We start from the raw sequence: 56,690 nt of genomic DNA, 5'->3' as shown, positions 1-56,690 counted from the left end.
GTCGCGGGCCTCGCCGGGGCGCTCTTCCTCGCCCTCGGCGTCTGGTGCTTCGGACGCCTCTGAGCCGCGCCCCGCGCCACCCGCTGAGACGCGCTCCACACCCGGTCGCCCCGCCGGTCCGGCAGTCCGGGCGGCAGGAAGGGCAGGAGTCGGGTTACCGTTCGAGTGGCCGTTGCGGGCTTTCCCTGTTTGACACGGGGGCGGGTTGTACCGTCACACTCCGCAGCGACGCCAGCGCCACCCCGTGTGTCGCTGACGTGCGTGCCAGCGCAGACCGCGTCGACCGGAGAGAAGAGCGAAGTTGTCCCCGACCAGCGAGACCGCACACGGCGGCCGCCGACTCGTCATCGTCGAGTCGCCTGCCAAGGCGAAGACGATCAAGGGCTACCTCGGCCCCGGCTACGTCGTCGAGGCGAGCGTCGGGCACATCCGTGACCTCCCCAGCGGCGCCGCCGAGGTGCCGGAGAAGTACACCGGCGAGGTGCGCCGCCTCGGCGTCGACGTCGAGCACGACTTCCAGCCCATCTACGTCGTCAACGCGGACAAGAAGGCGCAGGTCAAGAAGCTCAAGGAGCTGCTGGCCGAGTCCGACGAGCTCTTCCTCGCCACCGATGAGGACCGCGAGGGCGAGGCCATCGCGTGGCACCTCCAGGAAGTCCTCAAGCCCAAGGTCCCCGTCCACCGGATGGTCTTCCACGAGATCACCAAGGACGCGATCCAGGCCGCCGTCTCCAACCCGCGCGAGCTCAACCAGCGGATGGTCGACGCCCAGGAGACCCGCCGCATCCTCGACCGCCTCTACGGCTACGAGGTCTCGCCGGTCCTGTGGAAGAAGGTCATGCCGAAGCTGTCGGCGGGCCGCGTGCAGTCCGTCGCCACCCGGCTCGTCGTCGAGCGCGAGCGCGAGCGCATCGCCTTCCGCTCCGCCGAGTACTGGGACCTCACCGGCACCTTCTCCACCGGCCGCGCCGGAGACGCCTCCGACCCGTCCACGCTGGTCGCCCGCCTCGCGGCGGTCGACGGCAAGCGCGTCGCGCAGGGCCGTGACTTCGGCGCCGACGGGCGGCTGAAGAGCGAGACGGTGCTCCACCTCGACGAGGCGAACGCCCGCGCGCTCGCCGCCGCCCTCGCCGACACCCGCTTCGCGGTCCGCTCGGTCGAGTCGAAGCCGTACCGCCGCTCCCCGTACGCGCCCTTCCGCACCACCACCCTCCAGCAGGAGGCCAGCCGCAAGCTCGGCTTCGGTGCCAAGGCGACCATGCAGGTGGCGCAGAAGCTGTACGAGAACGGCTTCATCACCTACATGCGTACGGACTCCACCGTGCTCTCCGACACGGCCGTCACCGCGGCCCGCGCCCAGGTGACGCAGCTGTACGGCGCCGACTACCTGCCGGAGAAGCCGCGCGTCTACGCGGGCAAGGTCAAGAACGCCCAGGAGGCGCACGAGGCGATCCGGCCTTCGGGTGATCGTTTCCGCACCCCGGCCGAGACCGGTCTGACCGGCGACCAGTTCAAGCTGTACGAACTCATCTGGAAGCGGACCGTCGCCTCCCAGATGAAGGACGCCACCGGCAACTCCGTCACCGTGAAGATCGGCGGCACCTCCGCCGACGGCCGCGACGCCGAGTTCTCGGCCTCCGGCAAGACCATCACCTTCCACGGCTTCATGAAGGCGTACGTCGAGGGCGCCGACGACCCGAACGCGGAGCTCGACGACCGCGAGCGGCGCCTCCCGCAGGTCGCCGAGGGCGACGCGCTCGCCGCCGAGGAGATCACCGCCGACGGCCACGCCACCAAGCCGCCCGCCCGCTACACCGAGGCCACCCTGGTCAAGGAGCTGGAAGAGCGCGAGATCGGCCGCCCGTCGACGTACGCCTCGATCATCGGCACCATCCTCGACCGCGGCTACGTCTTCAAGAAGGGCACGGCCCTCGTGCCGTCCTTCCTGTCCTTCGCCGTCGTCAACCTGCTGGAGAAGCACTTCGGCCGGCTCGTCGACTACGACTTCACCGCCAAGATGGAGGACGACCTCGACCGCATCGCGCGCGGCGAGGCCCAGTCCGTGCCGTGGCTGAAGCGTTTCTACTTCGGCGAGGGCGAGGGGGCCGCGACGGGCGGCGCCGCCGACGCGGGCAACGGCGACGGCGACCACCTCGGCGGCCTCAAGGAGCTCGTCACCGACCTCGGCGCCATCGACGCCCGCGAGATCTCCTCCTTCCCCGTCGGCGACGGCATCGTGCTCCGCGTCGGCCGCTACGGCCCCTACGTCGAGCGCGGCGAGAAGGACCAGGAGGGCCACCAGCGGGCCGACGTCCCCGAGGACCTCGCCCCCGACGAGCTGACCATCGCCCACGCCGAGGAGCTGCTGGCCAAGCCCAGCGGCGACTTCGAGCTCGGCACCGATCCGGTCAGCGGCAACCCGATCATCGCCCGGGACGGCCGCTACGGCCCGTACGTCACCGAGGTCCTCCCCGAGGGCACCCCGAAGACCGGCAAGAACGCGGTCAAGGCGCGCACCGCCTCCCTCTTCAAGACGATGTCCCTCGACACCGTCACCCTGGAGGACGCGCTCAAGCTGATGTCACTGCCGCGCGTCGTCGGCGCCGACGCCGAGGGCGTCGAGATCACCGCGCAGAACGGCCGGTACGGCCCGTACCTGAAGAAGGGCACCGACTCGCGCTCGCTGACCAGCGAGGACCAGCTCTTCACCATCACGCTGGAAGAGGCGCTCGCGATCTACGCCCAGCCCAAGCAGCGTGGCCGGGCCGCCGCCAAGCCCCCGCTGAAGGAGCTCGGCACCGACCCCGTCAGCGAGAAGCCCGTCGTCGTCAAGGACGGCCGCTTCGGCCCGTACGTCACCGACGGCGAGACCAACGCGACCCTGCGCACCGGCGACAGCGTCGAGACGATCACGCCCGAGCGCGGCTACGAGCTCCTCGCCGAGAAGCGCGCCAAGGGACCGGCGAAGAAGACCGCCAAGAAGGCCCCGGCGAAGAAGGCCCCGGCGAAGAAGACCGCGGCCAAGAAGACGGCCGCGAAGAAGACCACCGCGGCCAAGAAGACGACGGCGGCCAAGAAGACGACCGCCGCCGCCAAGAAGGCAGCGGCGGCCAAGCCGGAGTAGTCGCGGCCGCACGGGTCAGGAGGGAAGGGCGGGAGCGATGCTCTCGCCCTTCCTACGTTTGTTCGGCTAGGGACCCGGTGACCAAGGGGGTCCGGATAGGGTGGACGGATGACGCGAGCAGAGCAGCCAGAGCTTCTGGGCGACTCCGAAGCCGCACCCGCCCCCGTCTCCGACGCGGCCCTCGTCGCGGACTCCCGGGAGCGAGCCGTACGGGCCCTCGTACGCCATCAGCCACTGCGCCGGTTGTGGAGCGCCCAGGTCGCAGGCGGGATCGGCGACGCCCTCGCCCTCCTCGTCCTCGTCCTCCTCGGCCTCCAGGCCGCGCTGACCGAGGGCGCGCTCGGCGGCGGCCCCCGGGGCGCCGCCTTCGCCGTCGCCGCCGTCGTCGGCACCCGGCTGCTCGCCACCGTCCTCTTCGGCGCCGTGCTGCTCGGCCCGCTCACCACCCTCACCGCGCCCGGCGCCGCCCTCGACCGGCGGTGGACCATGATCGGCGCCGACGGGCTGCGGATCGCGCTGCTCGTCGTCGCGCCCCTGTGGATCGACTGGATCCCCGGCAGCGCCCTGTGGTTCCTGCTCGGCACCGTCTTCCTGACCGGCGCCGCCGAGCGCCTGTGGGCCGTCTGCCGCGACGGCGCGGCGCCCGCGCTGCTGCCCGCCGCGCCCGTCGAGGGCGACGCCGTCCGGCCGCTCCCCGACCACCTCGGCGCCCTGCGCACCCTCACCCAGCGCACCGCCTTCCTCGCCGTCCCGGCCGCCGCCGCCGTCCTGCTCGCCGCCACGCTCGTGAGCAACCTGCTCGGCTCCGGCATCGACTGGTTCTCGCTCCACCAGGCCGCCCTCGGCGGCTACGTCGCCGCCGGACTCTTCGCCGCATCCGTCAGCGTCCTCGCCGCGATCACCCTGCCCGGCGGACAGACCCCCCGGCCCCGCTCGCCGCTGGAGGGGCTGCGCCGCCCCGCCGCCGAGAAGGGCCGCACCGGAGCCGTACCGCTGCTCGTCCTGGCCTGCGCCACCGTCGCCGCCGCCATCGGCGCCGCCGCCTCGCTCGCCGCGCTCCACGCCGACGACCTCGACGGCGGCCCCGTCACGTACGCCCTGCTCGTGCTCGCGCTGAGCGGTGCCACCGCCGTCGGCATCCGCACCGCCCGCTCCGTGCTGCCGGCGCTCTCCCGCCGCCGGCTGCTCGCCCTCGCCGTGGCCGTCACCGGCGTCGCCCTGATCGCCGTCGGCCTCGTGCCCGACACCGCGACCGTGCTCCTCCTCGCGGCCCTCGCCGGATACGCCGCCGGGGTCGCCGCCAACACCGGGCACACCCTCATCGACCAGGAGACCGAGGAGCCGCGCCGGGAGCGCACCACCGCGCACCTCCAGGCCACCGCGCGCGTGGGCATCGCCGTCGGCGCGCTCGCCGCGCCGCTGCTCGCCGCCGCGATCGGCCCGCACCGCTTCGTCTCCGGGAAGTTCGTCTTCGACCACGGCGGCGCCGCCTTCACCCTCGCCCTCGTCGGCGCGCTGCTGCTGCCCGTCGCCGCGCTCGTCCTCGCGAAGACCGACGACCGCGCGGGCGTACCGCTCCGCCGCGACCTGCGCGACGCGCTGCGCGGCGCCGACCCCGCCCAGGCGCCGGCCGCCACCGGCTTCTTCATCGCCCTGGAGGGCGGCGACGGCGCCGGCAAGTCCACCCAGGTCCAGGCGCTCGCCGACTGGATCCGGGCCAAGGGCCACGAGGTCGTCGTCACCCGCGAGCCCGGCGCCACCCCCATCGGCAAGCGGCTCCGCTCGATCCTGCTCGACGTCTCCTCGGCCGGCCTCTCGAACCGCGCCGAGGCGCTGCTGTACGCCGCCGACCGCGCCGAGCACGTCGACTCGCTGGTCCGGCCCGCCCTGGAGCGGGGCGCCATCGTCCTCACCGACCGGTACATCGACTCGTCCGTCGCCTACCAGGGCGCCGGCCGGGACCTGTCGCCGACCGAGATCGCCCGCATCTCCCGCTGGGCGACCGGCGGCCTCGTCCCGCACCTGACCGTCCTGCTCGACGTCTCGCCGGAGACCGCCAGGGAGCGGTTCACCGAGGCGCCGGACCGGCTGGAGTCGGAGCCGCCCGAGTTCCACGCGCGCGTGCGGGCCGGTTTCCTCGCGCTCGCCGCCGCCGACCCCTCGCGCTACCTCGTGGTCGACGCGGGCCAGGAGCCCGAGGCCGTCACCACCGTCGTACGCCACCGGCTCGACCGGATGCTGCCCCTCTCCGAGGCCGAGGTGAAGGCCGCCGAGGAGGCCCGCCGGAAGGCCGAGGAGGAAGCCCGGCGCAAGGCCGAGGAAGAGGCCGCCCGCAAGGCCGAGGAGGAGCGCCTGGAGCGCGAGCGCCAGGAGCAGCTCGCGAAGCTGCGCGCCGAGGAGGAGGAGCGCAAGCGGCGCGAGGAGGAAGAGGCGCGCCGTCTGGAGGCCGAGCGCCAGGCGGAGGAGGCCCGGCGCAAGGCCGAGGAGGCGCGGCTCGCCGCCGAGGAGGAGGCCCGTCGGCTCGCGGCCGAGGAGAAGGCCCGCCGCGAGGAGGAGGAACGGCTCCGCAAGCAGGCCGAGGAGGAGGCCCGGCTCCGCGCCGAGGCCGAGGCGCTCCGCCAGGAGAAGCAGCGCAAGGCGGAGGAGGCCCTGCTCCGCGCGGAGGAGGCCCGCCGCCTCGCCGCAGCCGCGGCCGCCGCGAAGGCCGCGGAGGAGGCCGCCGCCGAGGCGGAGAGGCTCGCCGCCGAGCAGGCCGCGAAGGCCGCGGCGGAGAAGGCCGCCGCGGAGGCCGCGTCGAGGGCCGCCGCCGAGCGCGCGGCGGCCGAGAAGGCGGCCCGGGAGAAGGCCGCGGCCGAGCGCGCGGCGGCGGAGAAGGCCGCCCGGGAGCGTGCCGAGGCCGAGCGGCGCGCGGCCGAGGAGTCGGCCGCCGAGGTCACCGTCCAGACGCCGATGGTGAAGCTGGGCGAGGAATCCACCGGTAAGCCGTCCGGTACGGCCTCCGGAGCGGCCTCCGGTACGGCTTCGGGTACGCCTTCCGGTACGGCCTCCGGTACGGCTTCGGCGGCGGGGGCCGGGGTCCCGGACGTCTCGCCGGACGAGGTCACCGTGGAGACCCCGGTCGTCCGGCCGGGCGACCCGCGCCCCGAGGCCGAGACCGCCGTCCTGCCGCAGGTGACCGACCGCGCGGCGGACGAGACCACGGTGCTGCGCCGCGTACGGGAGGCCGCTCCGGACGAGACGGCGGTGCTGCCGCCGGTGCGGGACGCCGCCGCCGACGAGACCGCCGTGCTGCCCCCCGTACGGGACGAGCGGCGGGCCGATCCGGTGGACCGGGTGCCGAGCGACTTCTTCCGGAAGGAGCCGGAGGCCGGCGGGGCGGGTTCGAACGACGTCACCCGCGAGCTGCCGCAGCTCGACGAGCAGGGCCGGCCGCGCCGCCGCTCCGACTGGGCCGAGGAGACCCCCCTCGACGACCTGCCGACCCTCGCGGACGAGCTGTTCGGCGGGTACGAGGACGGGGACGACGAGAACGGTGGCCGCGGGCGCGGCCGCTGACCTGAACCCGGTCCATGGTGGAGTTGGCTCCACCATGGACCGGGCAGCCCGCTCCATGCCCTCGCGGCCCGCCGCTGCCTAGCGTGATCGGCATGATGACGACAGCAGCGGCGGACGGCGGGAGCGCGCTCGTCCTGGACCGGGTGGGCAGGACGTACGGGCGGGGCGACGGGGCGCCCCCCGCGCTCGACGACGTGAGCCTCACCGTGCCGCCCGGCCGGTTCGTGGCCGTGATGGGCCGCTCCGGGTCCGGCAAGTCCACCCTGCTGCGGTGCGCGGCGGGCCTCGAACGGCCCACGACGGGCACGGTACGGATCGGGGGCACCGACCTCGCCCGGCTGAAGGCCGCCGCCCTCACCCGGCTCCGGCGCGACCGGATCGGCTTCGTCTTCCAGTCGCTCAACCTGGTCTCCGCCCTGAACGTGCGCGAGAACGTCGCCCTGCCGCTGCTGCTCGCCGGCGCTCGTGACGACCGCGGGACCGACGCCCGTGCCCTGGCCGGGCTCGCGGCCGTGGGCCTCGCCGACCGGGCCGAGGACCGGCCCGCGGACCTCTCCGGCGGGCAGCGGCAGCGGGTCGCCGTCGCCCGCGCCCTGCTCACCGATCCCGAGGTCGTCTTCGCCGACGAGCCGACCGCCGCGCTCGACCCGGTCACGGCGGGCGAGGTGCTCGCCCTGCTGCGGCACGCCGTCGACGAGCGCGGCCGGACCGTCGTCCTCGTCACCCACGACCCGGTGGCGGCGGCCTGGGCCGACGAGGCCGTCTTCCTGGACCGCGGCCGGATCGCGGGCCGCCTCGACCGGCCCGACGAGGCCCGGGTCCGCCACGCGCTGACCGGCCTCGGCCACGGCACCGGCGCCTCCGGCCACGGGCCCGGCGCCTCCGGCCACGGGCCCGGCGCCTCCGGCCACGGGCCCGGCGCCTCCGGGTTCGGGACCCGCGCCGACAGTGCCGAGCGTGTCGCGCGGCCGGTGGGGGTGACGCGGTGAACCCGGCCGTGCGCCTCCTCGCCGCCCGGTCCCTGCGGACCCACCGCAGGGCGTGGGCGGCCGTCTTCGCGGCCGTCGCCGTCACCTCCGCGCTGCTCGGCGCCCTCGCCCTCGCCCTCGGCTCGACGGCGCTCGGGCACGCGCGCGTGGAGCGGTACGCGGGCGCGGCCGTGGTCGTCGCGGGCGACCACGAGGTCAGCCGGACGACCGATCCCTGGGGCGGCGAGCCCCAGACCGCCACCGCCGGTCTGACCGAACGGGTACGGATCCCCGAGGCGGCCGTCGGCGTGGTGCGCGCCGTACCGGGCGTCCGCGCGGCGGTGCCGGACCACACCTTCGTCGTACGGGAAAGGGCAGGGGAAGGGGGAGGAGGGGAACGGGGACGGGGCACCGACCCGGACGCCGGGCCGCGCACCCATCCCGGGCGCTCCTGGGCGGCCGCCGCCCTCGCCCCGTACGCCCTGACCGAGGGCCGCGCGCCCCGGCGCGACGACGAGGCCGTCGTGGGCGCCGGTCTGGGGCTCGGGACCGGGGACCGGACGGGCGGATACCGGGTCGTCGGGGTGGCCGGCGGACCGGCCGCCGTGTACGTGACGGAGGCGGAGGCCCGGAAGCGGGCGGGCCGCCCGGGACAGGTCGACGCCGTCGGTGTCCTCGCCGCGCCCGGCGTCCCCGTGGACACCCTCCACGCGCGCGTGCGGGCGGCTCTCGACACCGCCGGCCTCAAGGACACCGCCTCCGGCCGGCCGCTCAGGGCCCTGACCGGCGACGGGCGGGGCGACGCCGAGCACCTCGGCGCGCCGCCCGCCCGGTCCGAGCTCCTGGAACTGCTCGCCGCCGTCTCCGGCACCGTCCTCCTCGTCTCCGTCCTGGTCCTCGCCTCCCTCGTCGCGCAGGCGCTCCAGCAGCGCGCCGCCGAGCGGGAGCTGCTCCTCGCCGTCGGCGCGACACCCCGTCAGGTGCGGGCCGCGGCCGGCCGTGAGGTGGTCCGGGTGGCGGGCGCGGCGGCGCTGCTCGGCGCGCTCGGGGCCGTACCCGCGTTCCTGGCGCTGTGGGAGGCGGTGCGCGCCCGGCCGGGAGCCGTCGCCGAGGGTCTCGAACTCGCGACCCCTTCCTGGCTGTTCGCGGCGCCGCTCGTCACCGCCCTCCTGGTGACCGGACTCGCCCGGCTCGTGGTCGCCTTCGGGGCGGGGCGGCCGGGCCGGGCGGCGCACGGCCCCGGCAGGGTCCGGCGGGTGGCGGGGTTCGTCCTGCTCGTGCTCGGCGTGGGATCGGCCGGGACGGCCACCCTCCAGAGCGGCGAGGCCGCCGGCGCCGCGGCCGGAGCGGCGACCGTGACGCTCGTCTCCGGGTGCGCGCTGCTCGGGCCGTGGATCGCCGGGGCCGCGATGCGGCTCCTGGACCGGCCGTTCCGGCTGCTCGGCGGCGCGCCGGGGCGGCTCGCGGCCGCCGGAGCCGTCGCCCGCTCGCGGCGCCTGGGGGCCGCCCTCACCCCGGTCGTCCTGGTCACCGCCTTCGCGCTGGTGCAGCTCACGGCGGGCTCCACCGCGCAGCGGGCCGCCGACGCCCAGGCGCGGGAGGCGACCACCGCGAACCTCGCGGTCTCCGGCACCACCGCCGAGGAGGTGCGGCGGAGGCCCGGCGTGACGGCGGCGACCGACGTGCTGCGCTCCACGGTCGTCCTGGCCCGTGACGAGGCGGGCTCGCCGCGCCTCGACCGGCTGCCCGTGCTCGGCGTGGACCCCGACGGGCTGGAGGGCGTCCTCGACCCCGGCGTCGTCGCCGGCGACCTCGCCGGACTCGCCGGCCCCGGCACGGTGGCCGTGGGCGCCGACCGGGCCGACTCCCTGGACGCGCGCCCCGGTTCGACCGTACGGCTGCGGCTCGGCGACGGCGTCGAGAAGGACCTGCGGGTCGTCGCCGTCTACGAACGGTCGCTCGCGCTCGGCGAGTTCCTCTTCCCGAAGGCCGGACTGGCCCCGCACACGACCGATCCCCACCCGGCGAGGGTCCTCGCCAGGACGACCGAGGGACCGGGGCGGGCGGTGGCCCCCGAGCGGGTGGCGCTGCCCGGAGCCGCCTCGCAGGCCGTCGTCGCGGCCGGTGTCGTCGGCGCGATCGGCGCGCTCACCCTCCTGTCCGTCCTCAGCACCCTCGCGCTGATCGGCGCCGGGCGCCGCCGCGAGCTGGAACTGCTGCGCCAGGTGGGCGCGTCGGCCGGGCAGCTGCGCCGGATGCTCGGCCTGGAGGCCGGCTTCCTGATCGCCGTCGGCCTGCTGCTCGGGCTCGTGGTGGCGGCACTGCCGCTGACCGCCTTCTCCTGGGCGCACACCGGGGGCCTGCCGTACCTGCCGCCCGTCCAGGCGGCGCTGATCGCGGGGACGGTGGTTGTGACGGTCACGGCGGGCGTCTTCGGGTCCCACCGCCCCGGGGGGCGTACCGGCTGACGGTACGGGCTTCGCGGGGGAGCGATCAGGCGCCGAGGCGGGTGCGGCGGGTGACCGTACCGGCTTCGCCGCGAAGCCGGTACGGTCACGCGTCGAGGTAGGCGAGCACCGCGAGGACCCGGCGGTGGCCGCCGCCGTCGTTCGGCGGCAGGCCGAGCTTCGCGAAGACGTTGCCGATGTGCTTGTGCACGGCCCGTTCGGTCACCACCAGCGTGCGGGCGATCGTGCCGTTGTCGAGCCCCTGCGCCATCAGCTCCAGGACCTCGCGCTCGCGCGGGGTCAGCGAGTCCAGCGGGTCGTCGCGGCGCCGGGCCAGGAGCTCCCTGACGACCTCGGGGTCGAGCGCCGTGCCCCCGGCCGCCACCCGCTCCAGGGCGTCCAGGAACTCGTCCACCCGCCCCACCCGGTCCTTGAGCAGGTAGCCGACGCCCCGCGCGCCGTCGCCGAGGAGCTCCGCCGCGTACGCCTCCTCGACGTACTGCGACAGGACGAGGACCGGGAGGCCCGGCAGTTCGGCGCGGGCCGCGAGCGCAGCCCGCAGCCCCTCGTCGCGGAAGCCCGGCGGCATCCGCACGTCCAGCACGGCCGCGTCCGGCCGGTGCTCCAGGAGCAGCGGAAGCACCTCGGGGCCGGTCGCCGCCACTCCGGCGACCTCGTGCCCCGCCGAGGTCAGCAACAGCACCAGGCCCTCCCTGAGGAGGGCGTTGTCCTCGGCGATCACCACACGCACGGAAGCTCCACTTCGATCACGGTCGGGCCCCCGAGGGGGCTGGTCAGCAGGACGGTCCCGTCGAGGGCGGCCACCCGGCGGCGCAGGCCGAGCAGTCCGGAGCCGCCGCCCCCGGCCCCGGCGGCCCGCTCCGCCTCCTCGGCACCGCCGCCGCCCTCGTCCCGGACGCGGACGTGGAGGCCCGCCCGCTCCCGGCGCAGGAGGACGGAGGCGCGGTCGGTGCCGCCGTGCTTGGCGGCGTTCGTGAGAGCCTCGGCGACGGCGAAGTAGGCGGCCGCCTCGACGGCGGCGGGCGCCCGGTGCCCCTCGGCGTCCGGCCCTTCGGCCAGGCCCGTCACGGTGACCTCCACCTCCAGGCCGCTGCTCGCGGCGAGCGCGCGGACCGCCCCCGTCAGGCCCCGGTCGGTGAGGATCGGCGGATGGATCCCGCGTACCACGTGCCGGAGTTCGGCCAGTGCCTCCTCGGCCTGCTCCTGGGCGTCGTCGAGGAGCTTCCGGGCGGCCGCGGGATCGGAGTCGTACGCCCTGCGCGCCAGCCCGATCCGCATGGAGAGGGCGACGAGCCGGGCCTGCGCGCCGTCGTGCAGATCGCGCTCGATGCGGCGCAGTTCGGCGCCGTGCGCCGCGACCGCGCCCGCCCGGGTGGCCGTCAGCTGCTCGATACGGGCCGCGAGCGCGGCGTCCCTGGCCGCCGAGGGGACGGGGGTGAGCAGCTCGCGCGAGAGCGCGGCGGCCCGGTCGGCGAGCCGTCCCACCAGCGGCAGAGTCACCGCCGGGCGCCCCGCGAGCCCCGTCCACACCCCGTCGACCAGGAACGCGACCACCAGGAGGGGCAGCGTGGCGCACCAGAGGACGATGCCATGGGGAATCTGGACCGCGGCCCACAGCAGGTCCCGCCGGGTGCCGGGATCGGCGACGGCGGTCCGCACGCGCGCGGGGAGGGGGCCTTCGAGCGGCAGGTACGCCTCCGGTACGGGCCGGCCGGTCCACTCGGCCGTGCGCCGCCGCTCCCAGCCGGCGAGCCGGCGCAGCAGCAGCACGCTCTCGGGGAGCACGCCCGCGCCGATCACCGTGAGGGTGAGGAAGGCGGTGAAGAGGGCGACCGCCGCCATCAGGCAGGACAGGACGGAGATCGCGGCCCCGACCGCCAGGTGGAGCCACGCCCGGCCCGCATCCCTGATCGCCTCACGCATGGACACAGCGTAGGCGGCGCGGGCGAGGGGGACGGTGGAGCGGGCTACACCCCCGGTCCGGGTACGGGCTCCGCTGTGCGCGGGCCGCGTGCGCCGGAGGATCGAAGGGTCACCGGGACCCACCGGAACGACCCTCCGCACCCCATGTTTCGAGGAGACACCCCATGAGGCCCCTGCTCTGGCTGCTGCTCACCGTGAGCGTCCTGGCCAACGTCGCCGTCAGCTCCTTCGCCGGCTGGACCGGGGCACCCCAGATCGCCGGGAGCGTCGGCACCGGCGTCGTCGTGATCGCCTCGGCGGCCGGCCTGTGGCTCACCCGGCCCCGCACTCACTCCTGACGAGCGCTCCTGAGGGGGGTTGTCGGAGGTCTGCCCCACAATGGAGGACGTACCTTCAGGAGGGGCAGTCATGGCCGTATGGGACGACCTGGTCGGACAGGAGCGGGTCGGGGAGCAGCTCACCGCCGCCGCGCGGGACGCCGACGCGCTCGTCACCGCCCAGGCCGCGGGCGAGCCCGCCCCCGAGGCGTCGAAGATGACGCACGCCTGGCTCTTCACCGGTCCGCCGGGCGCGGGCCGGGTGGACACCGCGCGCGCGTTCGCGGCGGCCCTCCAGTGCGTGAGCCCCGACCGGGCGCTCGGCGGGGCGCCGGGCTGCGGCTTCTGCACCGGGTGCCACACCGTCCTGGTCGGCACCCACGCCGACGTGACGACGGTCTCCGCCGTCGGCACGGAGATCCTGGTCAAGGACATGCGGGACACCGTCCGCAAGTCGTTCACCTCGCCGGCCAACGGCCGCTGGCAGATCATCCTGGTCACCGACGCCGAGCGGCTCAACGAGAAGTCGGCCAACGCGGTGCTGAAGGCCGTCGAGGAGCCCGCCCCCCGCACGGTCTGGCTGCTCTGCGCCCCCTCGGTCGAGGACGTCCTGCCGACCATCCGCTCCCGCTGCCGCCACCTGACCCTGCGGACCCCGCCGGTCGAGGCCGTCGCCGACGTGCTGATCCGGCGGGACGGCATCGAGCCGGAGCTCGCCCACGCGGCGGCCCGGGCCACCCAGGGGCACGTCGACCGGGCCCGGCGGCTCGCCACCGACGAGCGGGCCCGCGCCCGCCGCGCCGTCGTTCTGAAGCTGCCGCTGCGGGTGGCGGACGTCGGCGGCTGCCTCAAGGCCGCGCAGGAGCTGGTGGACGCGGCGGCGGAGGACGCGAAGCAGGTCGCCGAGGAGGTCGACACCAAGGAGACCGAGGAGCTGAAGGCCGCCCTCGGCGCGGAGAAGGGCGGCCGGATGCCGCGCGGCACGGCCGGGATGATGAAGGAGCTGGAGGAGAAGCAGAAGCGCCGCGGCCGCCGCACCCAGCTCGACAGCCTGGACCTCGCGCTCACCGACCTGACCGGCTTCTACCGGGACGTCCTGACGCTCCAGCTGGGCACCGGATCGGCCCTCGCCAACGAGGACGTGCGGGACGCGGTGGAGCGGATCGCCCGCGACACCACCCCGGAGCGGACGCTGCGCCGGGTCGAGGCCGTCCTCGCCTGCCGCGAGGCCCTGGAGCGGAACGTGGCGCCGCTGCTCGCCGTGGAGGCGATGACGATGGCGCTGCGCGGCTGAGCCGGGCCGCGCGCCGGGGGTGACGGTGGGGGCCGACGCGGAGGGTGACGCCGAGGGTGCCCCCAGGGCTCACCCCGAGCACCGGATTGGACACGGTGCGTACTCGTCCGGATACGCTCCGGGAATGGACTCCAGGCGTCTCCTCCGTACCTCCGCCACGGCGATCGCCGCCGCCGGACTGATCCTCTCCGGCTGTACGGGAGGGAGCGACGCGGCCGCGCCCGCCGGGTCCGGGGTCGCCTCCGCGCGGTCGGCCGCCTCGCCGGCGCCCTCGCCCGAGGCGCTGCGGAAGTACTACGGGCAGAAGCTGGCGTGGCGGGAGTGCGGCGTCGAGGGGTTCCAGTGCGCGACGCTGCGGGCCCCGCTCGACTACGCGAAGCCGAACGGGCCGGAGATCGAGCTGGCCGTCTCCCGGGTGCGGGCGGGCGGCCCCGGGCAGCGGATCGGCTCCCTCCTCGTGAACCCGGGCGGCCCGGGCGGCTCGGCCGTCGACTACCTCCAGGGGTACGCGGGCATCGGCTACCCCGAGCCGGTGCGGGCCCGCTACGACATGGTGGCCGTCGACCCGCGCGGAGTCGGCCGCAGCGAGCCCGTCGCCTGCCTGACGGGCCCCGAGATGGACACGTACACGCAGGTCGACCAGACGCCGGACGACCCGGCCGAGGTCGACGCGCTCGCCGCGTCGTTCCGGCGGTTCGCGGCGGGGTGCGAGAAGCGCAGCGGCACGGTCCTGCCGCACGTCTCCACCGTGGAGACGGCCCGCGACATGGACATCCTGCGGGCGGTGCTCGGCGACGAGAAGCTGCACTACGTCGGCGCCTCGTACGGCACCTTCCTCGGCGCCACCTACGCCGAGCTGTTCCCCGGGCGGGTCGGCCGGCTCGTCCTCGACGGGGCGATGGACCCGTCCCTGTCGGCGCTGGACCTCAACCGGGACCAGACGGCCGGCTTCGAGACCGCGTTCACGGCCTTCGCCGCCGACTGCGTCACCCAGCCCGACTGCCCGCTCGGCACCGGTACGGTCGCCGAGGCGGGGGAGGCCCTGCGGACCTTCTTCCGCGCCACGGACGCCGCACCGGTCCCCACCGGCGAGGACCGCGACCTCGGCGAGTCCCTGGCGACCACCGGGGTCATCGCCGCCATGTACGACGAGGGCGCCTGGCCGCAGCTGCGGGAGGCCCTGACCCGGGCGATCGGCGGCGAGGGCTCGGCGCTCCTGGCGCTCGCCGACAGCTACTACGAGCGGGAGCCGGACGGCACGTACGCGAACCTCATGTTCGCCAACGCCGCCGTGAACTGCCTCGACCTGCCCCCCGCCTACCCGGACCCGGCGGGCGCGCGGCGGGCCGTCCCGTCCTTCGACAAGGCGTCCCCGGTCTTCGGCGCGGGCCTCGCCTGGGCCGCCCTGAACTGCACCTACTGGCCGGCGCCTGCCACCGGCCGCCCGCACCGCATCACCGCCGAGGGCGCCGCCCCGATCCTCGTCGTCGGCACCACCCGCGACCCCGCCACCCCCTACAAGTGGGCCGAGTCCCTCGCGGACCAGCTCTCCTCCGGCACCCTCCTCACCTACGAGGGCGACGGCCACACGGCATACGGCCGGGGCAGCGACTGCGTCGACACCGCCGTCACCACCTACCTCCTGGAAGGCACCCCTCCCACCAGCGGAAAGCGCTGCTCCTAGCCCCCGCCCCGGCCCGCACCGCCCCTGGTCGGAGCACCCCCGGAAACTGTGTAGACTTGGCGACGCTGCTGCACCCACCATGGTGTCGCGCAGCACGCCGCCTTAGCTCAGTTGGCCAGAGCAACGCACTCGTAATGCGTAGGTCTCGGGTTCGAATCCCGAAGGCGGCTCAGAGAAACCCCAGGTCGGATCCTTTCCGGCCTGGGGTTTTTTCGTGTGCTGACCTCGTTGCCGGCCTCGGTGGGGAGCGGGCGGGGAGGACGGTGGGGAGGTGGGAGGTGGTTAGATCGCCACGGTCGGTGTGCCGGCCGAAGTCCCGGGTGGGCCGGGAGGGTTGACTGGAGCAGGGGGAGACGTGGGCGAGAGCGGGCTGACCGTGACCGAGCGGACGCGGTTGCGGCGGATGCGGGAGAAGGGGTCGCACCTGCGGGCGGACCTGGACGCCGTGCTGGCGGCGGGGTGGCTGTGTCATCTCGGGGTGACCGTGGACGGGGTGCCGATGGTGGTGCCGACCGCGTACGGGGTCGACGGCGACCGGCTGTACGTGCACGGGTCGGTCGCGAGCCGGAGTCTGGTCCAGGCGCCGGGGAGCACGGTGTGCGTGACCGTGACGCACGTGGACGGGCTGGTGCTCGCGCGGTCGGTGTTCGAGCACGGGGTGAACTACCGGTGCGCCATGGTCTACGGCGTGCCCGAGCTGGTGACCGACCCGGAGGAGAAGCTGCGGGGGCTGCGCGCGCTGACCGAGCAGAGCAGCCCGGGGCAGTGGGAGTACGTGCGGCAGCCCAGCCGGAAGGAGCTGGCGGCCACCTCGCTGCTCGCGCTCGACCTCACCGAGGCGTCGGTCAAGACGCGGAGCGGGCCGCCGGACGACGGGGACTCCGAGGACGCGGAGCTGGGGCTGTGGGCGGGGGTGCTGCCGGTGGTGACCACGTACGGGGCGCCCGTCGCCGACCCGGCGCTGCCCGCCGGACTCGCCGCCGCCGTGCCCGCGCACATCGCGGACCGGGCCGGGACGCGGGCCGACGGCCGTTAGCGGTCGCTAGGACGAGATGGCCAGACGGGAGAGGTGGGGAGGGTCCGCCAGGACGTCGACCGAGGTGATCGTCCCGGCCGGGGCCGTGAAGCGGTAGACCGCGTCCGGGGCGGCGACGAGGGCGGGTGCGCCGTCCACCAGGACCGGCCGGGCCACCGCCGCGCGGGCCGCGAGGACCCTGGCGACGGCGGGGGCGCCGTGCGCGGGCCGGACCCCGCCGCGTACGGCGCCGGTGTCGGCGCGCAGGACGGCGTCCGGGTCGAGCAGCTCGCGCAGCGCCGCCGTGTCCCCGTCCCGGGCGGCGGCCAGGACCGCGTCGACGGCCGCCCGGAGGCGTACCGGATCGGCCGCGGGCATCTCCTCGGCTCCCCGGGCGCGGGCCCGCGCCCGGACGCCGATCTGGCGGACCGCCGCCGGGGCGCGTTCCAGGGCCAGGGCGAGGTCCTCGTACGGGACGCCGAAGCGGTCGTGGAGGACGAGGACGAGCCGCTCCGCCGGGGTCAGGGCGGGGGAGTCGGGCGCGTCCGACCAGGGGTCCCACGGGTCGGTGCGGCGGGCCTCGCGGGCCCGGAGCCGGCCGAGGCAGACCCGGGCCAGGACGGACTCGGCCGGCGGCCCGGGGTCGGGGACGGGTCCGGGGCCCCTGCGGGCGCGGGGACCCGGGCCGTACGAGGCGAGGACGCGTTCCGTGGTCCGGACCGCGCGCTCGGCCTCGGGGGCGGAGCCGAGCAGGCCGTGGGCCATGGCCCGCAGCCGGCTCGGCGGGGTGGTGCGCACGTCAGTCGCCGTGTCCGGTGCCTCCGCTGCCGAAGCCTCCGCTGGAGATGCCGCCCCACTTGCGCTTCTCCTCGCTCTGTGGCTCGGTGTCGGCGGTCCCGCCGTCCTTGAGCTGGTACGGCATGAGCCGGTGCTCGCCGTCGGTGTGGGGCATCTCGTTCGGCCGGCGGTACTCCGACATCTCGCCGGGGAGGGCTCCGGTGTCCGGCCGGTGCGGTTGTTCGTCGGGCTGCGGTGGACGGGACTCACGGGTCCGGACCCGGTAGCCGAACCAGAAGGCCGTGATCAGGACGGCGACGAGGACGACGCCGCCGAGCACTTGTCCGAGACCTGACTGCCAGACTCCAGCGGCCAGGGTCTCTGCGCTGAGAGTGTTCATATCAACAGGATTACCCGATTCCGCTTCTTTGGATGCACCTGCGGGCGGTTCCCGCTGAAACATTTCCCCGGCCCCACCGCGTCGAAGGGGTGTAGAGCACGACAGCGAGAGGAGCGGTCGCAGAGGGCGACCGCTCGTGACCACTCGCGACCGCCAGGGAGAGGAGGGGCATGAGATCGTCCCGCGCGAACGAGTTCCTGGAGTTCGCCTCGGCGCGCACGGGCCAGCTGTTCCGCTCGGCCTGCCTGCTGACCAGCGGGGACGTCCACCTCGCCGAGGATCTCACGCAGGAGACGCTGGGCAAGATGTACGCCCTCTGGGGACGGACGTCCCGGATCGGCAACCCCGCCGCGTACGCCCAGACCGTCCTCGTCCGCACGTTCCTCAGCCACCAGCGCCGCCGCTCCGCCACCGAGCGCCCGCTGGGCGAACTGCCCGACCACACCCCGGACGACGGCGCCGACCCGCTGCTGCGGATCGCCCTCCTCGACGCGCTCGCCGCACTGCCCCCGAAGGACCGGGCGGTCGTGGTGCTGCGCTACTGGGAGGACCGCAGCGTCGAGGAGACCGCCGACGCCCTGCACACCAGCTCCGCGGCCGTCCGCACCCGCTGCACCCGCGCGCTCGGCAAGCTCCGGCAGCACCTCGGCGGAAGCATCGCCGAGTTCGCCACGCGCTGAGCGCCGGCGAACGGCCGCCCGGCGGGGCACCTCCCGGGCCCCGCCCCCCTCGAACCGCCCGACCCCCCAAGCAGAGACGGTGATCTCGTCATGCCCGAACACGACCAGCACGACCACGACCCCGACGGCCGGTTCGCCGACGAACTCGGCTCGGTCCTGCGCTCCACGGGCGAGAGCTTCGCCCTCGACGGCCGGCCCGAAATGGTCACCGGCGGGCTCGCCCGGGGCCGCCGCCGGCTTCTGCGCCGCCGCCTCGCCGTCACCGGCGGAGCCCTCGCGCTCGCCGCCATCGGCGTCGGCGGCGTGTACGCCGGCTCCGTGGTCACCCCCGCGGGGCCCGCCGAGAAGGCGTCCGTGGCGGGGGCGCCCGAGCGCACGGGCGACACGAGCGCGACCGAGCGGGCCACGCCCGACACCCTGAAGCCCGGGGAGGCGGAGATCCCGCTCTCCGAGATCGCGGACGTCGTCAAGGCCAACACCCCGGCCGGACAGTGGCGGTTCGACGGCCTCGACGGCAAGGGCCAGGGTCTCAGCGGCACCTACGACGACGGGAAGGGCGAGGCCGCCTTCGGCATCTTCCTCGCCCGGGCCGGCCGCAGCGCGGAGGCGGGCGTCGACCAGGTGACCTGCCCGTCGAAGACGTTCGTCCCCTACGACCACTGCGAGGACGGCACGCTCCAGGACGGAGCGCGGTTCATGGTCATCCAGGGGTACGAGTACCCGGACAAGCGCGAGGAGACCAAGAACTGGCGGGCGGTCCTGCTCACCGAGGACGGCTTCCTGATCGACGCGAGCGAGTACAACGCGGCCGCCCAGAAGGGCGCCGAGATCAGCCGGGAGGACCCGCCCTTCACCGCCGCCCAGCTCAAGGCGCTCGTCACCGCCGAGGCGTGGCGGCCGCTCCTCCAGCAGATCCCGCGGCTGCCCACGGCGCCCGCGGGGCTCGGCGCGAAGCCCGGCGCGCAGCCCGGCGCGACCCGCGAGGCCCGGCCGGAGGTCAGCGGTGACAGCGTCCCCGCCACCCTGCGCGCCCTGATGCCCAAGGGGCTCAAGGTCGCCGAGAAGGGCGGGGAGGGCCAGTTCGGCTACGTGGTCGTCGACGACGGCAAGGGCAAGAGCCTCGTCCAGGTCAACGTCCAGTACGGCATGGACGACGTCGCCCACCAGCTGTACGGCTCCGGCGACGTCACCACCCTGCCCGGCGGGCGCAAGCTGAAGCTCAGCGAGCAGCCCGGAGAGAAGGGAGGCGCCGGCGTGGTGTGGTGGTCCGCCGACACCATGACGAAGAAGGGCTTCCGGGTCGTCGTCTCCGCCTTCAACACCGGCGCCCAGCACGAGGCCGCGACCCGCCCCGCGCCGGCGCTCACCATGGAGCAGCTGAAGGCGATCGCCCTCGACCCGAAGTGGGCGAAGCTCCCCGCGAAGTAGCCGCCCGGAGACGGGCGGTGGAGCGGTGCGCGGCGGCTACTTGGCGTCCGCGTACCGCTCCACCGTCGCCGTCGTGAACGGGAAGCGGACCGGGGTGTCGCCGAAGGCGATCCGGCCCGCCTCGTCCCCGGCCGCCCGGATCGCCGCCGTCACCGCCTCCGCCTCCCGCGCGGGGCAGTGCACGATCACCTCGTCGTGCTGGAAGAAGACCAGCTCGGCCCGCATCCCCGCCGTCGACAGGGTGCGCCGCAGCGCCGCCAGCATCAGCAGGGCCCAGTCGGCGGCGCTGCCCTGGACGACGAAGTTGCGGGTGAAACGGCCGCGCGCCCGCGCGTTGCCGGAGGCGTAGCCGGGGGTGAACCCCTCTTCCGCGACGGCCTGTTCGGCGCCCTCCTGGGGGAGGCCCGCCTCGCCGTCGTCGCCCGCGCCGACCGCCTTCGGGCTGGTCCGGCCGAGCCAGGTGCGGACGAGCCGGCCCTCCTCGCCGGCCTTCGCCGCCTCGTCGACGTAGGCGACCGCGCGGGGGAAGCGGCGGCGCAGCGCCGCCAGGTTCTTCAGGCCGTCGCCGCTGGTCTGGCCGTAGATCGCGCCGAGCAGGGCGATCTTCGCGTGGTCGCGGTCGCCCGAGAACGCCCGGTCGGACAGGCGGGTGTACAGGTCGTCGGGATGCCCGGCGACCTCCATCAGGCCCGGGTCGCGGGAGATCGCGGCGAGCACCCGCGGCTCCATCTGGTCGGCGTCCGCCACCACGAGGCGCCAGCCCTCGTCGGCGACGACCGCGCGCCGGATGACCTTCGGGATCTGGAGCGCCCCGCCGCCGTTGGTCGTCCACCGTCCGCTGACCGTGCCGCCGGGCAGGTACTCCGGCCGGAACCGGCCGTCGCGCACCCAGTCCGCCAGCCAGGACCAGCCGTGCGCGGTCCAGATCCGGTACAGCTTCTTGTAGGCGATGAGCGGCTCCACCGCCGGGTGGTCGATCTCCTCCAGCTCCCAGCGGCGGGTGGACCGCAGCCGGATGCCGGCCTGGGCGAACGCCTTCACCACGTCGGCGGGCAGATCGGGCCGGACCCGGCGGCCGAAGGCGGCCGACACCTCGTCCGTGAGCTCGGCGAGGCGGCGCGGCTCGCCCCCGCCCGCGTACCGCTCGCCCAGCAGCTCGTGCAGCAGCTCCCGGTGCACGTCGGCCCGCCAGGGCAGGCCAGCCCGGTGCATCTCGGCGGCCACCAGCATCCCGGCCGACTCGGCGGCGGTCAGCAGCCGCATCCGGCCCGGGTGTTCGGCCCGGTCGTGCCGGCGCTGCTGGTCCACGTAGACCGCGAGCAGGCCGTCGAAGGGGACGGAGGCGACGGGTCTCGGCTCGAAGAGGGAGTCCTGCGAGCCGGGCTCGGCGGTGCGCTGCGGCGGGTCGGGGGGCACCGGGGCGTTCCGCAGCCGGGCCCACGCGGCGGCGGCCGAGCGGGGCTCGCCGAGCCGGCCCTCGTGGCCGAGGAGCAGCTGCTCGGCGTCCTCGACGTCGTAGCACCGCTCGACGCGGACGCCGGCGGCGAGCAGCCGCGGGTACACCTCGGCGGTCGACCGCCACACCCAGCGCGCCACCTCGGGCCGGGCCCGGACGGCCGCGACCAGGTCGGGCTCGCGGCGCACCGGCCCGGCGGGCACGCCGTCCGGCCCGAGGGGGACGAGGACCGCGCCCTCCCCCTCCGGCTCAGGGGCCAGCGCCCACCTCTCGCTCATGGGTGCGAGTCTGACATCCGGCACTGACAGCGTCGGATCGCGACATCCCGGACGTGGGGCGGGGGGGCGTGGATCGGGGGGCGGGGGGCGTGGGGCGTCGGGCCCCTGGCCCTCCGGCCCGGGTTTCCGTCGCGTGCGTCTCGTGCCGTTCGCTACGCCGCCGCGTGGAAGAGGGCCGCCGCTTCGCCGCGGGAGCCGACGCCGAGCTTGCCGAGGATGTTCGCCACGTGGAACTTCACCGTGGACTCGCTGATGTGCAGCTCCTCGGAGATGCGCCGGTTGCGGTGGCCCAGCGCCAGGTGGCGCAGGACCTCGATCTCCCGCTCGCCCAGGCTCGTCAGCGGGTGCGCGGGCCCGGCCGGGGCGTCCGGCGCGGCCAGCGGCAGCACGGCCGTCATGGTGGTGCCCCAGTGCGGCACGGTCTCGATCTCCAGCCGCCCGCCGAGGACGTCCAGCCGGTCCCGTACGGTCCCCGCACCGATCTCGCAGGCGCCGATCACGCCGGGCCCGTCGTCGCGGACGGCCGCCCGCAGTTCGTCCTCGGCCAGCTGCCAGCCGACGTGGACGCGGCTCAGGCCGTCCTGCTCCAGGACGATGAGGAGCAGCGCCCGGACGATGGCCCGGGCGGCGTGCGCCACGTCCGCGGGGAGCGAGCGGCCGGCGTCGGGCGGCCCGAGTTCGAGCCGGACCGGGCTGTGCCGGAGCATCGGCCGGAGCTGTTCGGCCAGCCGGCGGAAGGCGTCGCCGGCCGGTTCCTCGGCGATCGCCCGGTCCTGCCGCCGCGCGGCCCGCACCTCCAGGAGCGCGGCGGCGGCGAGTTCGGTGGCGGCGGCCCGGGCCGCGGTGTCGTCCAGGCTGCCGCTGCGGAGCACCGAGAGGAGCCCGGAGAGGGCGGCGGCATGGGCGGTGGCCAGTTCGGCGCCGACCCGGGCGCGGGTGTCGGCGGCGGTACGGGAGCGGGCCAGCGCCCCGGGCATCGCCTCGACCGCGAACCGGTCGAGGTGGCTGGTCACCAGGTCCCACAGCGCCTGGACCAGGGTCAGTTCGTCCGGTCCGGCCGGGGCGGCGCCGTCCTCCCGCAGCAGGACGAGCAGCGAGTGACGGGCGGTGGCACCGCTGGTCACCGCGAGGACCGCGCGGTCCCGGCCGCCGAGCCGCGCCGTCCCCTGCCAGGGCTCGCCGGGCACGCCGGCGGCGAGCAGCGGCGCCAGCTCGGTGCCGGTGAGCCCGCGCGTCTCTCCGGCCGTCTTGAACGGCGAGTGCGCGCAGTGCGTGGAGAGTTCGGCGGCGCCGGTGTGCGGGACGACCGGCGCGAGCGTGGCGGAGAGCTGCGCGAGGATGCCGTCGAGCGGCCGGCTGAGGATCTCGTACGCGGTGGTCAGCGTCAGCGGGTCCATGACGGCCAGCCTAGGCGGCGCGGGGCGGCCGGTGGCTGGTCTTTCAGACAGGTGGTACTGGCCGGAAGGCGGGCGGGGGAGAGGGGCGGCCCGGCGCACGCTTGATCGTGTCGAGAAGCGGACGCCCCGGGCTCGGGGCGTCGAACGCGCTGATACGGAGGGCGACATGACGACGGTGGACGCGGTGAAGTCGGTGGAGTCGGTGGACGCGGTGGGCTCAGTGGAGTCGATGGAAGCGATCGTGTTCGAGGAGTTCGGCGGGTCCGAGGTGCTGCGGCACGTGACCGGCGCCGAGGTTCCGGAGCCGGGGCCCGGCGAGGTCCGGCTGCGGGTGGCGGCGGCCGGGGTCAACCCGATGGACTGGAAGGTGCGCCGGGGCCTGCTGGAGGAGTTCTTCCCGACGACGTTCCCCGCCGTGCCGGGGATCGAGGTGGCCGGCACGGTCGACGCGCTCGGCGAGGGCGTCACCGGACTCGCCGTCGGCGACGAGGTGTTCGGCTGGTCGAGGACCGGCGCCTACGCCGGATACGCCGTGGGGCACCGGCTGCTGCCGAAGCCGGCCGGGCTCTCCTGGGAGGACGCGGTGGGCCTCCCGATCGCCGGGGAGACCGCGGCGCGGGTCCTGGCGCGGCTCGGCGTACGGGAGGGCGAGACGCTCTTCCTGCACGGAGCGGCCGGGATCGTGGGCACCATCGCCGTCCAGCTCGCGGTCGCCGCCGGCGTCACGGTCGTCGGCTCGGCGTCGGCGTCCAACCACGCGTACCTGCGCGGGCTCGGCGCGATCCCGGTCGAGTACGGCGACGGTCTCGCCGACCGGGTGCGGGCCGCTGCCCCGGAGGGGGTCGACGCGGTCTTCGACGCGGCGGGGCACGGCGTGCTGCCGGTCGCCATCGAGCTGATGGGCGGCGAGGGCGTGGCCGACAAGGGGCGGATCGCGACGATCGCCGCCACGGACGCGGCCGCGTACGGGATCCCGTACAGCCTCCCGGAGGAGGACTTCTCCCGCGTACGGGAGTGGCTGACGGAGCAGGCGGCGGGCGTCGTCGCGGGCACGCTGAGGCTGCGCCTCGCCGACACGTTCCCCCTCAAGGAGGCGGCCCGCGCCCAGGACCTGAGCGAGACGGGCCACGTCCGAGGCAAGCTCGTCCTCCTGCCGTGACCCGCCGGCCGGCCTGCGGCGGCGAGGGGACGGAGGGGGCGGCGGGTCGGCGTGGACCCTGGCCGGCGCGTGCGGGTGGGCGGTGGGGCGGCTCCGGCTCCGGCAGGCGCGTATGGGTGGGGCGGTGGCCCGGTGGGGACCTCGGCCGGCGGGTACGGGAGGGGCCGTGGGGCGGCTCCGGTCCTGGCTCCGGCCGGCGTGTACGGGTGGCCCGGTCCCGGCCGCGGCCGACGCGTACGGGAGGGGTGGCCCCGGCTCCGGCCGGTGGGTGCGGGCGGGGCGGCGGCCCCGGTCCTGGCTCCGGTCGGCGTGTACGGGTGGCGCGCTGGCCCGGTTCCGGCCGTGGCCGACGCGTACGGGAGGGGCGGCTCCGGCTCCGGCCGGTGGGTGCGGGCGGGGCGGTGGCCCCGGTCCCGGCTCCGGACGGCGCGTACGGGTGGGGCATGGGGCCGCTCGGCTGTGGCGGCGCGTCGGCGCGAGGGGCGGTGGCCCGGCTCCGACCCCGGCCACCGCCCTGTCCCACCATCGCCGGTCAGCGGGTGAGCCGCCACGCGGGGAGGGCCGACGCGGCGACGGCGACCACCGCGCAGACCCCGGCCGCCGCGCCCGTCTGGGCCCACGGCACGGCCAGGACGACCGGTGCGGAGAGCGCGGCGAGACCCGCGCCGAGCGCGCCGAGGACGGCGGCCGTCACGCCGAGCCCGAGGACGGTGCCGATGGCGACCGCGAGGACCGCCTCGCCCGTCACCGCCCGCAGGGCCTGCGCGCGGGTGGCGCCGGCCAGCCGCAGCGAGGCCAGCTCCGGGCCGCGCACCGACGTGGCCATGAGCAACGTGCTCGCCAGGGCGATCACCGTGTAGAGGAGCACCAGGGCGAGGACCAGCCGCAGGCCCGTCGCCGCGGCCTCGTTCCGGGCGGCCGGTGCGGCACCGGCACCGGCACCGGCACCAGCGCCGTCCGCCGCCGCCTCCGCAGGCAGCAGCCGGTCCGACTCCAGCCGGTCCGGTACGGAGCCGGGCGCCTGGGCGCGGGTGACGTACGGCCCGTTGTCGCCGGTCCCGCGCGCGAGGACGGCCGCGACCCGGAGCCGTACCGGACCGCTGCCGTCGGCCCGCCACACCTCCACCTCCTCGCCGACCCGCCGCCGCTCGAACTCCTCGTTCACCACGATCGACCGGTCGTCCAGCCTCCGCAGGTCCCCCGCGACCACGGGGAGCCGGGCGAGGGCCGCGAAGGCCGCCGGGTCGGTGACGGCCCGCGCCTGATACTTCACGACCGCCTCGGCCCCGTCCCGTACGAAGAGGGAGGTCGGCCCGGAGGCGGCGACCACCGCGCCGCCGGCCGTACGGGGCGGGATCCGCAGCCCCGGCCCCTCCACCACGTACGCCGCCGCCGTCCGCTCCCGCGCCTCCGTCTCCTTCGCGAGCGCCACGCTCTCCGAGGCGCCGAAGAGCGTCCCCGCCAGTGCCACGGTCACCAGGACCGGCGCCGCGACGGCGGCGGTACGGCGCACGGCGGCGGAGCCGTTCTCCCGGACCAGCAGCCCGACGGCCCCGCCCCGGGGGACCGGAAGCAGCCGGGCCACCGGCCGCGCGAGCAGCGGGGCGAGCAGGGCCGCGCCGCCGGTCAGGAGCATCGGCAGGGTCGTGTACGTCTTCCGCTTGAGCAGCGCCTCCGGCTCGGTGGCGTACGTCCAGACCAGCAACCCGATGCCCGCCGCCAGCAGTCCGGCGCCGAGCAGCGCCCGGCCCGGCGGCAGCACGTCCCGGTCGACGTCGGCCTCGCGCAGCGCGTCCACCGGGCCGGTCCGCCCGGCGCGGTGGGCGGCGGCGGCCGCGCCCGCGAGGGCGACGCAGAGCCCCGTCCAGAAGGCCAGGTGGTACGGCCATCCGGCGCTCCCGCCGACGGCGTGGGCGAACCACTCGGGCGCGAGCGTCCGGTCCACGAGGGCCCTGGACATCGGCGGCGCGGCCAGGCCGCCGAGCGCGCAGCCCGCCGCGGACGCGGTGACGCCGAGCACGGTCGCCTCGGCGAGCAGCAGCCGGCGGACCTGGCCGGGGGTGGCCCCGGCGGTGCGGAGCAGCCCGAACTCGCGGCGGCGCAGCGCCACGGAGAACGCGAAGACGGAGGCGACGACGAAGACGGAGACGAAGGCGGCGACGCCGCCCGCGGTGCCGAGGAGGGCGTTCAGCCCGGTGAGTTCGTGGCCGTCCCGCTCGTGGCCCGGGTCGGCGCGGCGGCGCTCGGCGCCGGTGAGCACCCGCGCCCGGTCGCCGACGAGGGCACGGACCTGTTCGGCGGGGGCGTCGAGTCCGACGGCGTCGGGGTGCCGGACGTCCGCCGGGTTCTCCGTCAGGGTCCACCGGTCGCGGAGTTCGCGCAGCACGGCGGTGTCCACAGGCTGTGGACGGTCGAGCGGCCGGGAGACGAGGGCGGTCCCGGGCCCGCGCCGGACCTCCACGGTCAGCCGGTCCTGGCCGAGGACGACGACGGGCGAGGACGCGAACCGCTCGGGCGCGCGGGCCGGCGGGTCGAGCGCGGCGGCGAGCCCGAGCCCGGTGGCCGTGAGCAGCCCCACCCCGAGCACGAGCGCGAGGAACCCGCCCAGGAACGACGCCCACCGCCCCCGCAGCCCGCTCACGACGACGCTCAGCACGCCGCACCCCCGGTCTGCGCGTTTCCGCTCTGGGTGTTTCCGGTCTGCGCGCTTCCGGTCTGCGCGCTTCCGGTCGGTGCGCCTCCGTGCGGCGTGCCTCCGCTCCGCGCGCTTCCGGTCGGTGGGCCTCCGTTCGGCGTGCCCCCGTGCGGCGTGCGTCCGTGGTTCGTGCCTCCGTGCGGCGTGCCTCCGCTCCGCGCGCCCCCGTCGGCCGCCGGGCGCAGTTCCGTCAGCCGGGCCGCGACCTCGGCCGCCGTCGGCGCGGTGAGCTCATCCGCGAGGCGGCCGTCGACCAGGAAGACGACACGGTCCGCGCGGGCCGCGGCGAGCGGGTCGTGGGTGACCATGACGAGCGTGCGGGCCTCCTCGTCCACGAGGGCGCGGAGCAGGTCCATCACCTCCGCGCCGGTCGTGGAGTCGAGCGCGCCGGTCGGCTCGTCGCCGAAGAGGACGGCGGGGGCGGTGATCAGCGCCCGGGCGAGGGCGACCCGCTGGCACTGGCCGCCGGAGAGCTCGCCGGGCCGGTGCCGCTCGCGTCCGGCGAGCCCGACCCGGGCGAGCGCCGCCCGGACCTCGCCGCGCCCGGGACGGCGGCCGGCGAGCCGGAGCGGGAGGGCCACGTTCTGCGCGGCCGTCAGCGTCGGCAGCAGGTTGAAGGACTGGAAGACGAAACCGATCCGGTCCCGCCGCAGCAGCGTGAGCCGCCGCTCGCTCAGCCCTTCCAGGGCCGTGCCCGCCACCTCGACGCTGCCCGCGTCCGGGCGGTCGAGCCCGGCGGCACAGCGCAGCAGCGTCGACTTCCCGGAGCCGGAGGGGCCCATGACGGCCGTGAAGGTCCCCGCGGCGACGTCGAGGTCCACGCCGTCGAGGGCCCGGACCTCCCCGTGCCGCCGGACGAGCCCCCGGAGCCGGAGGGCGGGGGCGGGGGCGGGGCCGGGGGCGGGGGCGGGCCCGACCGTGGCGATGGCGGAAGCAAGGCTGCTGGTCATGGCTCCAGCGAACCGTTCCGTCGGGTCCCGGGTCACGCCGTCTGCCGGGCGTCCAGGGGTAGGGCCAGGCATACCTTCGGCGGGCTGAGACCATCGGGGAAGGAGCCGGGCACGAGGTACGGAAGGGAACGGTCACGGTCATGCAGGAGGAGGCACGGGAGTCCACCGTCGAGCGGGCGCTGCGGGAGTCGCTGCACACCCGCGACGACGGCTCCCTCGACACGGCGGCCTCCCTGCTCGCCGCCGACCCGGCCGCCGACGCCGCTCTCGCGCGGCGCGGCGAGGAGTTCGTCCGCACGCTGTGGGAGCGCGGCTGGCAGCCCGCCGACCTGGCGCGGACGGTCCGCCGCGAGCTGGCGGAGGACCATCTGCGGCTGCTCGGCGGCCTGGTGCGGGCCGAGACGGCGCGGTACGCCACGCTGCCCCGGCGCTGGCGCGAACAGATCGACGGCCTCGACGAGGGGGCGGCGGCCGGGCCCGCCGACCGCTTCTCGACCGCGACCGCCGTCATCGAGCTGTACCGGCTGCTGGTCCGGCTGCCCCGGCTCGACGCGGTGGGACCCGTACCGGGCGACACGCTGCCGCCGGCGGCGGCCGGGGAGCCGCGGATGCTCACCCGGATCCGCGCGCTGCTCGCCAAGGCGGAGGCCACCGGCTACCCGGAGGAGGCGGAGGCGCTCACAGCGAAGGCGCAGGAGCTGATGGCCCGGCACAGCCTCGACGAGGCGGGGCTCGCGGCCGGGGCGCCGTCGCCGCGGACACCGGGCGCGATCCGGATCGGGGTGGAGCCGCCGTACGAGCAGGCGAAGGCGATCCTGCTCGACGCGGTGGCGACCGCGAACCACTGCCGGGCCGTGTGGAACGAGACGTACGGCTTCTCGACGGTCGTCGGCTTCGAGGCCGACCTCGACCCGGTCGAGCTGCTGTACACCTCGCTGCTCGTGCAGGGAACGGCGGCGATGACCCGCGCGGAGGCGGAGCAGCGCAAGGGCGGCCGCAAGCGCACCAAGTCCTTCCGGCAGTCCTTCCTGCTCGCGTACGCCAACCGGCTCGGCGCCCGCCTGGAGGCGACCTCCCGGCGGGTGGCCGCCGAGGCCCCGAACCTGCTCCCGGTCCTCGCCTCCCGCGAGGTCGCCGTGGCGGCCCGCACCGACGAGCTCTTCCCGGAGACGCGGGCCACCCGGGTGCGCGCCATGTGGGACGAGGACGGCTGGAACCACGGCGCCACCGCCGCCGAGACCGCCACCCTCGCCCCCGACCGGGCCCGCCTGGACCGCCGCGCCCGCGGCTAGGGCCTGAGAAGCGGGAAGAAGAGGCCAGGGCCGTGGGGTGAAGCGGGGCTGGGAGCGTAGGGCGAAATGGGTCCAGGGCCCGTGGGGTGAAATGTCGGGTTACGGGGTGATCGTCGCTACGCTCGGTCCATGAGCTGGCTCCGGGCGCTGAGGGAGACCGCGCGCTCGGGCCTCACCGTCGAGCGGCGGCGGCTCGCCCCGGTCATCGCCGCCCGGGGCGCCCTCGGACTCGCGCTCGTCATGGGCTTCTCGCTGGCCGTCTTCGGGCCCGCGGTCGCCGTCTCGTCCGCGTTCGGCGCGTTCCAGGCCGCCATCGCGACCTTCCAGCGGTCCTGGCGGCCCCGGCCCACCCTCGCCCTCGCCTCCGGCGGCAGCCTCGCCGTCTCCACCTTCCTCGGGTATCTGACCGGTTCCCACACGGTCCTCTTCCTCGCCCTCCTCCTGCTGTGGACCTTCCTCTCCGGGCTCGCCTGGGCGGCCGGGCCCACGGCCGGAATCATCGCCTCCTCCAACGTGGCGATCATGCTGGTCACGGTCACCCTGCCGACCTCCGTCGCGACCGCGGCCGGGCACGCCGCCATGATCTTCGCGGGCGGGGTGGTCCAGGCCGCGCTGATCGTGCTGCTCCCGGTGCGGCCCTGGGGCGCCCAGCGCGACGCCCTCGCGGACGCGCTCGCGGCGGAGGCGGACTACGCCCGCCGGCTGCGCCACGACCCGGTCGCCCCCTTCGACCCGGTCCCGCTCATGACGGCCCGCAGCGCCGCCGCCGTCACCCCGCGCCAGGCCCGCCGCCGGCCCGCCGAACTGCACGGGCCCCGGCGGCTCGCCGAGCGGATCCGGCCGGTCCTCGCCTCGCTCGCCGACCCGGCCGTCGGCGTACCGGCCGAGGGCCCGCAGCGCGACCGGGTCCGCGAACTGCTGGCCGCGGCGGGCGAGATCCTCGACGCCGCCGCGCACGCCATCCGGCACGGCGAGCCGGTGCGGTCCACCCCGGCCGCCGTCGCCGCCCTCCGCACCCCGGACACCGGCACGATCCTCGGCGACCGCGCCCACCGCGCCGCCCGCCGCCTCGCCGCCCTCCTCGGCGACGTCGTCGAGACGGCGGAGCCACGCACGGAGACGAGCCCGGGGGAGGTGCGTACGAGCCCGGGGGAGGCGCGTACCGGCCCTGCCACCCCCACTCCCACCTCCACCCCCACCCCCCGCACCCGCCCCACCCTCCTCCGCCTCGCGCCGTTCGTCCTCGCGCGGATGCGGGCCGAGGTGCGGCCGGGTTCGGCCATCCTGCGGCACGCGCTCCGGGTCTCCGGGGTCACCGCCGCCGGCTACCTGCTGGGCCTGGTCCTGCCGTTCGGGCACGGGTACTGGGCGCCGATGGCCTCGGTGATGGTGATGCGCCCGGACTTCTCGCAGACGTACGCCCGCTCGGTGGCGCGCTTCGGCGGCACGCTCGTCGGCGTCGCGCTCGCCACCGCCGTCGTACGGACCGCGCACCCGGGGACGTACCTCTCCGCCGGTCTCGCCGTCCTCTGCGCCTTCGGCATGTACCTGCTGATGCGGACGGGGTACGCGGTCAGCCAGGTCTGCGTCGCCGCGTACGTCGTCTTCCTCCTCGGCATGGAGGGCTCAGGGGTGGGCCAGACCGTCCGGGACCGCGTCCTGCTCACCCTCCTCGGCGGGCTCCTCGCGATGCTCGGCTACGCCCTCTACCCCGCCTGGGAGACGCCCCGGCTGCGCGGCCGGCTCGCCGACTGGCTCACCACCTCCGGGCGGTACGCGGCGGCCGTCGCCGCCCGGTACGCCGACCCCGCGGGACCGGGCAGCCCCGATGTGCGCGAGGCGCTGCTCGCCGCCCGCGCCGCCCGCGTGGCCTGGCACGACGCCCTGGGCAGGGCGGGCCACGAGCCGGTACGGCACCGGGGGCTCTCGCACGCGGCGGCCGAGGGCGCGGGCCACGCGCTCGCCGAGTTCGGGCGGGCCGCGATGCTCCTGGAGGCCCACCTCCCCGAGCGCGGCGCCCCGCCGCTCCCCGCCGCGGCGGGTCTCGCGGAGGCGCTGCGCGAGGCGACCGAGCGGGGCGCGAAAGCGGTCCGCGAGCGGAGGGCCCCGGCCTGGGACGACCTGCGGGAGACCGTCGGCGCCTGGGACGCGGAGGTCACCGACCCGCTGCTGCGGAAGGCGGCCCGGCTGCTCCTGGCCGCCCTGGACGAACTCTCGGCCGCCCTCGCCGACGCCTGAGGCGACGGTCCGCCCGCACGGTTTCCCGGAAATCTTCCGCCGGGGTGTCATCCGGCGCCGGTGCGGGCGGAGTTGAGAAGGGTGGAAGACCGTACGGAACCAGGAGCGAACCCATGAAGAAGCACCTGCTCGCCGCGGGCGCCGCCGTCACGGCGGCGGTGGCCGCCGCCGCCCTCGCCACCCCGGCCGCAGCCGCCCCCTCCCCATCCGCCGCCACCACCGCGACCGTCACCACGACCACCGCCGCCGCCTCGTCCCTCCCGTCCCACTCGTCCGCCGTGCGGACCGTCCGCTCCGGCGAGCGCGTCGACGCCGGCGGCGGCTACACGGTCTGGCTCACCCGCCAGGGCAAGCACTGGACCGGCCCGGACGGCTTCGAGCAGTTCCGCAGCGTCGTCGACGGCAACCTCGACCTGACCAGGCCGGCCCTCAGCCACCAGGGCGAGGGCACCTTCCACTCGGGGATCTACGGCGGCCCGGTCCGCCCCGGGCGGGTCGAGGTGACGGACTCCGAGGGCCGCGTCACCCGCGCGACCCTGCTCCAGCTGCCCGGCCGGCCTGACTGGGGCGTCTGGTACGCCCACACCGCGCCGACCGGCCACGACGTCTCCGTCTCCTTCTACGCCCGGAACGGCCGGCTCCTCGTCGAGCTGCCCGCCCTGGACTTCTGACGGGCCGTCCACCACGCTCGGCGGGGCCCGGCACGGGGCGGGCCCCGCCGCACCACCTCCCGAACGCGAGGTCCGCCACCGTGACCCACTCACCGGCTCCCGGACCGGCATCCGAGCCCGGACCGGCTCCCGGACAGGCTTCCGGACAGGCTTCCGAGCCCGACGCCGACTTCGCCGACTTCGCCTCGGCCGCCTGGCCCCGGCTCGTCCGCACGGCCCAGCTGCTCACCGGCGACTTCCACGAGGCCGAGGACCTGGTGCAGACGACGCTGGCCAAGGTGTACGGGCGCTGGCACAAGGTCCCGCGCGAGGAGATCGACCTCTATGTGCGCCGGGCCCTCGTCAACAACAACATCAGCCGCCTGCGCCGCCGCCGGGTCGCCCACCTCCTCGTGCCGGTGCTGCCGGAACCCGCCCGGCAGCGGGACGCCGGGCACGCCGAGCACGTCGAGGAACGGGCCGTTCTGCTGGCCGCGTTAGCCGACCTGAGCGTGCGTCAGCGCACGGTGATGGTCCTGCGGTACTGGGACGATCTGACCGAGCACGAGATCGCCGACGTCCTCCAGTGCTCGCTCGGCACCGTGAAGACCCACGCCCGCCGCGGCCTCGCCGCCCTGCGCGCCCACCCCCGGCTCGCCTCCGGCGCACCGCCGCTGCCCGGCCCTCCCCTCCGCACCCCCTACGGAGCCCGCCCATGACGCCCGCCCCCGACGCCGGGCCCGACGCCGCCGAGGCGTGGGACGACCTGCTGCGCGCCGAGTTCGCCCGCGCCGCCCACGACGTGACCCCGGGGCCCGCGCCCGTCGCGGCGGTCGTCCGCGCGGGCCGCGCCCGGCGCCGGCGCCGTACCGTCGCCCTCTCCGTCCTCGCCGTCCTCGGCGTCTCGGCCGCCGTCGCCGCCGGTACGGCCCTGACCGGCGACCCGCACCCCGCAGCGGGGCTCGCCGCCCCGCCGGTCCTGACCACCACCGGAGCCTCCTCCCCGACCTCCCCGGCCTCCCCCTCCACTCCCACCACTCCCGCCCCTCCCACCACTCCCACCACTCCCGCCTCCCACGTCACCTCCACCCCGTCCACCCCCTCCGGCCCGTCCGGGTCCCAGGCCCCCAGGACCTCCGCCACCACCCCGCGGATCCCCACCCCGGTGCGGACCGTGGCGGCGGGGGAGCGGGTGGCCGCCGCGCCCGGGTGGACGGTGTGGCTCACGGCGCGGGGCAAGTACTGGAAGGGCGGGGAGGGCGAGGAGGGCGGCATGGAGCAGTTCCGCTCCGTCACCGACGGGAACATCGACCTGCGGTCCCCCGGCGTCAGCTTCCAGGGCGAGGGCACCTTCCGCTCCGGCCTCTACTTCGGGACCCGGGACGCGGGCCGGGTCGACCTCGTGGACGCGAAGGGCCGGACCACGACAGCGGCCCTCCTCGAACTCGCGGGCCGCCCCGGCTGGGGGGTCTGGTACGCCGTGACGCCCGACCAGTCCCCGATGGCCGTCCGCCTGTACGACCGCGCGGACCGGCTCCTCTCCGAGCTGCCCCGCCTCTGACGGGAACCACCGCCCCCGTGCTCCCGTCCACCCGGATGGGAAGATCGCGGGGGCTTCGCCGTGCGCGGGCACCCCCTCGCACACTGAGTCGCGTAGCGACTACACCACGCCTCGTGCACGTGCATCTGCTCATGCATCGGCATATGAACGAAGCTATGATCCGGGGAAGTTGACACCTGTACCAAGCAACTCGGGGAGCTCCAGTGCATCACGCGCACCACGCGTACAACGGCATGGCGGCCACGGAGCTGCGGGGTGTCGTCTGGCAGAAGAGCAGGCACAGCAACTCCCAGGGCTCCTGCGTCGAGTTCGCCAAACTGCCCGGGGGAAACGTTGCCGTCCGCAACTCCCGCCACCCGGACGGGCCCGCGCTCGTCTACACGCCGGCCGAGATCGAGGCGCTGCTGCTCGGCGTCAAGGACGGGGAGTTCGACCACCTCGTCTGAGCCGCGCTCGTCCCGCACGCGCGCGTGAGAACGGGAAACGGCGAAGGCCCCGGCGGTCCACCGCCGGGGCCTTCACCCTTGCCCGTGTCCTACTCCTCTTCCGGGCCCACCCGGAAGAGCGCCCACACGACCTTGCCCTGGAGTCGTCCGGCCAGCGGGTGCCAGCCCCAGCTGTCGCTGAACGACTCGACCAGGAACAGGCCCCGGCCCGACTCGGCGGAGAAGTCCTCCTCACCGCCGCGCGCCTCCGGGCTCTCCCGGCTGGGGTCGCGCACCGCGCACACCAGGCGGGACGCCCAGCGCATCAGGTGCAGCCGCACCGGCGGCGCCTGCGGGTCCTCGGAGCGGTCGCCGTCGGGGACGCCGTGCCGCAGCGCGTTGGTGACGAGTTCGGAGACCACGAGGGCCACGTCGTCGAAGCGGTCGCCGAGATTCCAGCTGTCCAGCGTCGCGCTGGTGAACTTCCGGGCCCCGCGGACGGCGTCGTACCGGGCGGGCAGGGCGCAGGAGGCGGAGGTGGAGACGGCGCCGGGATCGATCGGCGGGAGGCCCTGCCGTAAAGGCTGCTCGAGCACGGTCGATCCATTCGTCCCCATGCGAGGCACTCCCGGGAATCGCGGCGGTGGTGCGACAACGGTGCAAACAGTGCGAAACATTGCGACAACACGACAACGCGAACGAGTACGCGGCTGCGCGGGGTCCATGGTTCCGAATGCGCCGACGGGATGCAAGGGCAGATGCACGTGCACGCGGCCCTCGGATGCCGGACCTGTCCGAGCCTGTGGCGAATCTGTGGAAATCTTCTTGACGCGGAGGGGTCCGGCCCTCGTCCGGATCTCACCCCTCTGCCTCCCCTTCCGTAACCAGATGTGTACGCGCTGAAGCGTTTGGTGGCAGAATCCGGGGCTCGACGGGGGCTCGTCACCGTGAAGGGAAGGCTGGAGCCGTGACCGCAGGCGAAATGAACGGAGCGGGCGGGAGCGTCGTCCGGCGCATCCTGCTGGGCTCCCAGCTGAGGCGCCTGCGCGAATCGAGGGGCATCACCCGCGAGGCCGCCGGCTACTCGATCCGCGCCTCCGAATCCAAGATCAGCCGCATGGAGTTGGGAAGGGTGAGCTTCAAGGCCAGGGACATAGAGGATCTGCTCACTCTCTACGGAGTCACCGAGGAGACCGAGCGCGGCGCGCTCCTGGGGCTCGCCCGCGAGGCCAACCTCGCCGGCTGGTGGCACAGTTTCGGCGACGTCCTGCCGGGCTGGTTCCAGACGTACATCGGCCTGGAGGCCGCCGCCTCCCTCCTCCGCGTCTACGAAGTGCAGTTCGTGCACGGCCTGTTGCAGACCGAGGAGTACGCCCACGCGGTCGTCGTGCGGGGCATGCCCGGCGCCTCGCAGGCCGAGATCGACCGCCGCGTCGCCCTCCGCCTCGAACGCCAGAAGGTCCTCGTCTCCGAGCGCGCCCCGCACTTCCACGTCGTCCTCGACGAGGCCGCGCTCCGCCGCCCGTACGGCGACCGGGCCGTGATGCGCGGGCAGATCAAGCACCTCATCGAGGTCTCCGAGCATCCCGGGGTCACCCTCCAGGTCATGCCCTTCAGCTTCGGCGGGCACGCCGGCGAGAGCGGCTCCTTCACCATGCTCAGCTTCCCCGAGTCCGACCTCGCCGACGTCGTCTACCTGGAGCAGCTCACCGGCGCCCTCTACCTCGACAAGCGCGAGGAGGTCTCCCAGTACGGCGCCGTAATGGAGAAACTCGCGAAGGACAGCCCCGATCCGGCGGAAAGCCGCGATCTTCTCCGAGGACTCCTTCAACTCTCCTGAGACATCAGTACGATGACGGCGCATCAGTAGCCCCGGCGATCAGGCGTCCGCGCGCGCCCGAAGACCGGCAGCCGGCAGAGGGGTACTCCGTCCATGTCGCACTTCACCGACCTGGCCCACCAGTTCATCGACGGCGAGTGGAAGCCGGGCAGCGGCTCCTGGGACATCATCGACTTCAACCCGTACACCGGGGAGAAGCTCGCCTCGATCACGGTGGCCACGGCCGGTGAGGTGGACCGCGCCTACCGCGCCGCCGAGCGCGCGCAGGCCGCCTGGGCGGAGACCAGCCCGTACGCCCGCCGGCACGTCCTCGAACGCGCCCTGCGGATCGTCGAGGACCGCGAGGACGAGATAGCCGGGACGATCGTCGCCGAGCTCGGCGGCACCCGCCTGAAGGCCGCCTTCGAGATCCACCTCGCCAAGGAGTTCCTGCGCGAGGCGGTCCAGCTGGCGCTCCGTCCCGAGGGGAGCATCCTGCCGTCCCCGGTGGACGGCAAGGAGAACCGCGTCTACCGCCTCCCGGTCGGCGTCGTCGGCGTCATCTCCCCCTTCAACTTCCCCTTCCTCCTCTCCCTCAAGTCGGTGGCGCCCGCCCTCGCGCTCGGCAACGCGGTCGTCCTCAAGCCGCACCAGAACACCCCGGTCTGCGGCGGCACGCTGGTCGCGAAGATCATGGAGGACGCGGGCCTCCCCGCCGGGCTGCTCAACGTCGTCGTCACCGACATCGCCGAGATCGGCGACGCGCTGCTGACCCACCCCGTGCCCAAGGTCATCTCCTTCACCGGCTCCGACCGGGTCGGCCGCCACGTGGCCACCGTCTGCGCGCAGAACTTCAAGCACGCCATCCTCGAACTCGGCGGCAACAGCGCCCTGATCGTCCTCGACGACGCCGACATCGACTACGCGGTGGACGCCGCCGTCTTCAGCCGCTTCGTCCACCAGGGCCAGGTGTGCATGGCCGCCAACCGCGTCCTGGTCGACCGGCGGGTGGAGGCCGAGTTCACCGAGAAGTTCGTGGCCAAGGTGAAGACCCTCCGGGTCGGCGACCCGGCCGACCCCGGCACCCACATCGGCCCGCTCATCAACTCCCAGCAGGCCGAGTCGGTCGCCGGGGCCGTCGAGCAGGCCGTCGCCGCCGGCGCCACCGCCCTCCTGCACGGCACCGTCGAGGGCAACGTCGTCTCGCCGTCCGTGCTGACCGACATCCCCGCCGACGCCCCCGTCCTCGCCCAGGAGATCTTCGGCCCGGTCGCCCTGATCCTCCCGTTCGACGGCGAGGACGAGGCCGTACGGATCGCCAACGACACCCCGTACGGGCTCAGCGGCGCCGTCCACACCGCCGACGTCGAGCGGGGCGTCCGGGTGGCGAAGCGGATCCACACCGGCATGATCCACATCAACGACGGCACCGTGCACGACGAGCCGATCGTGCCCTTCGGCGGCGAGAAGCACTCGGGCGTCGGGCGGCTCAACGGCGACGCGATGATCGAGGTGTTCACCACCCGGAAGTGGATCTCGATCCAGCACGGGCGCAGCCGGTTCCCCTTCTGAGACCGTCCGTCCGGAACGGGTCGGGTCTCCCCGGCCGCTCCGGGCCGGTTCCGTCGGCGCGGCTGAAAGAACTTCCTCCCGGGTGGGAACCCGAAGCCGGTTCGCGGTGTACCAGAAGCAGACGGTTCACCGCGAACCGCCCGAGGGACAGGGGGAAGTCCGATGCGCGTTCCCGTTTCCCGGGCGCCGGCTCCGCTCCGCGCGCTCGTGGCACTGCTGCTCGCCTGGCTGCTGGCCGCCTGCACGGGCGGGGCCGAGCCGCCGCGCGCGGGCGGGAAGCCCGTCGAGGAGAGCGGGTTCGGCGCCCCGCCGAAGATCGGTGACGGCGCCGGGCTGCCCGGCTGGGCGGCCGACGTGGGGCTCACGGCCGACGGGAGCGGCTTCGCGCTCCTCGCGGAGTGCGTCGGCGACCCGGCCCGGCGGGAGAACGGCTTCTGCCGGCAGCACATCGCCGTGCTCGACCGGGGCGCGGAGCGATGGCGGCTCGGCACCTCGCCGCTGCCCGAACTACGGGGCGACGCGGGGGTGTCGGCGCGGCTGCGGGTGCTCGGACCGGGGCGGGCACTGGTCGAGGACGGGGGCGGGGAGGAGCCGCCGCGGGACTGGTTCACCGCGGACGGCGCGCGGAGCTGGCGGAGCGTCGACCGGCGGGCGGCCGGGCGGATCCCGGAGATACCCGAGGGGGCGGCGCTCACCACCGAGTGCGCCGCGGACCCGCGGACGGTGGCGGAGCTGTGCGAGCGGGAGCGGCTGGTCGTGGTCTCGCCGCGGGACGGGCGGCGGCGGGTCCTGGTGACGCAGCCGCCGCTGGGCGCGCACCCGAGACCGGCGGACGTGGTGGAGCCGGACGGGTCCTGGTGGGTGTCGGGCGTGGAGCCGCGGACCGGACGGGCGGCGGTCGCGGTCTCCCGGGACGCGGGCCGGAGCTGGTCGCTGAGCCGGCCGCCGAGCCCGACCGAGGCGCCCGGCTGGTACCTCTCGGTCGTGGTGGGGCCGGACGCCGTGTACGCGGCGGAGCTGGGCGAGCTGAAGGGCGGCGAGCCGGTGAAGAACCCGCTGCGGGCGCTCCACCGCTCCCGCGACGGCGGCAGGACCTGGCAGCGGGTGTGGACGACGGGCGCCGAGGCGGAGCCGCGCTCGCTGCGCGGGGTGCCGGTGCCGGGGCCGGACGGCCGGGTGGAGCTCGGCGCCGAGCTCTCCGGGTACCTCAGCCTGGACGGCGGCCGGACGTTCCGGGAGCTGGACGACGGCACCTCATACGTCCGCAGGACCGGCGCCGGCCTGCTCCGGGAGGACGCGCGCTGCCGGTACGAGCTGACGCGGGACGGGGTCCGCTGGTCCGCGTTCCTGCTGGCGTGCGGCGACGACGCCTCGGTGGGGGTTCCGTAGGGCGCGCCCGGTTCAGTGGTGGAAGGCGGTCGCGGCGCCCTTGTCGTGGGTGAAGGGGCGGGGCTGGCTGCGCAGTTCGGGCAGCAGCCGCTTCAGGTCCTCGACGAGGAGGGTCGCGAGGTCGGCGGAGAAGCCGTTGCGGCAGACGATCCGCAGGACGGACAGGTCCTCGCGGTGGGCGGGGAAGGTGTAGGCGGGGACGAGCCAGCCGTTCTCGCGGAGCCGGCGGGAGACGTCGAAGACGTCGTAGGAGGTGATGTCGGGGGCGGTGGTGAAGGCGAAGACGGGCAGCTGGTCGCCGCGGGTGAGGAGACGGAAGTCGCCCATGGCCTCGATGCGTTCGGCGAGGCCCCGGGCGACGTCCCTGCTGGTCTGCTGGACGGCCCGGTAGCCCTCCCGGCCGAGCCGGAGGAAGGTGTAGTACTGGGCGACGACCTGGGCGCCGGGGCGGGAGAAGTTGAGGGCGAAGGTCGGCATGTCGCCGCCGAGGTAGTTGACCCGGAAGACCAGCTCCTCGGGGAGTTCCTCGGCGCTGCGCCAGAGGGCCCAGCCGACGCCCGGGTAGACGAGTCCGTACTTGTGGCCGGAGGTGTTGATCGAGGAGACCCGGGGGAGGCGGAAGTCCCAGACCAGGTCCTCGTCGAGGAAGGGGGCGACCATGGCGCCGGAGGCGCCGTCGACGTGCACGGGGATGTCGAGGCCGGTGCGGGCCTGGAGGTCGTCGAGGGCGGCGCAGATGTCGGCGACGGGCTCGTAGGAGCCGTCGAAGGTGGAGCCGAGGACGGCGACCACGCCGATCGTGTTCTCGTCGCACAGGGCGGCGGCGGAGGCGGCGTCAAGGTGGTAGCGGTCGCCCTCCATCGGGACGAGCCGGGGTTCGACCTCCCAGAAGGTGCAGAACTTCTCCCAGCAGACCTGCACGTTGACGCCCATCACCAGGTTGGGGCGGGCGGTGGCCGGGTACCGGTCGGCGTTCCGTTGCGCCCAGCGCCGTTTGAGGGCCATGCCGGCGAGCATGCACGCCTCGCTGGAGCCGGTGGTGGAGCAGCCGACGGCGGCGCTCGGGTCGGGGGCGTGCCAGAGGTCGGCGAGCATGGCGACGCAGCGGCGTTCGAGTTCGGCGGTGCGCGGGTACTCGTCCTTGTCGATCATGTTCTTGTCGCGGCACTCGGCCATGAGGACACCGGCCTGGGGTTCCATCCAGGTGGTGACGAAGGTGGCGAGGTTGAGCCGGGAGTTCCCGTCCAGCATCAGCTCGTCGTGGACCAGCTGGTAGGCGCTGGACGGCGGCAGCGGCCGCTCCGGCATCCGGTGGCGGGGCGGGGCCTCCGTCATCCCGCCGACCGGGTCGGCCTCGCCGTAGAAGGGGTTGAGGGCGAGCCGGCGGAACGGCGCGGAGTCGGGGTCGTCGGATCCCTTGTGGAGGGGGGCCATCGGGGGCTCCTTCTGCGGCGGGCGGTGGCGGGCGGAGTGGGGCGGAGTCGGGAGGGGCCGGGAGGGGTCAGCGGAGGGCGTTGCCCTGGTGGTCGAGTTCGAGCTGCGGGCGGCCGGTGACGACCAGCCAGGCGGGCAGGGTGGCCAGGCAGAGCAGCGTGAGCATGGCGGGGGAGGCGGCGAGGACGGCGGCGATGAAGAGGCTCACCCACCCCTGGCGGGTGGTCGCGAGGAGGACGCCGAGCACGGCGGAGGAGACCGCGACCGCCGGATGGATCTCCGGGACGAGGGCCTGGGCGACGAGGCCGAGGGCGGCGCCGATGAAGACCGCGGGGAAGACCCGGCCGCCGCGGAAGCCGCAGGCGGCGGCCACCAGGAGGGCGGCGAGCTTCACGACGGCCAGCCGGGCCAGCTCGCCGGAGGAGTACACCCCGATGGACTCGACGAGCTCCTCGGTCTCGTGGAGCCCCTTGAAGAGGGTCAGGTGGCCGCCGAGAGCGCCCAGCAGGCCCAGGACGAGACCGCCGAGGGGCAGCATCAGCATGGGGTGCCGCAGCCGGCCGAAGGCCCGGTGGAGGTGGGGGAAGGCGTAGCAGCCGAGGAGGCCGAAGACGGCGCCGAGGGTGGCCACGACGAGCGCGGCGAGGAGGTCCTCCCAGCCGGGGTCGGTCAGCGGCGGCAGGCCCATCGCGAAGCTGGGGTCCGAGAGGAGCTGGGTGGTCATGGCGCCGGCCCCGGCGGCGACGAGCGGGGCGAAGAGCCGGTCCCACAGCGAGCCGCGGCCGGGCTTCCCGACGAGCGCCTCGGAGATGACCAGGGCGGCGGCGACGGGGGTGCCGAAGAGGGCGCCGAAGGTGCCGGCGACGGCGAGGGAGCCCCAGAAGGCGCCCGGTACGTTCGGCGCGGCCTTCAGGCCCAGCCAGGCGGCCAGGGCGATCGCGGAGGCGATCGTGGGCTGCTCGGGGCCGAGGCTGACCCCGCCCGCGAGGGCGAGGGCGCTGGCCAGGAGCAGACCGGGGACGACCACCGGTGGCAGCGGCGGCCCGCCGAGCCCTTCGGAGGCCGGGTCGGGTCCGGCGTGCCCGGGCACCTTCCAGACGACCAGTCCGACGGCGACGCCGGTGGCGGTCAGGACGCTGATCATCCACAGCGAGGAGTACCGGCCGATGTCCAGGGTGTCGGGCAGGGTCTCCCAGAGCACCGCCTGCAGTCCCTCGGCGGCCTCGCTGACGCCGAGGAACAGCAGGGCCGATCCGACGCCCACCACGAGGGCGGGCAGCACCTGCGGGAGCAGGACTCGTACCGGGGCTTCGGCGGGGGCGGTCGCGTCATGATCGGTGGCCACCGCCCCACCATAAGTGAGCAAATGCCCCATAACACTTCGAAAGGCCGGGACTTCCGGCCCTTCCGGGACTTCCAGTCCTTCCGGGACTTCCAGTCCTTCCGGCCCTTCCGGGCCCGTGGCCCGGCGAGCCGGGGCTCAGGCGCGGGGCGCGATGACCACGGCCGTGCCGTACGCGCAGACCTCGGTACCGACATCCGCCGCCTCGGTCACGTCGAAGCGGAACATCAGCACGGCGTTGGCGCCGCGTGCCCTGGCCTGCTCCACCAGGCGTTCCATCGCCTGGTTCCGGGTCTCCACCAGGGTCTTCGTCAGCCCCTTCAGCTCGCCGCCGATCATCGACTTCAGACCGGCGCCGATCTGGCTGCCCAGATGGCGGGACCGGACCGTCAGTCCGAAGACCTCGCCGATCACCTGGCGTACCTCGTATCCGGGGACGTCGTTCGTCGTCACGACCAGTACGTCGGGGTGCGGTCCCTGACCGCCTCCGTACTCCTCGATGCCCATCGGCACTCACCTCCTGATCACCCAGGGTCGGGGCGCCCGGGCCGCTCCGCAATCCCGTGGCGTCCAGGTGGAACCGGGGCACCCCCCGTCACGTTGATAGCTTGGGGCGCGCCGTCGGCATGTCCCCCTCCCGACATGCCCCCCACACCACCCGCAGGAGCCCGGAACCGTGAACACGCTTGCCCTCGGACCGAGCTGGTTGGATCCGGACTACCTGATCCAGACCTTCGGCCTGATCGGTGTCCTCGTCATCGTCTTCGCCGAGTCCGGCCTGCTCATCGGGTTCTTCCTGCCCGGTGACTCGCTGCTCTTCACGACCGGTCTCCTGGTCACCACCGGCAAGCTCGACACGCCCCTCTGGCTGGTCTGCACGCTGATCGTCGCCGCGGCGATCATCGGCGACCAGGTGGGTTACCTCTTCGGACGGAAAGTCGGCCCGGCGCTCTTCCGGCGCCCCGACTCCAAGCTGTTCAAGCAGGAGAACGTCGAGAAGGCGCACGAGTTCTTCGAGAAGCACGGCCCGAAGTCGCTGATCCTGGCCCGCTTCGTGCCGATCATCCGCACCTTCACGCCGATCATCGCCGGCGTCAGCCGGATGAACTACCGCTCGTTCATCACCTTCAACATCATCGGCGGCGTGCTCTGGGGCGCCGGCGTGACCCTGCTGGGCGCCTCCCTCGGCAAGATCGACTTCGTGCACGAGCACATCGAGGCGATCCTCATCGGCATCGTGCTCCTCTCGGTCGTCCCGATCGTGATCGAGTACCTCAAGGCCCGCTCCCAGTCGAAGAAGGCCGCCGCCGCCCGGGACGCGGCCCCCGTCGACCCGGCGGCCCCCGCCGGCCAGGACGCCCCCGGCGCCCAGCCCGGCCCCGGCCAGGCGGCCTACGGCGAGCAGCCCGGCGGCCAGGGCCACCAGGACGGCCGGAACGCTCACGGAGGCCGGCCGGACCAGGGCGGCTACGACGCCCAGGACGGCTACGCCGGTCAGGGCGGCCACCCCGGCTACGGCAACCAGGGCGGCTACGGCAACCAGGGCGCGTACGGCAACCAGAGCGGCTACGGCGACCAGGGGGGCTACGCGGGCCAGGGGGGCCACGCGGGCCAGGGGGGCCACGCCGGGCAGAGCGGGTACGGCGACCAGGGCGGTTACGCCGGTCAGGGTGGGTACGCCGGGCAGGGCGGCTACGGCGACCAGGGCGCGTACGGCGACCAGTCCGGATACGCCCAGCAGGGCGGCTACGCCGGCCAGGCGGGCTACCACGGCCAGACGGACTACAACGGCCAGGCGGCCCACGGCTACGGAAACCAGCCCGGCTACGGCGCGCAGACCCCCCAGCCCGGCTACCAGACCCCCCAGACCCCCCAGCCCCCCCAGCCCGGCTACGGCGGCCACCAGGGCGGCCAGGCCGGCTACGGCGAGCAGGGCGGCTACGGCGGCTACGACGGTTACGAGGGCCAGGGCGGCCAGGGCGGCCCCAGCGGCCACGGCGGCCGGAACCAGCCGCCGTACGGCGAGGACGGCGGCCGGCCCGCCCAGCGCTAGGACATCCAGCGCCAGGACATCCAGCGCCAGGACATCCAGCGCCAGGACATCCGGCGCCAGGACACCGACGAAGCCCCGTCTCCGGCCTTCCGGCCGGAGACGGGGCTTCGTCGTCGCGCGGACCGGCGCCCCGCCGCCCCGGCCGGCTCAGAAGCCCCTGGTCCGCTTCGCCGCGCTGCGGGAGGCCGCGCCCGGCGCCTGCATGAAGAGCCGGGCCAGCTCACCGCCCAGGTTCACCCCGATCGCGATCGCCAGCGCCAGCGCCGCCGCCTTCGCGAGATACGCGAACCCCTGGTCCAGGTTGTTCTGGGCGATCGAGAGGACCCCGAAGTACGTCGCCGAACCGGGCAGCAGCGCCCCGATCGCCGCCGTCACGTACGGCAGCGACGAGGTGTGGTGGTAGCGGGCCATCAGCTGCCCGAAGAGGCCCACCAGACCGGCCGCCAGGGCCGTCGCCATCACCGTGGACCCCTCCGCCGTCACCGCGATCGACGCGTACACCACCCAGGCCACCCCGCCGTTGAGCGTGGCGAAGAGCACCGTCGCCCGCGACTGCTGGAGCAGGATGGCGAAGGTCGCGCACAGCACCATCGCCGCCAGCGTCTGCGTCACCGGCCGCTCCACCGCCTGGAGCGCCCCCTCCGGATTGAGCTCGGCGCCGAACTGCACCGCCAGGTACAGCACCGACAGCACGCCCACCACGATCGCCACGAAGAAGTACGCGACCTCCAGGAGCCGGGCCGAGGCCGTGATGTAGAAGCCGGTCAGACCGTCCTGGACGGCCGCCACCAGCGCCCGCCCCGGGATCAGCGCGAACAGGCCACCGGTGATCACCGCCGAGGGCCGCAGATCCGCGTGGAGCAGTGTGAGGAGCACCCCCATCGCGGCCGGCGGCATCGCCGCCACCAGGAACTGGTAGAACTCCGGCAGCCCGCGCCCCGCGCACAGCCACGCCAGCCGGTCGCCGAGCACCGCGCCCAGCGCCGCCACGAAGAACACCGTCGCCCCGCCGCCCAGCAGCGTCGACGCCGCGCCCGCGAGCACGCCCGCCGCCGCCGTCAGCACCCAGCCGGGGTACGGGTGCCGGTTGCGCCGTATCTCCGCGAGCCGCCGGTACGCCTCCTCCGGCGACACCTCGTGCGCCGGCGCGTTGATGTCCGCGAGCAGCTGGTAGACGGCCGCCAGGCGGGTGTAGTCGGTGCCCCGGCGCCGTACCGTCCGGTTCGCCGTCACCGGATCGTCCACCAGCGACGGCTGGTACGTGATCGAGAGCAGCGTGAAGGTCACCGTCGGCTCGCACCGGTCCAGCCCGTACGACCGGCAGATCGCGAACATCGCCGCCTCGACGTCCTCCGCGCCCTCACCGCCCGCGAGCAGCAGCTCGCCGATGCGGAGGGTCAGGTCGAGCACGCGCGGCACCGAGGGCCCGGTCTCGCCCTTCGCGGCGGGAGCCTCCGGCACCGGCCGGTCACCGACCGGCAGCCGCAGCATCGTCCGCATCCGGTCCTGCCACGGCGCGTTGTGCGGCAGCCGCGCCAGCGGCACCCCGTACGCCGGGGTGAAGGCGGGCGGCGAGTCCTTCGCGGAGTACGTCGACGGCGGCGCGAAAGCCGACCCCTCGGGCTCCGGCGCCGGCTCGGGCGCGAGCCCCTCCGGCACCACGAACGCCGACCCCTCCGGCTCCGCGGGCGGCGGCGGCTCGGGCACCAGCCCCTCCGGCAGCGCGAACTCCGAGGTCGCCTCGTCCGACAGGGGCTTCCGGTCCTCCGGAGCCTCCTCGGGGCCCTCCGGCTCCGCCACCACTCGCTCTCCGCCTCACACCCAGGGAATCTTGGATTCCAGTATGAGCGCCAGACGCGTGTGCGAAACGTGGAGACGCGAAAGGCGGTACACCCCGAAGGGTGCACCGCCCGTCGGCGACTCACGACACGGAGGTCAGTGAGCGCCCTGCTCCTTGGCGCGCGCGATCGACTTCTCGATCTCGGCCTCGGCCTCGGCGCGGCCGACCCAGTCGGCGCCCTCGACCGACTTGCCCGGCTCCAGGTCCTTGTAGACCTCGAAGAAGTGCTGGATCTCCAGGCGGTCGAACTCCGGCACGTGGTGGATGTCGCGCAGGTGCTCCATGCGCGGGTCCGTCGCCGGGACGCACAGCAGCTTGTCGTCGCCGCCGGCCTCGTCGGTCATGCGGAACATGCCGATGGCGCGGCACTTGATGACACAGCCCGGGAACGTCGGCTCGTCGAGGATGACCAGCGCGTCCAGCGGGTCACCGTCCTCGCCGAGGGTGTTCTCCACGTAGCCGTAGTCGGTCGGGTAGGCCGTCGACGTGAAGAGGCGACGGTCCAGACGGATACGACCGGTCTCGTGGTCGACCTCGTACTTGTTCCGCGATCCCTTGGGGATCTCGATGAGAACGTCGAACTCCACGGGTGGCTCCTCCTGAATCAACACAAGTGAATGCTCGCGACGACGCGCGGTGATTAAGTGTCTCTCACGCAGGTACGTGATCGCGAAAGGGGCTGGTCAGCAATGCCGGAGCCGAGGGTGTGGCAGCTCACGGCGGGCTCCGCCGTGCTCGGTCTGGCTCTCGCCGCCGCGGCTGCGACCGCGGCCGGCCCCTGGGACGGGGGCCAGCGTACGGCCGAGCGGGCCCGCGCCGCCGCCCCCGCGGCGGGTGGCGAGCGTCACCCCGCCCCGGCAGCCGCGCCCAGCGCCCCGCCCCGCACCGAACCCGCCCCCGCCCCCAGCGCCCCCGGCGTCCTCACCGCCCTCGCCGCCCCCGCCCCGGGGCCCCGGCCTGCGGACCTCGCCCGCACCCTCGTCCCCCTCCTGGCCGATCCGGGCCTCGGCACCTCGCGCACGGCCTCCGTCGTCGACACCGCCACGGGCAGGCAGCTGTACGGGGAGGGCGCCGGGACCCCCATGACACCGGCCTCCACCGTCAAGATCGCCACCGCGGCGGCGGCCCTCTCCGCCCTCGGCCCCGACCACCGGATCGCCACCACCGTCACCGCCGCCCCCGACGGCACGGCGGTCACCCTCACCGGCGGCGGCGACCCCACCCTCGACGAGGCCCGGCTGAAGGCCCTCGCCGCCGACACCGCCCGCGCCCTCGCGAAACGCGGCCGCTCCTCCGTACGCCTCGCCTACGACACCGGCCTCTACCAGGGCCCCGCCGTCCACCCCATCGGCCCCAACGAGAACCTCGCCCCCGTCACCGCCCTCATGACCGACGAGGGGCGCCTCGACGGGAGCGCCGTCGGGCCCGCCCCCCGCTCCGGCGACCCCGCCCGCGACACCGCCACCGCCTTCGCCGCCCACCTCGCCGACGCCGGCCTGAAGGTCACCGGCGACCCCGCGCCCGGCCGCACCCCGAAGGGCGCCCCGCTCGCCCGTACGCACTCCGCGCCGCTCGCCGACCTCGTCGAGCGCACCCTCACGAACAGCGACAACGACCTCGCCGAGGCCCTCGCCCGGCAGACCGCCCTCGCCCGCGAGCAGCCCGCCTCCTTCCGAGGCGCCGAGAAGGCCGTCCGCGACGAGCTCGGCGAACTCGGCGTGCCCCTCGCCGGCGCCCGCTTCGCCGACGGCAGCGGCCTCGACCGCCGCGACCGCGTCTCCGCCGCCCTCCTCACCGGCCTCCTCGCCCGCGCCGCCGACCCCGCCCGCCCCGAGCTCCGCCCGCTCCTCACCGGCCTCCCCGTCGGCGGCTTCACCGGCACCCTCGCCGGCCGCTACGGCCAGGCCCCCGCCGGCGCCGGACTCGTCCGCGCCAAGACCGGCACCCTCACCGGCGTCAACACCCTCGCCGGCACCGTCGTCACCACCGACGGGCGCCTCCTCGCCTTCGCCTTCCTCGCCTCCGCCACCCCCTCGCCCGACCTCGCGCAGCCCGCCCTCGACCGCCTCTCCGCCGCCCTCACCGGCCAGAAGTAGCCACCGGCACCACCCTCCGGACAGGGCACCGAACGGCCCCGACCCCGTACCGTTGACGCATGACGAGCATCGGTGGTGCAGGCACGTCCGGAATGGTCGACTGGAACCTCGCGGTCGCGACCGCGACCAGGCTGGTCCGCCCCGGCCCCGACGTCGGACGCGACGAGGCACGGGCCGTCGTCGCCGAACTCCGTCGGCACGCCAAGGCCGCCGAGGAACACGTCCGCGCCTACACCCGGATGCTCCCCGAAGGCGCCGAACCGCACGACACGCCCGTCCTCGTCGTCGACCGCACCGGCTGGATCAAGGCCAACGTCGCCGGCTTCCGCGAACTCCTCACCCCGCTCCTCGGCAAGATGCAGGAGCGCCGCACCACCACCCCCGGCGGCGCCGTCCTCGGCGCCGTCGGCGGCAAGGTCACCGGCGTCGAGCTCGGCATGCTGCTCTCCTTCCTGGCCTCCCGCATCCTCGGCCAGTACGAGACCTTCGCCCCCGTCACCCGCGACCTCCCCGGGGCCCCCGGAGGCGGCGGCCGCCTCCTCCTCGTGGCCCCCAACATCGTCCACGTCGAGCGCGAACTGGCCGTCTCCCCCCACGACTTCCGCCTCTGGGTCTGCCTCCACGAGGAGACCCACCGCACCCAGTTCACCGCCGTCCCCTGGCTCCGCGACCACCTCCAGGGCGAGATCCAGACATTCCTCGCCGCCACCGAGGTCGACCCCGGCACCTTCGTCGAACGCCTCCGCGAGGCCGCCCAGACCCTCGCCGGCGGCCGGCCCGAGGCCGAGGAGGGCGACCCGGCGCCGTCCCTCGTCGAACTCGTCCAGACCCCCGAGCAGCGCGAGATCCTCGGCCGCCTCACCGCCGTCATGTCGCTCCTCGAAGGCCACGCCGACTACGTCATGGACGGCGTCGGCCCCCAGGTCGTCCCCTCCGTCGCCGAGATCCGCGAGAAGTTCCAGCAGCGCCGCGCCCGCGGCGCCTCCCGCCTCGACCTCGCGCTGCGCAAGCTCCTCGGCCTCGACGCCAAGCTCCGCCAGTACCGCGACGGTGAGCGCTTCGTCCGCGCCGTCGTCGACCAGGTCGGCATGGACGGCTTCAACCGCGTCTGGACCTCCCCCAACACGCTTCCCACCAAGAGCGAGATCTCCGCCCCCGCCGACTGGATCGCGCGCGTGCACCGCCGGGCCGACTCCTGACGGCCGGAGCCTGAGGGCCGGAGCCTGGGGGCCGAAGCCTGAGGGCCGGAGCCTGGGGGCCGAAGCCTGAGGGTCGGCTCCCGAGGAAGGGTGAACCGTACGGCAGACTCCTGGGGCGGGAGCGCCGTACGGCACGACGACACCGGCGAAGACCCCGCCAATCACCCATCCGAGGGACCCTGGGCGTGGGGTGAGGCGTGCAATGCTCGGGTAAGGGCGACGTTTCTGTCACCATCGACGCACTCTGAGTGACCGAACACCCTGTTCCGACCGTTAAGACTCCGACCGAGGCACCCCACCCCATTCACGAAGGGCACCGAACCATGGGTCCCCATCCTGCGGTCGCGGCGATACGCCTGGCGGTCCGCCGCGTACTCCACGACGTCCTCACCGAGCACCCCACCGACCCCGCCGCCCCCCGCGACACGCACCCCCTCGTGCTCGTCGCCTGCTCCGGCGGAGCCGACTCCATGGCGCTCGCCTCCGCCCTCGCCTTCGAAGCGCGCAAACTCCCCGTCCGCGCCGGAGGCGTCACCGTCGACCACGGGCTCCAGCACGGCTCCGCCGGCCGCGCCGGCGAGGTCGCCGGCCGTATGACCGCCCTCGGCCTCGACCCCGTCGAAGCCCTCACCGTCACCGTCGGACGCGAAGGAGGTCCCGAAGCCGCCGCCCGCGACGCCCGCTACGCGGCCCTCGACACCGCCGCCGAGCGCCACGGCGCCACCGCCGTCCTCCTCGGCCACACCCGGGACGACCAGGCCGAGACCGTCCTCCTCGGCCTCGCCCGCGGCTCCGGAATCCGCTCCCTCTCCGGCATGGCCGCCGTCTCCGGCGCCCTCGGCCGCTACCGGCGCCCCTTCCTCCAGCTCGACCGCCAGACCGTCCGCACGGCGTGCATCGCCCAGGAGCTCGCCGTCTGGGACGACCCCCACAACAGCGACCCCGCCTACACCCGGTCCCGCCTCCGCCACGAGGGCCTCCCCGCCCTGGAGAAGGCCCTCGGCAAGGGCGTCGTCGAAGCCCTCGCCCGAACGGCCCAGCTCTCCCGCGACGACGCCGACGCCCTCGACACCTGGGCCGCCGACGCCGAGACCTCCGTACGCGACGAGGCGGGCGCCCTCGAATGCGCCAAGCTCCACGGCCTGCCCCCCGCCGTGCGCCGCCGCGTGCTGCGCCGCGCCGTGATCGCCGAGGGCGCACCCGCCGGCTCCCTCTTCGCCCGGCACATCGAAGAACTCGACCGGCTCATCACCGGATGGCGCGGCCAGGGCGCCATCAACCTGCCCGGCCGCGTCGAAGCCCGCCGCCAGGGTGGCAGACTGGTCATCCGGCAAGGCTGACGCACGCTGCAACGAAAGTGACCCGGGTGAACGAGAAGGACATGGGCACCGACCTCCAGTCGGTGCTCATCACCAAGGAAGAGATCGACGCCAAGCTGGCCGAGCTGGCCGCGAAGATCGACGCGGAATACGCGGGCAAGGACCTGCTCATCGTCGGAGTCCTCAAGGGCGCCGTGATGGTGATGGCGGACCTGGCACGCGCCCTGTCCACCCCCGTCACCATGGACTGGATGGCCGTCTCCTCCTACGGCGCGGGCACCCAGTCCTCGGGCGTCGTCCGCATCCTCAAGGACCTCGACACCGACATCAAGGGCAAGCACGTCCTGATCGTCGAGGACATCATCGACTCCGGCCTGACGCTCTCCTGGCTCCTGTCGAACCTCGGCTCGCGCGAGCCGGCCTCCCTGGAGGTCTGCACCCTGCTGCGCAAGCCCGACGCGGCCAAGGTCGCCATCGACGTCAAGTGGATCGGTTTCGACATCCCCAACGAGTTCGTCGTCGGCTACGGCCTCGACTACGCCGAGAAGTACCGGAACCTCCCCTTCGTCGGCACGCTCGCCCCGCACGTCTACGGCGGTTGAGCAGCCTCCCGCATCCGGGGAACCCGCACCGCCCTCCCCCCGTTGAACCACGGGAAGGCGGTCGCGGGCGACGATGCTGAGGTACCGTCCGAAGAACAGCTTTTCTCATACCGCTTTTCGCGCACAGCTTTCACACACAGAGCTTTCTCACACAGAGGCATTTACCTACGGGCAGGAGGGACGGAGCGTTCTCGCTCCGTATGGATGGACGTGAAGCGATACTTCCGTGGGCCGGTCATGTGGATCGTGCTGGCCGTCCTCGCCGTGGTCGTGCTGATGCAGGTCGTCGGCTCGTCCGAGGGCTACAAGACGGTGGACACCGGCGAGGTCGTCCAGGCGATCGACAAGAACCAGGTCAAGCAGGCAAAGATCACCACCGGTGACGAGCAGATCATCAAGATCGAGCTCACCGGTGACACCAAGATCGACGAAAGCAACAAGGTCCAGGCCAGCTACATCGGCAACCAGGGCGTCGATCTCGCCGACAAGCTCCAGGAGAAGTTCGAGGCCGGGCAGCTGGAGAAGGGCTACACCGTCTCCCCGACGAAGCAGTCGCCCTTCGTCTCGATCCTGCTCTCCCTCCTCCCCTTCGTCCTCATCGTGGTCGTCTTCCTCTTCCTGATGAACCAGATGCAGGGCGGCGGCTCCCGCGTCATGCAGTTCGGCAAGTCCAAGGCGAAGCTCATCACCAAGGACACGCCCAAGACCACCTTCGCCGACGTCGCCGGCTCGGACGAGGCCGTCGAGGAGCTCCACGAGATCAAGGAGTTCCTCCAGGAGCCCGCGAAGTTCCAGGCCGTCGGCGCCAAGATCCCCAAGGGCGTCCTGCTCTACGGCCCGCCCGGAACCGGCAAGACGCTCCTCGCGCGCGCCGTCGCCGGCGAGGCCGGGGTGCCCTTCTACTCGATCTCCGGCTCCGACTTCGTCGAGATGTTCGTCGGTGTCGGCGCCAGCCGGGTCCGCGACCTCTTCGAGCAGGCCAAGGCCAACGCCCCGGCCATCGTCTTCGTCGACGAGATCGACGCGGTCGGCCGCCACCGCGGCGCCGGCCTCGGCGGCGGTCACGACGAGCGCGAGCAGACCCTCAACCAGCTGCTCGTCGAGATGGACGGCTTCGACGTGAAGGGCGGCGTCATCCTGATCGCCGCCACCAACCGCCCCGACATCCTCGACCCCGCCCTCCTGCGCCCGGGCCGCTTCGACCGGCAGATCGCCGTCGACCGCCCCGACATGCAGGGCCGCCTGGAGATCCTCAAGGTCCACCAGAAGGGCAAGCCGGTCGCGCCCGACGTCGACCTCGGCGCCGTCGCCCGCCGCACCCCCGGCTTCACGGGTGCCGATCTCTCCAACGTCCTGAACGAGGCGGCGCTGCTGACCGCCCGCTCGGACAAGAAGCTGATCGACAACCACATGCTGGACGAGGCGATCGACCGCGTGGTCGCGGGCCCGCAGAAGCGGACCCGGATCATGTCGGACAAGGAGAAGAAGATCACCGCGTACCACGAGGGCGGCCACGCCCTGGTCGCGGCGGCCTCCCCCAACGCCGACCCCGTCCACAAGATCACCATCCTGTCCCGCGGCCGCGCCCTGGGCTACACGATGGTCCTCCCGGACGAGGACAAGTACTCCACCACGCGCAACGAGATGCTCGACCAGCTCGCCTACATGCTGGGCGGCCGCGCGGCGGAGGAGCTCGTCTTCCACGACCCGACCACGGGCGCCGCGAACGACATCGAGAAGGCCACGGCCACCGCCCGCGCGATGGTCACCCAGTACGGCATGACCGAGCGGCTCGGCGCCATCAAGTTCGGCGGCGACAACACCGAGCCCTTCCTCGGCCGTGAGATGTCGCACCAGCGCGACTACTCGGAAGAGGTCGCCGCGCTCGTCGACGAAGAGGTCAAGAAGCTCATCGAGACCGCGCACAACGAGGCGTGGGAGATCCTGGTCGAGAACCGCGACGTCCTCGACAACCTGGTCCTGGCCCTCCTGGAGAAGGAGACCCTGGGCAAGGAGGAGATCGCCGAGATCTTCGCGCCGATCGTCAAGCGCCCGGCCCGTCCGGCCTGGACCGGCTCGTCCCGCCGCACCCCGTCCACGCGTCCGCCGGTCCTCTCCCCCAAGGAGCTGGCCCTGACGAACACCGCGAACGGCACCTCGGCGAACGGCACGGCCCCGGTCGACACCACCAAGGGCATCGACATCGCCCCCGAGGACACCCCGGAGCCCTGAGCCCCGGCCCCCGGAATGGAAGCCGCGCCCCCACAGGTTCTAGCCTGTGGGGGCGCGGCCTTTTTCGCGCCATGTCACACCAGACGGAACGAGGCACAGATGACGGACCCGGTGACGCTGGACGGCGAGGGCACGATCGGCGAGTTCGACGAGAAGCGCGCCGAGAACGCCGTACGGGAGCTCCTCATCGCGGTCGGCGAGGACCCGGACCGCGAGGGCCTGAGGGAAACGCCGGCGCGGGTGGCGCGGGCGTACAAGGAGATCTTCGCCGGGCTGTGGCAGCGGCCGCAGGACGTGCTGACGACCACCTTCGACCTGGGCCACGACGAGATGGTGCTGGTCAAGGACATCGAGGTGTACTCGACCTGTGAGCACCACCTCGTCCCGTTCCGCGGGGTGGCCCACGTGGGCTACATCCCCTCCACCACGGGCAAGATCACGGGCCTGTCGAAGCTGGCCCGGCTGGTCGACGTCTACGCCCGCCGGCCCCAGGTGCAGGAACGTCTCACCACGCAGGTGGCGGACTCGCTGATGGAGATCCTGGAGCCGCGCGGGGTCATCGTGGTCTTCGAGTGCGAGCACATGTGCATGTCGATGCGCGGCATCCGCAAGCCGGGCGCGAAGACCATCACCTCCGCGGTCCGGGGACAGCTGCGCGACCCCGCGACCCGCGCCGAGGCGATGAGCCTCATCATGGCGCGCTGACGCGCGTCGGGATCGGCCTCAGGCCCGGGCGCCGCCCGGGCCTTCGTCGTCCTCCGGGAGCTTGCAGACGCGTTCCAGGAAGAGGGCGGCGGCGATGACGGCGGCGCCGGCGACGACGGAGGCGGCGGCGTAGAGGGCCTGGTCGCGGCGGGCGGGGACGTCGAGGGAGCCGAGGAGGAAGACGCCCACGCCGCCGTAGAGACCGGCGACGAGGGCGGCGACCAGGGCGCTGGCCTGGCCGAAGACGACCGCGCGGGCGGCCATCAGGGGTTCGACGCCCTTGGCGCCGGGGCGGCGCTCGCGCTGGGCCTTGAGGCGGGCCCTGAGGGAGAGGGCGGTGGCGGTGAGGACCACCGCGATCACGGCGAGGACGATGGGCGCGGCGAGCGGCACGCTGGGGAGCGTGCCGACCGAGTCCCACAGGCGGGCGCCGCCCCAGGAGAGGATGCCGGCGACCAGGAAGAGTCCGGCGAGCACCTTGAGCCGCAGTTGTTTCACCGGGAGTCCTTCACGTGGTCGCGGGTGGTCTGCCACGTAGCGTAACGATTACTCGGGGAGGCGGAGTTCCAGGTCGGTCCGGGGCGTCACGCCGGCGCGGTCGACGGCGGCCAGGAGGGCCGCCACCGGGCCGTGGCCGGGGAGCTGGGCCTCCGGGTCCATGTCGTGCCAGGGGGCGAGCACGAAGGCGCGCTGGTGGGCGCGGGGGTGCGGGAGGGTGAGGGCGGGGTCGTCGGAGACCGTGTCCGCGTACGTGATGATGTCGACGTCCAGCGTGCGGGCGCCCCAGCGCTCCTCCCGTACGCGGTAGAACGCCTCCTCGACGGCCTGGGCGCGCTCCAGGAGGGAGGAGGGCGGCAGGGTCGTCTTCACGAGGGCGACGGCGTTCAGGTACGAGGGCTGGCTGCCGGGCTCGACGCCCCAGGGCGCGGTCTCGTAGACCGGGGAGACGGCCTTGACGCGGAGGCCGGGGGTGTCGGCGAGGGCGTCGAGGGCTCCCTGGAGGTTCTCCAGGCGGTTGCCGAGGTTGGCGCCGAGGGCGAGGACCGCCCAGCGCGGGTTGGACAGGGTGCTGTCCGCGGCGTCGACGGCGGCGACGACCGAAGCCGGTACGGGCTGCACGGTGGGGTCGCTCTGGTTCGGTTTCATCGACGGCTCCGGGTGATCGTGATGGTGACGTCGTCGAAGGGGACGGTGATGGGGGCGTCCGGCTTGTGGACGACCACCTCCACTTCCTGGACGCCGGCGTGGCTGAGGCACTGCTGGGCGATGCGCTCGGCGAGGGTCTCGATCAGGTCGACGGGCTCTCCCTGGACGACGTCGACGACCTCCTCGGCGACGACGCCGTAGTGGACGGTCTTGGTGAGGTCGTCGTCTGCGGCCGCCGGGCGGGTGTCGAGGCCGAGGACCAGGTCCACGATGAAGGTCTGCCCCTCCTCGCGCTCCTTGGGGAAGACGCCGTGGTGACCTCGGGCCTTGAGGCCGCGCAGCGCGACACGATCCACGCGAATCACTCCTGCTGTCGTAGTTGCGGGGGCATCCGGCCGGGTGCGGACGGCCGGGTGTCCTTCATCGAATCTACCTGCGGGCACCGACAGCGCTTGCTGTCGGGGCCGTCAGGCGGAGGGTCCGGTGTCGTCGGCGGTGCCGGCGGGGGGTGTGTCGTCGTCGGGTCCGGCGATGACGGGGGAGGCGTGGTGCGACCAGATCCGCCAGCCCTCGGGGGTCCGGCGGAAGGCGTTGGTGGCGACGACGAGCTGTCCGACGAGGGGGCCGAGCTCGGCGCCGTCCTCGGCGGGGCCGCCGCTGAGGATGTTCTCGGTGCAGGTGACGAGCGCGGTGTCGCCGCCGATCGTGGTGCGTACGTCGGTGAGGAAGAACTGGATGTAGTCGGTGTGCGCCATGATCAGCGCGTACGAGCGGAGGACCTCGCCGCGGCCGGTGAGGACGGGCCAGCCGGGGTGGACGCAGGAGATCTCGGTGGCGCCGTCGTCGAGCCAGAGGTCCTGGAGCCGGTCGAAGTCGCCCTCCTCCATCGCCTCGTAGAAGGTGGTGTTGGCGGCTTCCACGGCGGCCCGGTCGGCGGCCCGGCCGGCCTCGCGCCCGCCGGTCACCGGGCTCCTTCGACGGCGCGGGCGACGCGGACGGCGTCGGCGCTGGCCCTGACCTCGTGGACGCGGACGGCCCAGGCGCCCGTGTGGGCGGCGAGGGCGGTGACGGCGGCGGTGGCGGCGTCGCGCTCGCGGGCGGGCGGCGGGGCGGCGCCTGGCTCGCGGGTGAGGACGTGGCCGAGGAAGCGCTTGCGGGAGGCGGCGACCAGGAGGGGGCGGCCGAGGGCGCGCAGCTCGGGGAGGTGGGCGACGAGCGCGAGGTCGTGCGGGGCGAGCTTGGCGAAGCCGAGGCCGGGGTCGACGACGATCCGCTCGGGGGCGATGCCGCCGTCGACGACGGCTTCCATCCGGGTGCGGAGTTCGGTGACGACCTCGGCGACGACGTCGTCGTAGACGGCGAGGCTGTTCATGCGGTCGCTGAAGCCGCGCCAGTGCATGACGACGAAGGGGACCTCGGCGGCGGCGACGGCGGGGACCATGCCGGGGTCGGCGAGGCCGCCGCTGACGTCGTTGACGAGTACGGCGCCCGCGGTGACGGCGGCGGCGGCGACGGAGGCGCGCATGGTGTCGACGGAGACGGTGACGCCTTCGGCGGTGAGGCCGCGGACGACGGGGACGACGCGGCGGAGCTCCTCGTCCTCGTCGACGCGGCTGGCGCCGGGCCGGGTGGACTCGCCGCCGACGTCGACGAGGTCGGCGCCCTGGGCGACGAGGTCGAGGCCGTGCTTGACGGCGGCCGTGGTGTCGAACCAGCGGCCGCCGTCGGAGAAGGAGTCCGGGGTCACGTTGACCACGCCCATGACCGCGCAGCGGTCCCACCCGGGGAGGCCGAGGGGGGCGCCCCGGTCGATCGTCGTACTCATACGACCAGCGTAGGGCCCGGCGGGGTGCGGGGCGGTTTCAGGCCGCACTGACCTCGTGCTCCCGGCCGCCGCGCTGGGGGACGACGTGGGCGCAGGGGCGGGGGGCGCGGGGGCGGCGGCGGGCGAAGGGGCGGGGCAGGGCGAGGGTGAGGAAGCCTTCGGCCTGCATGGCGGCGAGGCCGATGCGGGGCAGGTCGCGGCCGGCGCGGTAGACGACGAAGCGGGGTTCCCAGCGGGGCTGGAACTTGGCGTTGAACTTGTAGAGCGACTCGATCTGGAACCAGCGGGAGAGGAAGAGGAGCAGGCCGCGCCAGAGGCGGAGGACGGGGCCGGCGCCGATGCGTTCGCCGCGGGCGAGGGTGGAGCGGAACATGGCGAAGTTG

At 74.7% G+C, this 56,690-nt stretch carries 48 protein-coding genes and 1 tRNA gene (2 of these 49 running past the window's edge); 29 read left to right on the top strand and 20 right to left on the bottom strand.

All coding sequences use genetic code 11. The annotated features are described in order from the left end of the window. From ACIGHB_RS08310 to ACIGHB_RS08290, 5 genes are all read left to right on the top strand, one after another. Positions 1-63 carry the 3' end of a hypothetical protein gene (locus ACIGHB_RS08310; RefSeq protein ID WP_360314672.1) on the top strand. The gene continues 135 nt to the left of window position 1, outside the view, so 63 of the gene's 198 nt are visible here — the last part of the coding sequence; its start codon lies off the left edge, out of view; its stop codon occupies positions 61-63. Positions 64-301: 238 nt separating this feature from the next. Next, positions 302-3,124, top strand: a complete 2,823-nt coding sequence (gene topA / locus ACIGHB_RS08305; protein WP_399910656.1) for a type I DNA topoisomerase — start codon at positions 302-304, stop codon at positions 3,122-3,124. A 108-nt stretch (positions 3,125-3,232) separates the two neighbouring features. Next, positions 3,233-6,679: a dTMP kinase gene (gene tmk / locus ACIGHB_RS08300; RefSeq protein ID WP_399910653.1), complete on the top strand. Its 3,447-nt coding sequence runs from the start codon at positions 3,233-3,235 to the stop codon at positions 6,677-6,679. 92 nt (positions 6,680-6,771) lie between these two features. Then, positions 6,772-7,668 (top strand): ABC transporter ATP-binding protein, encoded by an 897-nt coding sequence (locus tag ACIGHB_RS08295; RefSeq protein WP_399910650.1) that lies wholly within the window; start codon positions 6,772-6,774, stop codon positions 7,666-7,668. Continuing rightward, complete coding sequence (locus ACIGHB_RS08290) at positions 7,665-10,115, top strand: FtsX-like permease family protein (protein ID WP_399910647.1); 2,451 nt, start codon at positions 7,665-7,667, stop codon at positions 10,113-10,115. The genes ACIGHB_RS08295 and ACIGHB_RS08290 overlap by 4 nt, the downstream gene beginning before the upstream one ends. 85 nt (positions 10,116-10,200) lie before the next feature. On the opposite strand, the gene ACIGHB_RS08285 is transcribed toward ACIGHB_RS08290, so the two are convergent. Both ACIGHB_RS08285 and ACIGHB_RS08280 read right to left on the bottom strand, forming a co-directional pair. Then, positions 10,201-10,845, bottom strand: a complete 645-nt coding sequence (locus tag ACIGHB_RS08285; protein ID WP_360314682.1) for a response regulator transcription factor — start codon at positions 10,843-10,845, stop codon at positions 10,201-10,203. Then, a complete protein-coding gene (locus ACIGHB_RS08280) occupies positions 10,833-12,038 on the bottom strand; it encodes a sensor histidine kinase (protein ID WP_399910644.1) in 1,206 nt (401 codons plus the stop codon). The genes ACIGHB_RS08285 and ACIGHB_RS08280 overlap by 13 nt, the downstream gene beginning before the upstream one ends. A 164-nt stretch (positions 12,039-12,202) precedes the next feature. Between ACIGHB_RS08280 and ACIGHB_RS08275 the strand changes: the two genes are divergently transcribed. The 5 genes from ACIGHB_RS08275 (at position 12,203) to ACIGHB_RS08255 (ending at position 16,369) form a co-directional block, all read left to right on the top strand. Further along, on the top strand, positions 12,203-12,376 hold the full coding sequence (locus ACIGHB_RS08275; RefSeq protein WP_360314686.1) for a hypothetical protein: 174 nt from the start codon (positions 12,203-12,205) through the stop codon (positions 12,374-12,376). A gap of 70 nt (positions 12,377-12,446) precedes the next feature. Next, the gene (locus ACIGHB_RS08270) at positions 12,447-13,649 is read left to right on the top strand and encodes a DNA polymerase III subunit delta' (protein ID WP_360314688.1); all 1,203 of its coding nucleotides are present in this window, start codon (positions 12,447-12,449) and stop codon (positions 13,647-13,649) included. Between the two features lie 124 nt (positions 13,650-13,773). Beyond that, a complete protein-coding gene (locus tag ACIGHB_RS08265) occupies positions 13,774-15,333 on the top strand; it encodes an alpha/beta hydrolase (protein ID WP_399910640.1) in 1,560 nt (519 codons plus the stop codon). A 96-nt stretch (positions 15,334-15,429) separates the two neighbouring features. Next, positions 15,430-15,503, top strand: a tRNA-Thr gene (locus tag ACIGHB_RS08260). 233 nt (positions 15,504-15,736) lie between these two features. After that, entirely contained in the window at positions 15,737-16,369 is a 633-nt protein-coding gene (locus tag ACIGHB_RS08255; RefSeq protein WP_399911607.1) for a pyridoxamine 5'-phosphate oxidase family protein, read from the top strand. Between the two features lie 6 nt (positions 16,370-16,375). On the opposite strand, the gene ACIGHB_RS08250 is transcribed toward ACIGHB_RS08255, so the two are convergent. Together ACIGHB_RS08250 and ACIGHB_RS08245 are read right to left on the bottom strand one after the other, a co-directional pair. After that, entirely contained in the window at positions 16,376-17,146 is a 771-nt protein-coding gene (locus ACIGHB_RS08250; protein ID WP_399910637.1) for an RNA polymerase subunit sigma-70, read from the bottom strand. A 1-nt stretch (position 17,147) separates the two neighbouring features. After that, positions 17,148-17,525, bottom strand: a complete 378-nt coding sequence (locus ACIGHB_RS08245) for a DUF6479 family protein (RefSeq protein WP_360314694.1) — start codon at positions 17,523-17,525, stop codon at positions 17,148-17,150. Between the two features lie 170 nt (positions 17,526-17,695). Between ACIGHB_RS08245 and ACIGHB_RS08240 the strand changes: the two genes are divergently transcribed. Together ACIGHB_RS08240 and ACIGHB_RS08235 are read left to right on the top strand one after the other, a co-directional pair. Further along, entirely contained in the window at positions 17,696-18,205 is a 510-nt protein-coding gene (locus ACIGHB_RS08240) for a SigE family RNA polymerase sigma factor (protein ID WP_399910633.1), read from the top strand. A gap of 90 nt (positions 18,206-18,295) precedes the next feature. Next, entirely contained in the window at positions 18,296-19,633 is a 1,338-nt protein-coding gene (locus tag ACIGHB_RS08235) for a hypothetical protein (RefSeq protein WP_399910630.1), read from the top strand. 36 nt (positions 19,634-19,669) lie between these two features. Here the strand turns inward: ACIGHB_RS08235 and ACIGHB_RS08230 are convergent, their stop codons facing one another. Both ACIGHB_RS08230 and ACIGHB_RS08225 read right to left on the bottom strand, forming a co-directional pair. After that, positions 19,670-21,367 carry a bifunctional 3'-5' exonuclease/DNA polymerase gene (locus tag ACIGHB_RS08230; RefSeq protein ID WP_399910627.1) on the bottom strand — a complete coding sequence of 566 codons (1,698 nt, stop codon included), beginning with the start codon at positions 21,365-21,367 and terminating at the stop codon, positions 19,670-19,672. A 152-nt stretch (positions 21,368-21,519) separates the two neighbouring features. Continuing rightward, entirely contained in the window at positions 21,520-22,764 is a 1,245-nt protein-coding gene (locus ACIGHB_RS08225; protein ID WP_360314702.1) for a LuxR C-terminal-related transcriptional regulator, read from the bottom strand. A gap of 229 nt (positions 22,765-22,993) precedes the next feature. Between ACIGHB_RS08225 and ACIGHB_RS08220 the strand changes: the two genes are divergently transcribed. Further along, positions 22,994-23,923: an NADP-dependent oxidoreductase gene (locus ACIGHB_RS08220; protein ID WP_360314767.1), complete on the top strand. Its 930-nt coding sequence runs from the start codon at positions 22,994-22,996 to the stop codon at positions 23,921-23,923. Positions 23,924-24,455: 532 nt separating this feature from the next. Here the strand turns inward: ACIGHB_RS08220 and ACIGHB_RS08215 are convergent. Next, the gene (locus ACIGHB_RS08215) at positions 24,456-26,579 is read right to left on the bottom strand and encodes an FtsX-like permease family protein (protein ID WP_399910623.1); all 2,124 of its coding nucleotides are present in this window, start codon (positions 26,577-26,579) and stop codon (positions 24,456-24,458) included. Continuing rightward, positions 26,573-27,568 carry an ATP-binding cassette domain-containing protein gene (locus ACIGHB_RS08210; RefSeq protein WP_399910619.1) on the bottom strand — a complete coding sequence of 332 codons (996 nt, stop codon included), beginning with the start codon at positions 27,566-27,568 and terminating at the stop codon, positions 26,573-26,575. The genes ACIGHB_RS08215 and ACIGHB_RS08210 overlap by 7 nt, the downstream gene beginning before the upstream one ends. 140 nt (positions 27,569-27,708) lie before the next feature. Here ACIGHB_RS08210 and ACIGHB_RS08205 point away from each other — a divergent pair, with 140 nt between their 5' ends. The 6 genes from ACIGHB_RS08205 to ACIGHB_RS08180 all read left to right on the top strand — a co-directional run bounded on the left by ACIGHB_RS08205 (position 27,709) and on the right by ACIGHB_RS08180 (position 33,755). Beyond that, a complete protein-coding gene (locus ACIGHB_RS08205; RefSeq protein ID WP_399910616.1) occupies positions 27,709-28,860 on the top strand; it encodes a DUF2786 domain-containing protein in 1,152 nt (383 codons plus the stop codon). Between the two features lie 129 nt (positions 28,861-28,989). Next, the gene (locus tag ACIGHB_RS08200; RefSeq protein WP_399910614.1) at positions 28,990-31,098 is read left to right on the top strand and encodes an FUSC family protein; all 2,109 of its coding nucleotides are present in this window, start codon (positions 28,990-28,992) and stop codon (positions 31,096-31,098) included. A 113-nt stretch (positions 31,099-31,211) separates the two neighbouring features. Then, the gene (locus tag ACIGHB_RS08195) at positions 31,212-31,769 is read left to right on the top strand and encodes a hypothetical protein (protein ID WP_399910612.1); all 558 of its coding nucleotides are present in this window, start codon (positions 31,212-31,214) and stop codon (positions 31,767-31,769) included. Positions 31,770-31,849: 80 nt separating this feature from the next. Then, positions 31,850-32,467: a SigE family RNA polymerase sigma factor gene (locus ACIGHB_RS08190; protein WP_399910609.1), complete on the top strand. Its 618-nt coding sequence runs from the start codon at positions 31,850-31,852 to the stop codon at positions 32,465-32,467. Beyond that, complete coding sequence (locus tag ACIGHB_RS08185; protein WP_399910606.1) at positions 32,464-33,309, top strand: hypothetical protein; 846 nt, start codon at positions 32,464-32,466, stop codon at positions 33,307-33,309. The genes ACIGHB_RS08190 and ACIGHB_RS08185 overlap by 4 nt, the downstream gene beginning before the upstream one ends. A 233-nt stretch (positions 33,310-33,542) precedes the next feature. Further along, the gene (locus ACIGHB_RS08180; protein ID WP_030219358.1) at positions 33,543-33,755 is read left to right on the top strand and encodes a DUF397 domain-containing protein; all 213 of its coding nucleotides are present in this window, start codon (positions 33,543-33,545) and stop codon (positions 33,753-33,755) included. A gap of 89 nt (positions 33,756-33,844) precedes the next feature. Here ACIGHB_RS08180 and ACIGHB_RS08175 read toward each other — a convergent pair whose 3' ends face one another. Next, the gene (locus tag ACIGHB_RS08175) at positions 33,845-34,351 is read right to left on the bottom strand and encodes an ATP-binding protein (protein ID WP_360314717.1); all 507 of its coding nucleotides are present in this window, start codon (positions 34,349-34,351) and stop codon (positions 33,845-33,847) included. A 350-nt stretch (positions 34,352-34,701) separates the two neighbouring features. Between ACIGHB_RS08175 and ACIGHB_RS08170 the strand changes: the two genes are divergently transcribed. The 3 genes from ACIGHB_RS08170 (at position 34,702) to ACIGHB_RS08160 (ending at position 38,514) form a co-directional block, all read left to right on the top strand. Beyond that, positions 34,702-35,574, top strand: coding sequence for a helix-turn-helix domain-containing protein (locus tag ACIGHB_RS08170; RefSeq protein ID WP_399910603.1), 873 nt, complete (start codon positions 34,702-34,704; stop codon positions 35,572-35,574). A gap of 93 nt (positions 35,575-35,667) precedes the next feature. Continuing rightward, a complete protein-coding gene (locus tag ACIGHB_RS08165) occupies positions 35,668-37,125 on the top strand; it encodes an aldehyde dehydrogenase family protein (protein WP_399910600.1) in 1,458 nt (485 codons plus the stop codon). A 162-nt stretch (positions 37,126-37,287) separates the two neighbouring features. Next, positions 37,288-38,514, top strand: a complete 1,227-nt coding sequence (locus ACIGHB_RS08160) for a WD40/YVTN/BNR-like repeat-containing protein (protein ID WP_399910597.1) — start codon at positions 37,288-37,290, stop codon at positions 38,512-38,514. 12 nt (positions 38,515-38,526) lie between these two features. Here the strand turns inward: ACIGHB_RS08160 and ACIGHB_RS08155 are convergent, their stop codons facing one another. From ACIGHB_RS08155 to ACIGHB_RS08145, 3 genes are all read right to left on the bottom strand, one after another. Continuing rightward, complete coding sequence (locus ACIGHB_RS08155; RefSeq protein WP_360314723.1) at positions 38,527-39,948, bottom strand: glutamate decarboxylase; 1,422 nt, start codon at positions 39,946-39,948, stop codon at positions 38,527-38,529. Between the two features lie 67 nt (positions 39,949-40,015). After that, a complete protein-coding gene (locus ACIGHB_RS08150) occupies positions 40,016-41,293 on the bottom strand; it encodes an ion channel protein (protein WP_360314725.1) in 1,278 nt (425 codons plus the stop codon). Between the two features lie 135 nt (positions 41,294-41,428). Continuing rightward, a complete protein-coding gene (locus tag ACIGHB_RS08145) occupies positions 41,429-41,797 on the bottom strand; it encodes a YbjQ family protein (RefSeq protein WP_189980198.1) in 369 nt (122 codons plus the stop codon). Between the two features lie 169 nt (positions 41,798-41,966). Here ACIGHB_RS08145 and ACIGHB_RS08140 point away from each other — a divergent pair, with 169 nt between their 5' ends. Then, the gene (locus tag ACIGHB_RS08140) at positions 41,967-43,343 is read left to right on the top strand and encodes a VTT domain-containing protein (RefSeq protein WP_399910593.1); all 1,377 of its coding nucleotides are present in this window, start codon (positions 41,967-41,969) and stop codon (positions 43,341-43,343) included. Positions 43,344-43,490: 147 nt separating this feature from the next. Here ACIGHB_RS08140 and ACIGHB_RS08135 read toward each other — a convergent pair whose 3' ends face one another. After that, positions 43,491-45,146 carry a threonine/serine exporter family protein gene (locus ACIGHB_RS08135; protein WP_360314729.1) on the bottom strand — a complete coding sequence of 552 codons (1,656 nt, stop codon included), beginning with the start codon at positions 45,144-45,146 and terminating at the stop codon, positions 43,491-43,493. Positions 45,147-45,278: 132 nt separating this feature from the next. Further along, positions 45,279-45,770, bottom strand: coding sequence for an inorganic diphosphatase (locus ACIGHB_RS08130; RefSeq protein ID WP_360314731.1), 492 nt, complete (start codon positions 45,768-45,770; stop codon positions 45,279-45,281). A gap of 102 nt (positions 45,771-45,872) precedes the next feature. On the opposite strand from ACIGHB_RS08130, the gene dacB reads away from it, so the two are divergent. The 6 genes from dacB to folE all read left to right on the top strand — a co-directional run bounded on the left by dacB (position 45,873) and on the right by folE (position 53,336). Then, the gene (dacB, locus tag ACIGHB_RS08125; protein WP_399910589.1) at positions 45,873-47,279 is read left to right on the top strand and encodes a D-alanyl-D-alanine carboxypeptidase/D-alanyl-D-alanine-endopeptidase; all 1,407 of its coding nucleotides are present in this window, start codon (positions 45,873-45,875) and stop codon (positions 47,277-47,279) included. A gap of 59 nt (positions 47,280-47,338) precedes the next feature. Further along, positions 47,339-48,478 (top strand): zinc-dependent metalloprotease, encoded by a 1,140-nt coding sequence (locus tag ACIGHB_RS08120; RefSeq protein ID WP_360314735.1) that lies wholly within the window; start codon positions 47,339-47,341, stop codon positions 48,476-48,478. A gap of 323 nt (positions 48,479-48,801) precedes the next feature. After that, positions 48,802-49,818 carry a tRNA lysidine(34) synthetase TilS gene (tilS, locus tag ACIGHB_RS08115; RefSeq protein WP_399910585.1) on the top strand — a complete coding sequence of 339 codons (1,017 nt, stop codon included), beginning with the start codon at positions 48,802-48,804 and terminating at the stop codon, positions 49,816-49,818. 41 nt (positions 49,819-49,859) lie between these two features. Next, a complete protein-coding gene (gene hpt / locus ACIGHB_RS08110) occupies positions 49,860-50,399 on the top strand; it encodes a hypoxanthine phosphoribosyltransferase (protein ID WP_067161225.1) in 540 nt (179 codons plus the stop codon). A gap of 204 nt (positions 50,400-50,603) precedes the next feature. After that, positions 50,604-52,631, top strand: a complete 2,028-nt coding sequence (gene ftsH, locus ACIGHB_RS08105) for an ATP-dependent zinc metalloprotease FtsH (protein ID WP_399910582.1) — start codon at positions 50,604-50,606, stop codon at positions 52,629-52,631. 99 nt (positions 52,632-52,730) lie between these two features. After that, complete coding sequence (gene folE / locus ACIGHB_RS08100; protein WP_360314741.1) at positions 52,731-53,336, top strand: GTP cyclohydrolase I FolE; 606 nt, start codon at positions 52,731-52,733, stop codon at positions 53,334-53,336. 18 nt (positions 53,337-53,354) lie between these two features. On the opposite strand, the gene ACIGHB_RS08095 is transcribed toward folE, so the two are convergent. From ACIGHB_RS08095 to ACIGHB_RS08070, 6 genes are all read right to left on the bottom strand, one after another. Beyond that, positions 53,355-53,834, bottom strand: a complete 480-nt coding sequence (locus ACIGHB_RS08095; RefSeq protein ID WP_360314743.1) for a DUF3180 domain-containing protein — start codon at positions 53,832-53,834, stop codon at positions 53,355-53,357. Positions 53,835-53,882: 48 nt separating this feature from the next. Continuing rightward, positions 53,883-54,482 (bottom strand): 2-amino-4-hydroxy-6-hydroxymethyldihydropteridine diphosphokinase, encoded by a 600-nt coding sequence (gene folK / locus ACIGHB_RS08090; RefSeq protein ID WP_360314745.1) that lies wholly within the window; start codon positions 54,480-54,482, stop codon positions 53,883-53,885. Next, the gene (gene folB / locus ACIGHB_RS08085) at positions 54,479-54,838 is read right to left on the bottom strand and encodes a dihydroneopterin aldolase (RefSeq protein WP_015034453.1); all 360 of its coding nucleotides are present in this window, start codon (positions 54,836-54,838) and stop codon (positions 54,479-54,481) included. Before folB ends, folK begins: the two co-directional genes overlap by 4 nt. 111 nt (positions 54,839-54,949) lie before the next feature. After that, complete coding sequence (locus ACIGHB_RS08080) at positions 54,950-55,369, bottom strand: nuclear transport factor 2 family protein (RefSeq protein WP_388877353.1); 420 nt, start codon at positions 55,367-55,369, stop codon at positions 54,950-54,952. A 74-nt stretch (positions 55,370-55,443) separates the two neighbouring features. After that, complete coding sequence (gene folP / locus ACIGHB_RS08075; RefSeq protein WP_399910577.1) at positions 55,444-56,307, bottom strand: dihydropteroate synthase; 864 nt, start codon at positions 56,305-56,307, stop codon at positions 55,444-55,446. Between the two features lie 37 nt (positions 56,308-56,344). Then, positions 56,345-56,690 carry the 3' end of a phosphatidylglycerol lysyltransferase domain-containing protein gene (locus ACIGHB_RS08070; RefSeq protein ID WP_360314751.1) on the bottom strand. The gene runs 1,505 nt beyond the window's last position, so the window shows 346 of its 1,851 coding nt (coding positions 1,506-1,851); its start codon lies off the right edge, out of view; it ends in the stop codon at positions 56,345-56,347.

It is taken from the genome of Streptomyces sp. NPDC085460, from assembly GCF_044541975.1.
Classification (GTDB): domain Bacteria; phylum Actinomycetota; class Actinomycetes; order Streptomycetales; family Streptomycetaceae; genus Streptomyces.
This window is presented reverse-complemented; position numbering and strand designations above follow the sequence as displayed.

Excerpts from the sequence above, each read along its gene's own strand:
- ACIGHB_RS08160 (WP_399910597.1), top strand. The coding sequence starts at position 37,288 with ATGCGCGTTCCCGTTTCCCGGGCGCCGGCTCCGCTCCGCGCGCTCGTG.
- ACIGHB_RS08175 (WP_360314717.1), bottom strand. The coding sequence starts at position 34,351 with ATGGGGACGAATGGATCGACCGTGCTCGAGCAGCCTTTACGGCAGGGC.
- ACIGHB_RS08165 (WP_399910600.1), top strand. The coding sequence starts at position 35,668 with ATGTCGCACTTCACCGACCTGGCCCACCAGTTCATCGACGGCGAGTGG.
- folK (WP_360314745.1), bottom strand. The coding sequence starts at position 54,482 with ATGAAACCGAACCAGAGCGACCCCACCGTGCAGCCCGTACCGGCTTCG.
- folE (WP_360314741.1), top strand. The coding sequence starts at position 52,731 with ATGACGGACCCGGTGACGCTGGACGGCGAGGGCACGATCGGCGAGTTC.
- ACIGHB_RS08080 (WP_388877353.1), bottom strand. The coding sequence starts at position 55,369 with ATGGAGGAGGGCGACTTCGACCGGCTCCAGGACCTCTGGCTCGACGAC.
- dacB (WP_399910589.1), top strand. The coding sequence starts at position 45,873 with ATGCCGGAGCCGAGGGTGTGGCAGCTCACGGCGGGCTCCGCCGTGCTC.
- ACIGHB_RS08240 (WP_399910633.1), top strand. The coding sequence starts at position 17,696 with ATGAGATCGTCCCGCGCGAACGAGTTCCTGGAGTTCGCCTCGGCGCGC.
- ACIGHB_RS08220 (WP_360314767.1), top strand. The coding sequence starts at position 22,994 with ATGGAAGCGATCGTGTTCGAGGAGTTCGGCGGGTCCGAGGTGCTGCGG.
- ACIGHB_RS08200 (WP_399910614.1), top strand. The coding sequence starts at position 28,990 with ATGAGCTGGCTCCGGGCGCTGAGGGAGACCGCGCGCTCGGGCCTCACC.
- ACIGHB_RS08270 (WP_360314688.1), top strand. The coding sequence starts at position 12,447 with ATGGCCGTATGGGACGACCTGGTCGGACAGGAGCGGGTCGGGGAGCAG.
- tilS (WP_399910585.1), top strand. The coding sequence starts at position 48,802 with ATGGGTCCCCATCCTGCGGTCGCGGCGATACGCCTGGCGGTCCGCCGC.
- ACIGHB_RS08265 (WP_399910640.1), top strand. The coding sequence starts at position 13,774 with ATGGACTCCAGGCGTCTCCTCCGTACCTCCGCCACGGCGATCGCCGCC.
- ACIGHB_RS08230 (WP_399910627.1), bottom strand. The coding sequence starts at position 21,367 with ATGAGCGAGAGGTGGGCGCTGGCCCCTGAGCCGGAGGGGGAGGGCGCG.
- ACIGHB_RS08280 (WP_399910644.1), bottom strand. The coding sequence starts at position 12,038 with ATGCGTGAGGCGATCAGGGATGCGGGCCGGGCGTGGCTCCACCTGGCG.
- ACIGHB_RS08275 (WP_360314686.1), top strand. The coding sequence starts at position 12,203 with ATGAGGCCCCTGCTCTGGCTGCTGCTCACCGTGAGCGTCCTGGCCAAC.
- ACIGHB_RS08255 (WP_399911607.1), top strand. The coding sequence starts at position 15,737 with ATGCGGGAGAAGGGGTCGCACCTGCGGGCGGACCTGGACGCCGTGCTG.
- hpt (WP_067161225.1), top strand. The coding sequence starts at position 49,860 with ATGGGCACCGACCTCCAGTCGGTGCTCATCACCAAGGAAGAGATCGAC.
- ACIGHB_RS08155 (WP_360314723.1), bottom strand. The coding sequence starts at position 39,948 with ATGGCCCCCCTCCACAAGGGATCCGACGACCCCGACTCCGCGCCGTTC.
- ACIGHB_RS08195 (WP_399910612.1), top strand. The coding sequence starts at position 31,212 with ATGAAGAAGCACCTGCTCGCCGCGGGCGCCGCCGTCACGGCGGCGGTG.
- ACIGHB_RS08245 (WP_360314694.1), bottom strand. The coding sequence starts at position 17,525 with ATGAACACTCTCAGCGCAGAGACCCTGGCCGCTGGAGTCTGGCAGTCA.
- tmk (WP_399910653.1), top strand. The coding sequence starts at position 3,233 with ATGACGCGAGCAGAGCAGCCAGAGCTTCTGGGCGACTCCGAAGCCGCA.
- ftsH (WP_399910582.1), top strand. The coding sequence starts at position 50,604 with ATGGACGTGAAGCGATACTTCCGTGGGCCGGTCATGTGGATCGTGCTG.
- ACIGHB_RS08210 (WP_399910619.1), bottom strand. The coding sequence starts at position 27,568 with ATGACCAGCAGCCTTGCTTCCGCCATCGCCACGGTCGGGCCCGCCCCC.
- ACIGHB_RS08120 (WP_360314735.1), top strand. The coding sequence starts at position 47,339 with ATGACGAGCATCGGTGGTGCAGGCACGTCCGGAATGGTCGACTGGAAC.
- ACIGHB_RS08235 (WP_399910630.1), top strand. The coding sequence starts at position 18,296 with ATGCCCGAACACGACCAGCACGACCACGACCCCGACGGCCGGTTCGCC.
- ACIGHB_RS08225 (WP_360314702.1), bottom strand. The coding sequence starts at position 22,764 with ATGGACCCGCTGACGCTGACCACCGCGTACGAGATCCTCAGCCGGCCG.
- ACIGHB_RS08145 (WP_189980198.1), bottom strand. The coding sequence starts at position 41,797 with ATGGGCATCGAGGAGTACGGAGGCGGTCAGGGACCGCACCCCGACGTA.
- ACIGHB_RS08205 (WP_399910616.1), top strand. The coding sequence starts at position 27,709 with ATGCAGGAGGAGGCACGGGAGTCCACCGTCGAGCGGGCGCTGCGGGAG.
- ACIGHB_RS08180 (WP_030219358.1), top strand. The coding sequence starts at position 33,543 with ATGGCGGCCACGGAGCTGCGGGGTGTCGTCTGGCAGAAGAGCAGGCAC.
- ACIGHB_RS08295 (WP_399910650.1), top strand. The coding sequence starts at position 6,772 with ATGATGACGACAGCAGCGGCGGACGGCGGGAGCGCGCTCGTCCTGGAC.
- ACIGHB_RS08185 (WP_399910606.1), top strand. The coding sequence starts at position 32,464 with ATGACGCCCGCCCCCGACGCCGGGCCCGACGCCGCCGAGGCGTGGGAC.
- folP (WP_399910577.1), bottom strand. The coding sequence starts at position 56,307 with ATGAGTACGACGATCGACCGGGGCGCCCCCCTCGGCCTCCCCGGGTGG.